At 67.3% G+C, this 56,735-nt stretch carries 51 protein-coding genes (2 of these 51 running past the window's edge); 30 read left to right on the forward strand and 21 right to left on the reverse strand.

All coding sequences use genetic code 11. The annotated features are described in order from the left end of the window. Together ACSUZC_RS22685 and ACSUZC_RS22690 are read left to right on the forward strand one after the other, a co-directional pair. Positions 1-317, forward strand: the 3' end of a protein-coding gene (locus ACSUZC_RS22685; protein ID WP_439030692.1) for a phosphotransferase family protein. It extends 817 nt beyond the left edge of the window; only the last 317 of its 1,134 coding nucleotides appear in the window; its start codon lies beyond the left edge, outside the window; it ends in the stop codon at positions 315-317. 1 nt (position 318) lies between these two features. Then, the gene (locus ACSUZC_RS22690) at positions 319-1,479 is read left to right on the forward strand and encodes a hypothetical protein (protein WP_439030693.1); all 1,161 of its coding nucleotides are present in this window, start codon (positions 319-321) and stop codon (positions 1,477-1,479) included. A gap of 26 nt (positions 1,480-1,505) precedes the next feature. Here the strand turns inward: ACSUZC_RS22690 and ACSUZC_RS22695 are convergent, their stop codons facing one another. From ACSUZC_RS22695 to ACSUZC_RS22710, 4 genes are all read right to left on the reverse strand, one after another. Further along, on the reverse strand, positions 1,506-2,174 hold the full coding sequence (locus ACSUZC_RS22695) for a response regulator transcription factor (protein ID WP_439030694.1): 669 nt from the start codon (positions 2,172-2,174) through the stop codon (positions 1,506-1,508). Continuing rightward, positions 2,174-3,760, reverse strand: coding sequence for an ATP-binding protein (locus tag ACSUZC_RS22700; protein ID WP_439030695.1), 1,587 nt, complete (start codon positions 3,758-3,760; stop codon positions 2,174-2,176). Before ACSUZC_RS22700 ends, ACSUZC_RS22695 begins: the two co-directional genes overlap by 1 nt. Beyond that, positions 3,738-4,160, reverse strand: coding sequence for a hypothetical protein (locus ACSUZC_RS22705; RefSeq protein WP_439030696.1), 423 nt, complete (start codon positions 4,158-4,160; stop codon positions 3,738-3,740). The genes ACSUZC_RS22700 and ACSUZC_RS22705 overlap by 23 nt, the downstream gene beginning before the upstream one ends. 93 nt (positions 4,161-4,253) lie before the next feature. After that, on the reverse strand, positions 4,254-4,667 hold the full coding sequence (locus ACSUZC_RS22710) for a winged helix-turn-helix transcriptional regulator (RefSeq protein WP_439030697.1): 414 nt from the start codon (positions 4,665-4,667) through the stop codon (positions 4,254-4,256). 100 nt (positions 4,668-4,767) lie between these two features. On the opposite strand from ACSUZC_RS22710, the gene ACSUZC_RS22715 reads away from it, so the two are divergent. Further along, positions 4,768-5,271: a hypothetical protein gene (locus tag ACSUZC_RS22715; protein ID WP_439030698.1), complete on the forward strand. Its 504-nt coding sequence runs from the start codon at positions 4,768-4,770 to the stop codon at positions 5,269-5,271. Here the strand turns inward: ACSUZC_RS22715 and ACSUZC_RS22720 are convergent. After that, the gene (locus ACSUZC_RS22720; protein ID WP_439030699.1) at positions 5,187-6,260 is read right to left on the reverse strand and encodes an alpha/beta hydrolase; all 1,074 of its coding nucleotides are present in this window, start codon (positions 6,258-6,260) and stop codon (positions 5,187-5,189) included. The two genes, ACSUZC_RS22715 and ACSUZC_RS22720, sit on opposite strands and share 85 nt — an antisense overlap. A gap of 239 nt (positions 6,261-6,499) precedes the next feature. Here ACSUZC_RS22720 and ACSUZC_RS22725 point away from each other — a divergent pair, with 239 nt between their 5' ends. Then, the gene (locus ACSUZC_RS22725) at positions 6,500-7,069 is read left to right on the forward strand and encodes a type 1 glutamine amidotransferase domain-containing protein (protein ID WP_439030700.1); all 570 of its coding nucleotides are present in this window, start codon (positions 6,500-6,502) and stop codon (positions 7,067-7,069) included. 11 nt (positions 7,070-7,080) lie between these two features. Here ACSUZC_RS22725 and ACSUZC_RS22730 read toward each other — a convergent pair whose 3' ends face one another. Then, complete coding sequence (locus ACSUZC_RS22730; RefSeq protein WP_439030701.1) at positions 7,081-7,692, reverse strand: maleylpyruvate isomerase family mycothiol-dependent enzyme; 612 nt, start codon at positions 7,690-7,692, stop codon at positions 7,081-7,083. 3 nt (positions 7,693-7,695) lie between these two features. After that, positions 7,696-9,693, reverse strand: a complete 1,998-nt coding sequence (locus tag ACSUZC_RS22735; RefSeq protein WP_439030702.1) for an OPT family oligopeptide transporter — start codon at positions 9,691-9,693, stop codon at positions 7,696-7,698. A gap of 252 nt (positions 9,694-9,945) precedes the next feature. On the opposite strand from ACSUZC_RS22735, the gene ACSUZC_RS22740 reads away from it, so the two are divergent. Next, positions 9,946-10,593 (forward strand): TetR/AcrR family transcriptional regulator, encoded by a 648-nt coding sequence (locus ACSUZC_RS22740; RefSeq protein WP_439030703.1) that lies wholly within the window; start codon positions 9,946-9,948, stop codon positions 10,591-10,593. Between the two features lie 12 nt (positions 10,594-10,605). Here ACSUZC_RS22740 and ACSUZC_RS22745 read toward each other — a convergent pair whose 3' ends face one another. Continuing rightward, positions 10,606-12,207 (reverse strand): GMC oxidoreductase, encoded by a 1,602-nt coding sequence (locus ACSUZC_RS22745; protein WP_439030704.1) that lies wholly within the window; start codon positions 12,205-12,207, stop codon positions 10,606-10,608. Between the two features lie 468 nt (positions 12,208-12,675). On the opposite strand from ACSUZC_RS22745, the gene ACSUZC_RS22750 reads away from it, so the two are divergent. After that, positions 12,676-13,512 carry an SDR family oxidoreductase gene (locus ACSUZC_RS22750; RefSeq protein WP_439030705.1) on the forward strand — a complete coding sequence of 279 codons (837 nt, stop codon included), beginning with the start codon at positions 12,676-12,678 and terminating at the stop codon, positions 13,510-13,512. Positions 13,513-13,528: 16 nt separating this feature from the next. Here ACSUZC_RS22750 and ACSUZC_RS22755 read toward each other — a convergent pair whose 3' ends face one another. After that, on the reverse strand, positions 13,529-13,963 hold the full coding sequence (locus ACSUZC_RS22755) for a DUF5313 domain-containing protein (RefSeq protein WP_439033206.1): 435 nt from the start codon (positions 13,961-13,963) through the stop codon (positions 13,529-13,531). A 101-nt stretch (positions 13,964-14,064) separates the two neighbouring features. Between ACSUZC_RS22755 and ACSUZC_RS22760 the strand changes: the two genes are divergently transcribed. From ACSUZC_RS22760 to ACSUZC_RS22775, 4 genes are all read left to right on the forward strand, one after another. Beyond that, positions 14,065-14,559, forward strand: a complete 495-nt coding sequence (locus ACSUZC_RS22760; protein WP_439030706.1) for a MarR family winged helix-turn-helix transcriptional regulator — start codon at positions 14,065-14,067, stop codon at positions 14,557-14,559. 32 nt (positions 14,560-14,591) lie between these two features. Continuing rightward, positions 14,592-15,770 carry a CaiB/BaiF CoA transferase family protein gene (locus ACSUZC_RS22765; RefSeq protein WP_439030707.1) on the forward strand — a complete coding sequence of 393 codons (1,179 nt, stop codon included), beginning with the start codon at positions 14,592-14,594 and terminating at the stop codon, positions 15,768-15,770. Positions 15,771-15,885: 115 nt separating this feature from the next. Next, the gene (locus tag ACSUZC_RS22770) at positions 15,886-17,418 is read left to right on the forward strand and encodes a catalase (protein WP_439030708.1); all 1,533 of its coding nucleotides are present in this window, start codon (positions 15,886-15,888) and stop codon (positions 17,416-17,418) included. 104 nt (positions 17,419-17,522) lie between these two features. Beyond that, positions 17,523-18,803 (forward strand): competence/damage-inducible protein A, encoded by a 1,281-nt coding sequence (locus ACSUZC_RS22775; RefSeq protein ID WP_439030709.1) that lies wholly within the window; start codon positions 17,523-17,525, stop codon positions 18,801-18,803. A 22-nt stretch (positions 18,804-18,825) separates the two neighbouring features. Here the strand turns inward: ACSUZC_RS22775 and ACSUZC_RS22780 are convergent, their stop codons facing one another. Continuing rightward, on the reverse strand, positions 18,826-20,472 hold the full coding sequence (locus tag ACSUZC_RS22780; RefSeq protein ID WP_439030710.1) for an acyl-CoA synthetase: 1,647 nt from the start codon (positions 20,470-20,472) through the stop codon (positions 18,826-18,828). Positions 20,473-20,768: 296 nt separating this feature from the next. Continuing rightward, positions 20,769-22,448 carry an AMP-binding protein gene (locus ACSUZC_RS22785; protein WP_439030711.1) on the reverse strand — a complete coding sequence of 560 codons (1,680 nt, stop codon included), beginning with the start codon at positions 22,446-22,448 and terminating at the stop codon, positions 20,769-20,771. A 120-nt stretch (positions 22,449-22,568) separates the two neighbouring features. On the opposite strand from ACSUZC_RS22785, the gene ACSUZC_RS22790 reads away from it, so the two are divergent. The 7 genes from ACSUZC_RS22790 to ACSUZC_RS22820 all read left to right on the forward strand — a co-directional run bounded on the left by ACSUZC_RS22790 (position 22,569) and on the right by ACSUZC_RS22820 (position 29,416). After that, on the forward strand, positions 22,569-23,882 hold the full coding sequence (locus ACSUZC_RS22790) for an MFS transporter (RefSeq protein WP_439030712.1): 1,314 nt from the start codon (positions 22,569-22,571) through the stop codon (positions 23,880-23,882). Between the two features lie 94 nt (positions 23,883-23,976). After that, positions 23,977-24,927, forward strand: coding sequence for a DUF808 domain-containing protein (locus tag ACSUZC_RS22795; RefSeq protein WP_439030713.1), 951 nt, complete (start codon positions 23,977-23,979; stop codon positions 24,925-24,927). A 12-nt stretch (positions 24,928-24,939) separates the two neighbouring features. Further along, a complete protein-coding gene (locus ACSUZC_RS22800; RefSeq protein WP_439030714.1) occupies positions 24,940-25,809 on the forward strand; it encodes a sulfite exporter TauE/SafE family protein in 870 nt (289 codons plus the stop codon). Positions 25,810-25,969: 160 nt separating this feature from the next. Then, positions 25,970-26,755, forward strand: a complete 786-nt coding sequence (locus tag ACSUZC_RS22805) for a class I SAM-dependent methyltransferase (RefSeq protein WP_439030715.1) — start codon at positions 25,970-25,972, stop codon at positions 26,753-26,755. Positions 26,756-26,884: 129 nt separating this feature from the next. After that, positions 26,885-28,003 carry an NAD(P)/FAD-dependent oxidoreductase gene (locus ACSUZC_RS22810; RefSeq protein ID WP_439033207.1) on the forward strand — a complete coding sequence of 373 codons (1,119 nt, stop codon included), beginning with the start codon at positions 26,885-26,887 and terminating at the stop codon, positions 28,001-28,003. Next, on the forward strand, positions 28,000-28,914 hold the full coding sequence (locus ACSUZC_RS22815; RefSeq protein ID WP_439030716.1) for an RNA polymerase sigma-70 factor: 915 nt from the start codon (positions 28,000-28,002) through the stop codon (positions 28,912-28,914). The genes ACSUZC_RS22810 and ACSUZC_RS22815 overlap by 4 nt, the downstream gene beginning before the upstream one ends. Positions 28,915-28,927: 13 nt before the next feature. Next, positions 28,928-29,416: a flavodoxin family protein gene (locus tag ACSUZC_RS22820; protein ID WP_439030717.1), complete on the forward strand. Its 489-nt coding sequence runs from the start codon at positions 28,928-28,930 to the stop codon at positions 29,414-29,416. Here ACSUZC_RS22820 and ACSUZC_RS22825 read toward each other — a convergent pair. Then, complete coding sequence (locus ACSUZC_RS22825; protein ID WP_439030718.1) at positions 29,401-30,234, reverse strand: aldo/keto reductase; 834 nt, start codon at positions 30,232-30,234, stop codon at positions 29,401-29,403. The two genes, ACSUZC_RS22820 and ACSUZC_RS22825, sit on opposite strands and share 16 nt — an antisense overlap. A gap of 280 nt (positions 30,235-30,514) precedes the next feature. Here ACSUZC_RS22825 and ACSUZC_RS22830 point away from each other — a divergent pair, with 280 nt between their 5' ends. The 4 genes from ACSUZC_RS22830 (at position 30,515) to ACSUZC_RS22845 (ending at position 36,248) form a co-directional block, all read left to right on the forward strand. After that, positions 30,515-30,718 (forward strand): cold-shock protein, encoded by a 204-nt coding sequence (locus ACSUZC_RS22830; RefSeq protein WP_004020476.1) that lies wholly within the window; start codon positions 30,515-30,517, stop codon positions 30,716-30,718. A gap of 249 nt (positions 30,719-30,967) precedes the next feature. Continuing rightward, complete coding sequence (locus ACSUZC_RS22835) at positions 30,968-33,310, forward strand: 1-acyl-sn-glycerol-3-phosphate acyltransferase (protein ID WP_439030719.1); 2,343 nt, start codon at positions 30,968-30,970, stop codon at positions 33,308-33,310. Continuing rightward, complete coding sequence (locus tag ACSUZC_RS22840) at positions 33,307-34,800, forward strand: HAD-IB family hydrolase (RefSeq protein WP_439030720.1); 1,494 nt, start codon at positions 33,307-33,309, stop codon at positions 34,798-34,800. The genes ACSUZC_RS22835 and ACSUZC_RS22840 overlap by 4 nt, the downstream gene beginning before the upstream one ends. 59 nt (positions 34,801-34,859) lie before the next feature. Next, positions 34,860-36,248 (forward strand): wax ester/triacylglycerol synthase domain-containing protein, encoded by a 1,389-nt coding sequence (locus ACSUZC_RS22845; RefSeq protein ID WP_439033208.1) that lies wholly within the window; start codon positions 34,860-34,862, stop codon positions 36,246-36,248. Between the two features lie 4 nt (positions 36,249-36,252). Here ACSUZC_RS22845 and ACSUZC_RS22850 read toward each other — a convergent pair whose 3' ends face one another. Further along, complete coding sequence (locus ACSUZC_RS22850; RefSeq protein WP_439030721.1) at positions 36,253-37,002, reverse strand: FadR/GntR family transcriptional regulator; 750 nt, start codon at positions 37,000-37,002, stop codon at positions 36,253-36,255. Between the two features lie 240 nt (positions 37,003-37,242). Between ACSUZC_RS22850 and ACSUZC_RS22855 the strand changes: the two genes are divergently transcribed. From ACSUZC_RS22855 to ACSUZC_RS22865, 3 genes are read left to right on the forward strand one after another with little or no spacing between them, the layout of a single operon-like run. Further along, positions 37,243-38,013: an enoyl-CoA hydratase-related protein gene (locus ACSUZC_RS22855; RefSeq protein WP_439030722.1), complete on the forward strand. Its 771-nt coding sequence runs from the start codon at positions 37,243-37,245 to the stop codon at positions 38,011-38,013. Between the two features lie 5 nt (positions 38,014-38,018). Next, the gene (locus ACSUZC_RS22860) at positions 38,019-39,233 is read left to right on the forward strand and encodes an acyl-CoA dehydrogenase family protein (RefSeq protein WP_439030723.1); all 1,215 of its coding nucleotides are present in this window, start codon (positions 38,019-38,021) and stop codon (positions 39,231-39,233) included. A 7-nt stretch (positions 39,234-39,240) separates the two neighbouring features. Next, the gene (locus ACSUZC_RS22865; protein ID WP_439030724.1) at positions 39,241-40,308 is read left to right on the forward strand and encodes an acyl-CoA dehydrogenase family protein; all 1,068 of its coding nucleotides are present in this window, start codon (positions 39,241-39,243) and stop codon (positions 40,306-40,308) included. 102 nt (positions 40,309-40,410) lie between these two features. Here the strand turns inward: ACSUZC_RS22865 and ACSUZC_RS22870 are convergent, their stop codons facing one another. Further along, complete coding sequence (locus tag ACSUZC_RS22870) at positions 40,411-43,800, reverse strand: pyruvate carboxylase (protein WP_439030725.1); 3,390 nt, start codon at positions 43,798-43,800, stop codon at positions 40,411-40,413. 253 nt (positions 43,801-44,053) lie between these two features. On the opposite strand from ACSUZC_RS22870, the gene ACSUZC_RS22875 reads away from it, so the two are divergent. From ACSUZC_RS22875 to ACSUZC_RS22890, 4 genes are read left to right on the forward strand one after another with little or no spacing between them, the layout of a single operon-like run. Continuing rightward, positions 44,054-45,805 (forward strand): PEP-utilizing enzyme, encoded by a 1,752-nt coding sequence (locus ACSUZC_RS22875; protein WP_439030726.1) that lies wholly within the window; start codon positions 44,054-44,056, stop codon positions 45,803-45,805. Beyond that, positions 45,805-46,761, forward strand: a complete 957-nt coding sequence (locus ACSUZC_RS22880; RefSeq protein ID WP_439030727.1) for a TIGR03619 family F420-dependent LLM class oxidoreductase — start codon at positions 45,805-45,807, stop codon at positions 46,759-46,761. The genes ACSUZC_RS22875 and ACSUZC_RS22880 overlap by 1 nt, the downstream gene beginning before the upstream one ends. After that, on the forward strand, positions 46,758-47,861 hold the full coding sequence (locus tag ACSUZC_RS22885; RefSeq protein WP_439030728.1) for a zinc-binding dehydrogenase: 1,104 nt from the start codon (positions 46,758-46,760) through the stop codon (positions 47,859-47,861). The genes ACSUZC_RS22880 and ACSUZC_RS22885 overlap by 4 nt, the downstream gene beginning before the upstream one ends. Beyond that, positions 47,858-48,634 (forward strand): SDR family NAD(P)-dependent oxidoreductase, encoded by a 777-nt coding sequence (locus ACSUZC_RS22890; RefSeq protein WP_439030729.1) that lies wholly within the window; start codon positions 47,858-47,860, stop codon positions 48,632-48,634. The genes ACSUZC_RS22885 and ACSUZC_RS22890 overlap by 4 nt, the downstream gene beginning before the upstream one ends. Before the next feature lie 87 nt (positions 48,635-48,721). On the opposite strand, the gene ACSUZC_RS22895 is transcribed toward ACSUZC_RS22890, so the two are convergent. Continuing rightward, positions 48,722-49,462 carry an SDR family NAD(P)-dependent oxidoreductase gene (locus ACSUZC_RS22895; RefSeq protein WP_439030730.1) on the reverse strand — a complete coding sequence of 247 codons (741 nt, stop codon included), beginning with the start codon at positions 49,460-49,462 and terminating at the stop codon, positions 48,722-48,724. Beyond that, on the reverse strand, positions 49,462-50,610 hold the full coding sequence (locus ACSUZC_RS22900) for a Rieske 2Fe-2S domain-containing protein (RefSeq protein WP_439030731.1): 1,149 nt from the start codon (positions 50,608-50,610) through the stop codon (positions 49,462-49,464). The genes ACSUZC_RS22895 and ACSUZC_RS22900 overlap by 1 nt, the downstream gene beginning before the upstream one ends. 77 nt (positions 50,611-50,687) lie before the next feature. Here ACSUZC_RS22900 and ACSUZC_RS22905 point away from each other — a divergent pair, with 77 nt between their 5' ends. Then, on the forward strand, positions 50,688-51,368 hold the full coding sequence (locus tag ACSUZC_RS22905) for a TetR family transcriptional regulator (RefSeq protein ID WP_439030732.1): 681 nt from the start codon (positions 50,688-50,690) through the stop codon (positions 51,366-51,368). Positions 51,369-51,402: 34 nt separating this feature from the next. Here ACSUZC_RS22905 and ACSUZC_RS22910 read toward each other — a convergent pair whose 3' ends face one another. The 5 genes from ACSUZC_RS22910 to ACSUZC_RS22930 are packed head-to-tail and all read right to left on the reverse strand — an operon-like array spanning position 51,403 to position 56,304. Further along, entirely contained in the window at positions 51,403-52,452 is a 1,050-nt protein-coding gene (locus ACSUZC_RS22910; RefSeq protein ID WP_439030733.1) for a zinc-dependent alcohol dehydrogenase, read from the reverse strand. Between the two features lie 8 nt (positions 52,453-52,460). Continuing rightward, positions 52,461-53,438, reverse strand: coding sequence for a TIGR03621 family F420-dependent LLM class oxidoreductase (locus tag ACSUZC_RS22915; RefSeq protein WP_439030734.1), 978 nt, complete (start codon positions 53,436-53,438; stop codon positions 52,461-52,463). Continuing rightward, a complete protein-coding gene (locus ACSUZC_RS22920) occupies positions 53,435-54,325 on the reverse strand; it encodes a sugar phosphate isomerase/epimerase family protein (RefSeq protein ID WP_439030735.1) in 891 nt (296 codons plus the stop codon). The genes ACSUZC_RS22915 and ACSUZC_RS22920 overlap by 4 nt, the downstream gene beginning before the upstream one ends. Positions 54,326-54,347: 22 nt before the next feature. Further along, positions 54,348-54,821, reverse strand: a complete 474-nt coding sequence (locus ACSUZC_RS22925) for a nuclear transport factor 2 family protein (RefSeq protein ID WP_439030736.1) — start codon at positions 54,819-54,821, stop codon at positions 54,348-54,350. A 31-nt stretch (positions 54,822-54,852) separates the two neighbouring features. Then, complete coding sequence (locus ACSUZC_RS22930) at positions 54,853-56,304, reverse strand: aldehyde dehydrogenase family protein (RefSeq protein WP_439033209.1); 1,452 nt, start codon at positions 56,302-56,304, stop codon at positions 54,853-54,855. Positions 56,305-56,569: 265 nt separating this feature from the next. Between ACSUZC_RS22930 and ACSUZC_RS22935 the strand changes: the two genes are divergently transcribed. Then, a protein-coding gene (locus ACSUZC_RS22935; protein ID WP_439030737.1) for a hypothetical protein crosses the window boundary here: on the forward strand, positions 56,570-56,735 show its 5' portion. It continues 461 nt past the right edge of the window; the window shows 166 of its 627 coding nt (coding positions 1-166); its start codon is at positions 56,570-56,572; its stop codon lies off the right edge, out of view.

A 56,735-nucleotide genomic window follows, 5' to 3' on the forward strand; every position in this document is an offset into this window, starting at 1 on the left:
GGCCTCGGGAACTCGACGTCGCATGGCTGATATTCGCGCACATGGTGTTTCAGGAACTGGCGACGATGGCCGGGCTCCCCGGACTTCCCGACCTGCTCCGTGAGTCCGACGTGCGCGCCGCCTACCGGGATCGGACCGGCGTCGAACTGGCGGATCTGCGTTGGTTCCACGTCTACGCCGCCGTCCAGTGGTGCTGTGTGTTCATGCGTACCGGCGCGCGACGCGTGCACTTCGGCGAGCTCGACCGTCCCGACGACGTCGACGGCGCGCTCTTCTACCACCGACCGTTGCTCGAACGACTCCTCGAGGAGAACTGAGATGGCCACATCCGGGGACACGACCCGATCCGGGGTGGGTCCGATGGACGAGTTCCCCATTCATCAACTGCCGCAGCCGATATCGTGGCCGGGAAGCTCGGACCGGAACTTCTATGACCGCGCCTACCTGAACGCCCACGACCGCAGCGGCGACATCTTCTTGATCACCGGCATCGGCTATTACCCCAACCTCGGGGTCAAGGACGCGTTCGTCCTCATCCGACGCCGCGGGCAGGACGGCCCCGACACGCAGACCGCACTCCACCTGAGTGATGTGATCGACGACAACAGGCTCGATCAGCATGTCGGCGCATACCGGATGAGCGTCGACGATCCGCTGCGCGAGCTCCATCTCACCCTTGCCGACACCGAGGGCATCGCCCTGGATCTGCACTGGGAGGGCCTCTTCGACGCCGTGCTCGAGCAACCACACGTCATGCGGCAAGGCGCGAAGGTGACGCTCGACGCGCAGCGCTTCGCCCAGGTCGGGGCCTGGCGGGGCACCATCACCATCGACGGCGAGGAGATCGCCGTCGACCCGTCGACCTGGATCGGGAGCCGCGACCGCTCGTGGGGAATCCGACCCGTCGGCGAGCCCGAACCCGCAGGCCGGCCGGCAGATCCGCCCTTCGAGGGTATGTGGTGGCTCTACATCCCGATGGCCTTCGACGACTTCCAGCTCGTCCTCATCGTCCAGGAGGACCCGTCCGGTTTCCGGACACTCAACGACTGCACCCGGGTGTGGAAGGACGGACGGATCGAGCAGCTGGGATGGCCCGCGATCACGGTGCACTACGCGTCGGGGACACGCGTACCCACCGGGGCGACGATCACCGCAACCGGTGCCGGCGGATCGGCGGTCACCCTCGAGGTGACATCGCATCTGCCCGTGCCCATCCACGTGGGCGGCGGGTACGGTGGCGATCCCGACTGGACGCACGGAGCCTGGCGCGGTGCGGGTTTCACCGAGCGTCTCACCTACGACATGACCAGCGCGGACATCGCCGGGCGAATGGCGTTCGGGGTCATCGATCATGTCGGGAGTGCCGTGTGTCGCGAAGCCGACGGGACGGCACGCACCGGCTGGGGCCTGTTCGAGCACGGTGCGCTCGGGCGGCACGACCCCTCCGGGTTCGACGACTGGTTCGGCGTCGCGCCCTGACGGTCCGGACCGGCCGTCGAGCCGGGTCAGTCACCTGCGCGCAGGCGGTACCCCATGCCGCGGACCGTCTCGAGGCGGTGCGATCCGATCTTGTTGCGCAGCGCCCGCACGTACACATCGACGACATTCGACGCCGGGTCGAAGTCGTACCCCCACACGTGGCCGAGGATCTGCTCGCGGGACAGCACCTGGTCGGGGTGTCGCAGGAACACCTCGAGCAGGGCGAACTCACGAGCGGTGAGATCGACGGTGTCCGCATCGACCCGCGCGCGACGTGACTTCAGATCGAGCCGAAGATCGCCCGCGGACAACGAGTTCTCCGACGACACAGCCGAATCGTCCACCAGTCGGAGTCGGATGCGCGCCAGCAGTTCGGCGAACTGGAACGGCTTGGTCATGTAGTCGTTTGCCCCGCCCTCGAGCCCGCTCACGGTGTCGCTCACGCTGTCCCGGGCGGTGAGGACCACGACCGGCGTCGTGATGCCCTCCCCGCGCATGGAGTACAGGACATCGAAACCGTCCATCGTCGGGAGACCGATGTCGAGGACGACCATGTCGAAGGCGCCGCTGCGCACCGCTTCGAGTGCCGACATTCCGTCGGACACGTGCTCGGTGCTGTAACCGGCTGCGCGCAGACCGTTTCCGATGAACGACGCGATCCTGGCGTCGTCCTCGGCGATGAGAACGCGGCTCATCAGGTGGTCCCCTCTCCTGTTTCGGGCGGTGCGTCGGACGACGTCGGGGCGAATGACGATGGATCGGGGGCGGGTATGTCGATGCCGAACGTCGCCCCGTGCCCGGGGACGCTGCGCACCCAGGCGACGCCTACGTGCGCGTCGGCGATGGCCCGCACGATCGCGAGTCCCAGCCCGGCACCGGATGAGTGTTCGGGGGCCGAACTCGTCCGTCCGCGCTGGAACCGTTCGAAGATCTTCGCCGCATCCTGCGCCTCGACGCCCGGACCGTCATCGGTGATCCAGATGGAGAGGTGGCGCTGCGACCCCGAACCGGTGAAGCGCGAACCCAACTGGATCACCGAGCCCGCACGGGTGTGACGGACCGCGTTCGACGCGAACTGCAGCATCGCCTGGGTGATCCGTTCGGGATCCAGCGAACATGGACCTTCGGCCACCTCCATGAGCAACCACTCCCGCTCGCCGAGCGGTTGCACCTTGGATTCGATGTCGAGCATCAGCTGGGCGGCGTCGACGGTCCTGGTGACGACGAAGTCCGGTTGTTCGGACTTGGCCAGCAGGAGCAGATCCCCCACGATGCGCCCCATCCGGACCAGCTCGCTGTCGACGAGGTCGAGGGTCTTGCGTCGCTCGTCGGGATCGTCGGGCAGGAGCTCGAGATGACCCCGGACCACGGTGATCGGTGTCCGCAGTTCGTGTCCGGCGTCGTCGACGAACTGTCGCTGCGTGATGTAGGCGCTCTCGATGCGATCGAGCATCGCGTTGAAGGTCTGTGCAAGAGCGGCGATGTCGTCACGACCGTGCACCGGGACGCGCGCGGTCAGGTCGTTCTCCCCGATCTCCTCGGCGACGGTGCGGACGCTGCGCACCGGGGCGAGGATGCGGCCGGCGACCAGGTACGCGACCCCGGTGGTGATGATCATGCCGGCCAGGCCGACGAGGGCGAGGACCCGCATCGTCCGGTCGACGAGCTCTCGGCCGGGATCGGTGTAGATCCCGACGATGAACGTCCCCGGTCTCGACGACGCCGGTGTGGTGCCCGGTGATCCGGCCCCGATGGGTTCCAGATCGACCTTCCCCCAGCGAATCTCGCCGTGCGTGGTCATCAGGACGCCGGCCGAGCCGGGCTGGGAGCGCAGCTCGTCCAGGACGCGACTGCCCTCGCCTGACGCGGGCCAGGCGTTGCCGGGCAACTCGAGGATCTCGTTGTCGCCGACCACGCCGGCCATCACCTCCCCCTGGCCGGCCGACTGCCGTGACAGGAACACCTCCAGAAGTCTCGACACCGAATCGAACGGCTGCGAGGTGGTGGGGTCGACGCCCTCCGCCGCGAACGTCCGGAACTCGCTGGCCTCCTGCGAGACGTCGTTGTTCGCGCGACTGTCGACATCGCGCAGCAACAGGTTGCGGGTCATCACGAACACCACGGCGAGGAGCAGGAACGTGGTGAGCATGATCCACGCCGTGATCCGCCATCGCGCCGGAAGCGCGGGCCGCTGTCGCGGACCCGCGCTCCCGGTGTCGGCTCCCGCGTGCGGGGTGTCCGCACGAGAGGCCCTGTTGTCAGTCGTCGAACCGGTCGTCATCGACGCCATCGTCCCAGTCGTCGTGCTGGTCGTCGGATTCGAAGCCGTCGTCCCGGTCATCCCGCTGGTCATCTATGTCATCCCGCTGATCGTCACAATCATCGTCCCGCACGCCGGGCCGGTTGTCGCACCGGTCGTCGTCGTCGACGTACAGGTTGGGGGCCACAGCGCGCGGGACCGGCGCTCCCGGCGGGGTCTGGGGCACCAGCGGCTGTGTGTGAGCCTGGGCCTGCGTCGTCGATGCTCCCGGTTGTTGTGACTTCTCCGCCGCGACGTCGACCGGCACCGCATCGGACGCCAGGCTGGGTTCAGGGGATCGGATGAGGAAGAAGGCGGCGGCGACCACGGCGACCGCGAGCGCACCGAGGGCGAGGGCGGCGAGTACTCGTGAGATCTTCATGTCGGTAACGATGTCCGACGCCGGTGAGGCGTCGATGAGGCGTAGATGAAGGTTTTTTCATCTACGCCCCGATCGCGTGGTGATCGCCGGGACTCAGCGGTGTGCGGTGTCGTTCTCCTGTGCGTACCTGGGTTCGATCACGCTGTGGGCGTAGCTCTTACCCCATTCGTTGAGAGCGGACACGAAAGGAGCCAACGCCTGCCCCTGCTCGGTCAGCGAATACTCCACCCGGGGAGGTACTTCCGCGAACGCCGATCGCGTGACGATGCCGTCGGATTCGAGTTCGCGCAGCTGTCGGGTGAGAACTCGGGGCGTCACCGGGCCGACTGCACGTCCCAGCGCGCCGTATCGCATCGGACCGTCGAGCAGGTTCTTGACGATCGTCATCTTCCAGGAGCCGCCGAGGACCGCGACGGCCACTTCGACGGGACACACCTCGTAAGCGCGTCGTACCGAGTCCCGCAGGTTGGGTTGGTTCAGCTGGGCCGGCTCGCTCAGTTGGGGCACAGTGATCCTCCATCCACTCCATCCATGGGGACAATCTCGTCCATATGGACGAAAATGTGCATACTACCCGTCATGACACAAGTGGGCTAGACAGAGAGTCATGACCAGTTCTGCACCTGACGTCGACGATGTGGCAGGCGAAAGAGGCTTCGCGCGCGTCACCTCGCCGACAGCCGGCGCGGCAGCCGGATTGACCGCCCTGCTCACGACCGTGGTCATGGCGTTCCTCCATGGCTCCGAGGGTCTGCCGAGCGCGATCGCGATGAGCGGCGCGGTAGCGGGGATGGTCTTCGCCGTCATCGGTCTGCAACTACAGGCCGCAGTCCTGATCCTGAGGGATGGACGGTGGGTGCCCGCCGCACTGGCGGTCACGATCTGCGTGACAACGCTCGTCACCGGCTGCCTGATGGCGTGTGCGGCGCCCAGCGCCGCATGGCTGCTGCTCGGGGTCGCCGCAGCGGTTGCCGTGTACGTCGCCGAGCTACCGGGAGCAGTGAATCGTCGGCAGGCTATCGACGATTACGCGCTCAGGCCGTCGAGAAACTCCTCGATCGCCGGCCAGGTCTCCTCGACCGCGGCCGACCCCGCGATGAGACCGAGGTGACTGGTCTCGACCGTCGTGAACTCGACCTGCGGCGACCCGCTGAGCAGCTCGACGCCGTGATGGGCAGCGGCCCAGCTCACGATCGCGTCGCGATGGCTGCCGAAGAGCGCAACCGGGACGGTGACACGTGAGAGATCGACCGTGCGGCCGTCGAAGTCCAGAACTCCCCGGCCGAGTTCGCCGCGCATGATGAAGTTCTCCCACATCTGCTCGGAGACCTTGCCGGGATACCCGGGCATGGTCTCCTGGAACCGGTCGATGGCCTTCATCCGCGTGAGCGCCTCGGTGTCGTCGGCGTTGCGCATGATGTACCCGGGCTTCTTCAGCTCGCGCTGCCACGCGGTTCCCCGATACGCCACCCGGACCAGCGGGGCCGGAATCCCCCCGAGGGCCTTCAGCGCGAGCGTCACCGGCGTGGACCCCACCGGCCGCATGAGCCTCTTCACCAGCGGATAAGGCGGCACCTTCGAATAGTCGAGGGGCGTCCCCACCGCGGTCACCGATCGCACCGGCAGTTCCGGATCCGCGGCCACGGTGAGCAGGCTGAGGGTGCCTCCGATGCTCCACGAGAGAAGGTCGACGCCCATGCCTTCGGCCTTGGCCGAGCCCGAGAAATCGGCGACGACACCGGCTATCGCACCCGGGATGATGTCGTCGAAGAAATCCGCGAACCCCAGGTGCCGGTCGGCCCGCGTCATCTCCCCGAAGTCCAGCACGTACGGAACGCGGCCGGTCGAGAGCAAGAACTGCACCACCGACAGATCCGGCGCCAGGTCGTAGCACATCGTGGACACCGCGAGCGGCGGGACGAGCAGCACCGGCGGGTGCCCTGATCCGAGAGCGACGGCGACCTCGTCGTCGGTGCCGTAGCGGCGCAGTACGCGGTGTGGTGCGTCACCGATCACGGTGAACGGGGTCTCGTGCGATTCACCGATTCGTCCACCGCGCGCCAGGTGCACCAACGTCGCCACCGCGTTCAGACCGCCCACGGCCCCCTCCTCTTCCGCATCACCGGAGGACATTCAACACCGGCGACCGACCACGGTGCAGTTTGGGGTTCGAGCCCCGGGGGTACGGAACGAGTACAGGCGTCGGTTGATCCGCGCCGACGATCAAGACGCGGTCGGACCCACGACTGGCGCACCACGACCTCCCGGCCGGAGTGATCACCGAAACTCTCGGTTCTCGTCCCGGCAGAGGTCGGTGCGCACGAGGAGGCACAGCAGACATGGCCGAAGAACTCAACGCCATCACCGTCGCATTCCTGGTCGCCCAGGAGGGCACCGAGCAGGTCGAACTCACCGAACCGTGGAAGTCGATCCAGGCGTGCGGCGGCAAGCCGGTGCTGGTGTCCATCGAGTCGGGCACGATCCAGGCGTTCGATCATCTCGACCGGGCCGACACTTTTCCCGTCGATGTCGTGCTGGAGGACGCCCGCGTCCTCGACTTCGACGCGCTCGTCCTGCCCGGCGGCGTAGCGAATCCCGACTTCCTGCGCGCTTCGGCACCCGCCGTCCGCTTCGTCCGCAGCTTCTTCGAGGCCGGCAAGCCGGTGGCCGCCATCTGTCACGCACCGTGGACGCTGATCGAGGCAGACGTGGTGCGTGGGCGCACGCTCACGTCGTTCCCGAGCATCAGCACGGATGTCATCAACGCGGGCGGCACCTGGGTCGACGAGGAAGTGGTCATCTGCCGGGACGGCGACAACGTCCTCATCACCAGCCGGAAGCCCGACGACCTGGCCGCTTTCAACGCCGGCATCGTCGCCGAGTTCGCCCACGCCGCGGTCCCTGGCTGAGGCCGGTTCTCTCAGACGACCGAGATCGGCTCCGACGAACGCCCGGTGAGGGTGAGCAGCGCCTGCTCGCCCTGACCGGTGCGAGCGGCCGTCGCCGCAGCCGTCGACAGCGCGGACGCCAGGACTGACGTTGGCAGCGCACCGTCGACACCGATCGCGCGGCTGATGTCGAGACCGTGCACGGCGAGTTCGAACGTCCGGGTCGGCAGGTAATGCGACAGCAAGATGCCGCCGAACGGCGTGGCGAGCGGCCGATCATCGATGTCGTCGAGCAGGTCGAGAGCTCGTGCGCGCAGAGTCTTGACGCTCGCCCGGGGGTCGTCGCCGAGAGCGAGGCCGGCGTCGACCCCACGCTGCAAGACCGACGCCGGGTCTCCGTACCCCTGGATCGACGCGTAGTACGCCGCGGTGGAGTCGAGGTCGATCGTCGAAGCGGACTCGGCGAGGTAGGTGACGACCGTGGTCAGTGACCTGGCGGTGTGACCGACCAGCGAGCGCAGCGACCAGTCACCGAGACCGGGACCGTCCCACCGGTTGTCGTCGATCCCGTCGACGAGGCTCACGAAATGGTCGGCGCCGGAGCGGAAGTCGGCGATGGCCTGCCGTAAGAACCGTTCGTCCACGAGTCACTCCTTCCGGGTCCCGGGTGTCGTCTCCGGCACGCTGCCGCTCGCCGTGGCGATCTTGCGGACCCGGTCGTAGAGGAAGACGATGGTCGCGGCGAAGACGATGACGCCGAGGATCTGGGCCCATCGCTCGAACCCGTCGCCCACGATCGCCAGCGCCGAGTCGTCGCCGGTTGCTGCCACGATCCCGGCGAAGACCACTCCGAACAGGGCTTCGCCGACGATGAGACCGGTGGCCAACAGGACGCCCATCCGCTTCTTGTGTTCCACTGCGCCGCCGCTGCGTTCGGCCCACCGGTTGTAGTAGTGACCGATGAAGGCCCCGATCGGGATGATCAGGACGACCGACATCGGCAGGTACATGCCCATGCCTACGGCCAGCGGCGGCAATCGGAATCGCCCTGCGCGGCCGAGGAGTTCGTCGATCACGATGACGGCGGCGCCGATCAGCGCGCCGATTCCGATGAGACCCCAGTCGAGATCGGCCCCCAGCACCCCTTGGGCGAGGGTCGTCAGCAGGCCGGCCTGCGGTGCCGCGAGGGCGTCTTCGGTCGCTCCCGGGGCGCCGACGAATCCGAAGGCGTCGTACATCAGCTGCAGGATCGGCGGGATGATCGCGGACCCGAAGAGCACGCCGATGATCAAGGCCACCTGCTGTTTCCACGGTGTCGCCCCGACGAGCTGGCCGGTCTTGAGGTCCTGCAGGTTGTCGTTGGAGATGGTGGCCACACCGAACACGACCGCGGCGGTGAACAGTGTGTAGGCGATCAGCGCGTCGGTCTGCGAGGCGTCCGCGGGTCCGAAGGTCAGCTTGACCAGCAGCGCGGCGATGAGGACCACCAGGATGCCGACGCCGGAGATCGGGCTGTTTGACGACCCGATGAGTCCAGCCATGTATCCGCACACCGCCGCGACGGCCAACCCGATGACGAACACGAAGGCGATGCTGACCGCGATGATCCCGGTGGCACTTCCCTCCAGGACCGTGTCGTGGACGAAGTCCCACAGCAGGAGACCGATCGGGATCAGCAGAACGAGGATGCTTCCGCCGACGATGTTGATCGGCATGTCCCGCTCGGTGATGTCGACGGTGACCCCGTCACGACGGGATCGCGTCGAGACCATGGCTGCTCTGATGCCCCGCACGATCGGACCGACGACCTTGATGAGGGTCCAGATGGCGGCGATGGCGATCGCGCCGGCACCGATGAGCCGTACGTCGTTGGCGAAGATCGAACTGACCGCATCAGCGAAGTCCTCTCCGCCCGTCCGGTTCTGGGTCTCGATGGGGAGCAGTACGACGTAGGAGATCACCACCCCGACGAGCATCGCGATGCCGACGGTCACCCCGACGAGATGCCCGATGCCGATCAGCGACATCGACAACCCGGCACTGAACAGCGTTCCGCCGGTACCGATCTTGATCGTCGTCGAGATCGAGTCGCTGAGCACCTTCAGTTTGGTGAGCAGCGCGAAGACGGCCGACCCGACCGAGCCGATGACGATGGTGCGGAGCCCGGCCTTGTTCTCGGCGGCACCGCCGGACGAATCGCCGACTTTCAGGACCTCCGCTGCCGCAACGCCTTCGGGGTAAGGGAGGTCGGATCCGGTGACCAACGCACGACGCAGCGGGATGGAGTACATGACGCCCAGGACTCCGCCGATCGCGCACACGGCCACCGTGATCCAGTACGGGAAGCCCGTCCACCACCCGACGATCACCAGGCCGGGGATGACGAAGATGATCGCCGACAGCGTCCCGGCCGCCGACGCGATCGTCTGGACGATGTTGTTCTCCACCACCGAGTGGTTGGCGAAATACCGGAGGATGCTCATCGAGATCACTGCCGCGGGGATCGCCGTGGCGAACGTCAGCCCGACCTTGAGGCCGAGATAGACGTTCGCGGCGGTGAACACCAGGGTGATGACACCACCGAGGAGAATCCCTCGCAGCGTCAGTTCCCGCAAGCTCGCGGTGGCCGTGGGCGCAGTCGCCATCGAGTCCCCTCACACAGTCGTGACCGCCGACCGCCCCCATCGGTCGATGCGATCACTCGGTCATCGTCGATTCACCTTAGGTCCGGGTACCCCGGTGCGCACCAACTTGCTGTGTAGCCGGTGGTCGGCTCGCGCGTCGTAGCGGCCGACACTTCGCACCTTGCCGGTAATGTCGGACTCTCCATGCTCGCCGACGGGTGACGGCCCCCGATCCCACACCGCGAGTCGCAGACGTTAGGGCATCATCGATCCATGAGCGAGGGGAAGACGGAGCAGTCTGCCCGGACGCGTCAACTGCTGATCAGCACGGCCGAACGGCTGATGGCCCTCCACGGCGTGTCGGCGGTGTCGAACCGACAGGTGAGCAAGGCCGCAGGCCAGGGCAACAACTACGCGGTCGGCCACCACTTCGGGTCCAAGGACGACCTCGTCCGCGCCACCCTCACCACCCACAACGTCCCCATCGAACGGTTGCGTGCGAAATGCATGCAGGCCGTGGGACCCGAACCCGGCGTGCGCGACTGGCTTCGGTGCCTCGTCGGCCCGGAGATCGAGTATCTCGCCCAGCTCGGCGCCCCCACCTACTTCGCGCGGTTCTTCGCCCAGGTGTCCAGCGATCCGGCGGCCACCGCTCTGCTGTACGAGCAATTGGCCGGCTCCACCGTTCTCACCCAGATCCTCGACCGCTTCTACGCCAGCCTGCCGGAGTTTCCCGACGATGTGCTCGAGGTCCGCAACAACATGACCCGCCACCTGATCGTCAACGCGCTCGCCGACATCGAGCGCGCCGCCGAATCAGGCGGCGGCCCGGCCACGTCGTGGCAACACCAGTGCGATCTCGTCGTCGACGCCCTCGCAGGCATGTGGCTCGCGCCGGTGACGTCGGAGCAGTCCGGCTGATCCCGAGCCCGCTCAGATCACCACGCCCACATCGTCGGCCACGATGCGGTCGAGTGCCCGCTCGGCGACCGCGGCGATGGTCATGGACGGATTGCACGCCGCGGTGTTGCCCGGCATGAGGGCGCCGTCGACGACATAGAGGCCACGCTGCCCCTTCACCCGCCCTTCGAGGTCGCACACCGTGCCCATGTTGGCGCCACCGAGCGCGTGCCAGGTCGACGGGAACACCGCGTTGGTGTCGGTGAGTATCGCGTCCGGACCGGCGATTCGACGGACGGTGCGGTCGATGTGTTTGGTCTGGATCTCCGAGTCACCTTCGTGCGGCCACCGGATCACCGCGTCACCGACAGCGGAGTCGTAGGTGATCACCCCGCGTCCCGAGCTGACACCGAAACCGACCATCATCGTCGTGCCGATGTAGGCGGGCAGCGGCGGCAGCGAGGCCTGGATGATCGTGAACGCGCTCTTCGGGTCGCTCCAGTTGGGGCTGCCGAACACCACCGGGCCGCCCTGTACCGCACCGAAGTCGATGCTCGGGCTGGTCCAGGTGTAGATCCGGTCGGCGTTGGTTCCCCAGCCATGCCCGAGCCCGTCGGGAAGATCCCCGATGCTTCCGGTTGCCTGCGCCTTCACCAACAGCTTGGTGGTGTTCACGCTGCCCGCGGCCAGAAAGACCGTCGGCGTGATCAATTCCTTGTGCTCCAGCACATTTCCGAACTCGTCGGTGCGTTCCACCTCGAGCGCCCACTTGCCGTCGGGACGACGGCCGACCCGACGCACGGTGTGCAGCGTACGTACTTGCACCCGCCCGGTCGCCTCGGCCTCGCGGATATAGGTGACGTCGACGCTGTGTTTGCCGCCGTTGTTGACGCCGATGGCACCGTCGCCGTTGGTGTACGCGGGTTTCATCTCGCCCCGCAGTTCGGCCTCGGCATATCGCCAGTCGATGGGCATCGGGATCTTCTGTAACGGAAGACCCTCGGCGCGAACCTGTTTCGCGAATTGCCGGGGTGCCAGATACTGCGGTGACCGCACCACGGAGTCCGGAGCCACCGACGCACCCAGCATGCGAGCCACCCGTGGATAGTGCACCCGGTTCATCATCTGCCAGTCGAGCGCGTTCGGGAAGTGCTCGGCGAACACCGCCTCGCTCGGCTGCAGGGTCATCCCCTGATAGACCAGCGACCCGCCACCGAGGCCCGCCGGGCACAGCGCGGTCATGTTCACTCCGGCGACCGATTCGAACAGTCCCACATAGGGTTCGACGCTCAACGGCTTCCCGAACAGGTTCGGGGTCGACTCGTGCCAGAGCATCCGCTTGTCAGGGCTCGAGGCGCGGGGGAAGGTCTCCGAGTTCGGCCCTGTCGGCCATCGTCGGCCACGCTCGAGCAGCAGCACTGGCACACCGGCCTGCGCGAGACGGAGTGCGGCGACGCCGCCGCCGAATCCCGAGCCGACGATCACCACCCGATGTTCCTCGCGGGTCCGGCGTACGCGTCGGCGAGGTGAAGCCGATGCGACGGAGGAGTTTCCGGCCACGGCGGCCGCACCTGCGGCGGTCACCGCCCCCGCCGTCTTGAGGAATGTACGTCTCGTCTGGAACGCCCCGGTCATGGATCTCCTTGTCGTCGACGCGAGAGTTGTTCTCGGCGTTCGGTCATGCCGGCAGTCGGGCAGGGTGGAGCCGGCCATGCCGGAGTTCAACACGCCGGTGGCGGACATGCCGGTGGTGGTGCGGCCGGGAACAGGTCGCGAGCAGGAGACGAGTGGCGAGGCGTTGGACGCTGTCGCCTCAGCAGCATTCGGCATCGGGACGGATGTGTCAAGGGCAACACCGTTGACCTGGAATGACCTGGGTCACCGATGCGCACCGCTTGACAGGCCCTCAGTCATGTGACTGAATCTGTGGCGGGAACAGGACTCGAGACCTTGCGGCACCGACGGCGCGAGGCGTGGGCACGGGCGTGGGCTCGGTGTGCAGAAAGCCGCACCGCGGTGTGCGACCGACGAATTCGCGCTGTCAGCCGGTCTGTCGCACGCGTTGCTACGATGACGCGACCAATTCGGCGGCCGGGGAGCTACATGTCTGATCATCTGCAGGGCAAGACCATCATCATCACCGGGGCCGGTGGTGGTTTCGGCAAGCTGATCGCCGAGATGTGCGCCGCCGCAGGCGCGCACGTGGTGGGTGTGGACATCGACGCCGAGGGGCTCGCTCGCGTCGTCGACGGCATCGCGGACTCCGGCGGCTCAGCTGTCGCCCACGTCGCCGATGTCACCGACATGGGTCAGATGAGAGCAGCGGCCACCCTGGCCGTGGAACGGTTCGGTGCGATCGACGTGATCGTGAACAATGCCGGGGTCATGCCCCTTGCCTTCTTCGCCGATCACGAACGGGCGTGGGAGAAGTGGCACAAGGCGATCGACATCAACATCAAGGGTGTCGTGAACGGGATCTCGGCGGTCTACGACCAGATGATCGCCCAGGGCCGCGGACAGGTCGTCAACATCGCGTCGATCTATGGCAACGGCGGCTTCGAGGGTTCGGGCGTATACAGCGCCACCAAGGCGGCGGTCACCATGCTGTCGGACTCACTGCGCATCGAGGCCAAGGGCAAGATCAAGGTGACCACCGTCAAACCCACCGGTGTCGCCGGAACCAATCTCGCCAGCTGGATCGTCAACGACCGGGCCATCCGCGGGATCGTCGGTCAGCGGGCGGCGTCGTACCGCGAGCACATCACCGAGTTGATGCAGGGCACTCTGCCGGCCGAGCTGACCGACGTCGATTCGGTGAAGTACTGGCTCATCACGCCCGAGGATCTCGCCCGGGCCGTCGTCCATGTCATCGATCAGCCCTGGGGGATAAGCCTTTCCGACGTGACGGTGCGCGCGAGCGGCGAGGACTACCTGTACTGACCGGTCGGTCCGCGCTCTAGCCGAAGTTGCCGGGCTGACGGCGCTCGCCTCGGTACTTACGGTGGTACTCGTCGTAGAGGTCGGCGTTCTTCTCCCGCTCCAGCTTGTTGACCAGTTCCGGATTCAGGCCGTGCTGGACCAGCCGGTGTCTCCGGTAGACGCGGTTCAGCGCGATCGAGAAGAAGAGATACGCCAGCAGGATCGGCATCGTCATCGTGATCCGCACACCCCAGTCGGCGGGGACGAAGAGCATCGGGATCAGCACGATGATGCAGGGCACCGCCCACCGGACCACCATGCGCACCGACGCGCCAGGCCCGGCGAGGTCGTTGGTCACCCAGTCCAGCATCGACTTGGGCAGGCGCGCCCAGTAGGCGTACTTGACGTACTCCCAGGCGTTCGGCGTGGTGCGCTGTGTGGTGGTCACTTCTCGATCGTGCACCACATGCATCGGGTTATCCAACGTCACCTACCCCACACGAACTGGGTAATCTGACCGGCAACCCGCCGAGGTGACTCGGTCTGCCATCACACGAGAGGACCCGCGATCGCATGGGTTCGGACATCAGCGCGACGCCGGATGACGCCTTCGAGGTCGACCCGATCAGCGGACTAGAGGCCGAGCTCACCGACTTCTGGCGGCGCGGGCGCGTCCGCACCCGACTGCGTGCGCGCGCCATCGACTCGCGTCTGGATCCGTCGTGCTATCCCCTCATCGCCGTGCTGGCCCGGTACGACTCCATGCCGATGTCCGATCTCGTCACCGCCGTCGGCATGGAGAAGTCCACGGTCACCCGACAGATCGACGCGATCGTCCGGCTGGGGTTGGCCGAGCGACACCCGGACCCGGAAGACGCACGAGCGCGGGTCGTGATCCTCACCGATCACGGTCGCGAGCGCATCGGGGCCGTGCTCGCGTCGGCGATCACCGAGTGGCGGGCACGGCTGGCGCAGTGGGACCCCGATGACATCCGGAAGCTCACCGAGCTCCTGCACCGGCTCGGCGAGGCGACCAGCGACGCGGAAGACACCCGCACACCGCGTTGACGAGAAGCGACACAACGGGTGATCCTGGGCCGGTGAATCCGGACCAGGGCCCGCTGCCGCTCGAAGGCATCACCGTCGTCGCTCTCGAGCAGGCCGTGGCCGCTCCCCTCGCCACACGTCACCTGGCCGATCTCGGTGCCCGGGTCATCAAGGTGGAGCGGGTCGGCGACGGCGACTTCGCACGCCATTACGATGCCGCGGTCCGAGGCGGGGTGGGAACCCATTTCGTGTGGCTCAACCGGGGCAAGGAGTCGGTGGCCCTCGACCTCAAGACCGATTCCGGCCGCAACGCGATCACGACACTGATCGCGGGAGCCGATGTGTTCCTGCAGAACCTCGCTCCCGGCGCCGCCGCCCGGCTCGGCCTGGCCGCCGAGGATCTGCGCGCCGACCACCCCGAACTCATCGTGGTCGACATGTCGGGGTACGGCGACGCCGGTCCCTTCCGCGACCGCAAGGCCTACGACATGCTCGTCCAGGCCGAGGCGGGACTGATCTCGGTCACGGGTACACCCGATGAGATGTCCAAGACCGGGATTCCGACGTCGGACATCGCCGCGGGGATGTACGCGCTCACCTCCGTGCTGTCGGCGCTGATCCGGCGTGCCACCATCGGGGTCGGCGCGCGGGTCTCGGTGTCGATGTTCGACGCCACGGTCGAATGGATGGGCCACCCCATGTACATGCGGCTCTACGGCGGGCGGCAGATCGCGCGCGCCGGGCTCGGCCACGCCGCGATCGTGCCCTACGACAAGTACCCCACCCAGGACGGAACGATCCTGATCGGCGTCCAGAACGATCGCGGCTGGGACGCTCTCGCCCGAGTTGTCCTGGAGCGTCCGGACCTCGCCGACGACCCTCGATACCGAACAAACATCGACCGCGTCTCCAGGCGGGCGGAGGTCGACGACCTCGTCGGTACCGAGACCAAGCGATTCACGACCGCGGAGCTCGACCTCCGGCTCGCTGCGGCAGGCGTCCCGGCCGCCGAGGTCCGTGATCTCGAAGGCGTTGTCGCGCATCCCCAGCTGAGCGAGCGGGACCGGTGGCGCGAGGTGGACACCGAGGTCGGCCCGGTCAAAGCCGTGCTGCCGCCATGGACTTTCGACGACGTCGAGCCGGCGATGGGTCCGGTCCCCTCGCTCGGACAGCACACCGATGCCGTCTTGCGGGAATTCGGGATCGACGTTCCGGAGGCCCCATCGTCATAGGACCGTCGTCGTAGGACCGTCGGCGTAGGACCGTCGGCGTAGGATCGTCGAAGTGGACCTGCAGCCCTCGGGTCTACTTCCTCATGCACGGATACGACGACCTCTCGGAGGCGATATGTCCGACGATTCTCTGTTCACCACTCGTGATTCGGGTGCACCGGCGGGGAGTGACGAGCACTCCTTGACCGTGGGCGCCGGAGGACCGATCGTCCTGCACGATCACTACCTGATCGAGCAGATGGCGCAGTTCAACCGTGAGCGCATTCCCGAGCGTCAGCCACATGCCAAGGGCAGTGGCGCGTTCGGCACTTTCGAGACTACCGAGGACATCTCGGCATACACCAGTGCCGCCCTGTTCCAGCCGGGCGTGAAAACCGAGATGGTGGCGCGCTTCTCGACCGTGGCAGGCGAGCGCGGCAGCCCCGACACCTGGCGCGACCCACGCGGTTTCGCACTCAAGTTCTATACGTCCGAAGGCATCTACGACATGGTCGGCAACAACACGCCGGTCTTCTTCGTCAAGGATCCGATGAAGTTCCAGCACTTCATCCGTTCGCAGAAGCGGCGTCAGGACAACAACCTTCGCGACCACGACATGCAGTGGGACTTCTGGACGCTCTCGCCGGAGTCGGCGCATCAGGTCACCTGGCTGATGGGTGACCGGGGTATCCCGAAGACCTGGCGGCACATGAACGGTTACAGCTCCCACACCTACCTGTGGGTCAACGCCGAGGGCGTGAAGCACTGGGTGAAGTACCACTTCAAGTCCGACCAGGGTGTCGAGAGCCTCACGCAGCACGAGGCCGACCAGATGGCTTCGGCGGACACCGATTTCCACACGCGCGACCTCTTCGAGAACATCGCGGCGGGCAACCATCCGAGCTGGACGCTCAAGGTGCAGCTCATGCCGTTCGACGACGCGGTGAGTTACCGGTTCAATCCGTTCGACCTGACCAAGGTGTGGCCGCATGGCGACTACCCGCTGATCGAGGTCGGCAAGATGACCCTGCACACCAACCCGGTCGATCACCACACACAGATCGAGCAGGCGGCCTTCGAGCCCAACAACGTCGTGCCGGGTATCGGTTTCAGTCCCGACCGGATGTTGCTGGCGCGCGTGTTCTCCTACGCCGACGCCCACCGCCACCGGATCGGCGGCAATTACAAGCAGATCCCGGTGAACGCTCCGCGCAACGAGGTCCACTCGTATTCCAAGGACGGCGCGATGCGCATCCACAACGTTCCCGACCCCGTATACGCCCCCAACTCGAAGGGTGGTCCGTCGGCTCTCTATCCCGGTCAGGGCGAACCCCAGTGGGCGGCGAACGGCGAGATCCTCCGCAGTGCCTACGTCGACCATCCCGAGGACGACGACTGGGGTCAGGCCGGGACGATGGTCCGCGAGGTGTTCGACGACGAGCAGCGCGAACGGTTCGTCGACAACGTGGTCGGCCATCTGCTCAACGGGGTCTCCGAGCCGGTCCTGCAGCGCGCTTTCGAGTACTGGCACCGCGTCGACCCCGACATCGGGGCCCGGATCAAGTCCGGCGTGACCGAGAAGCAGGACGAGTCGGATCCGAAGGCCGACGACCAGGCCAACCCCGCGCGGTCGTCCGCACAGGAGAAGGCCAAGGCCGAGAAGGCCTGAGCTCCTGACCCCGGTGTCACCGAACCGGTCGTCACCGAACCCGTCGAACGCGCCCTCCGCTCCGGTGGGCGCGTTCTGCGTCGGTGGCCACTAGTCTCGGTTCCGTGAGTGTGCGCGCAGGCATCGTGGTCACCGGAACCGAGGTACTGACCGGCAGGATCGCCGATCAGAACGGACCGTGGGTGTCCGAGGAGCTCCTCGCCCTCGGGGTGGACGTCGCCCACATCACGATCTGCGGGGACCGGCCCGCCGACCTCACGGCACAACTCCGCTTCCTCGCCGACCAGGACGTCGACCTGATCGTCACCAGCGGCGGTCTCGGTCCCACCGCCGATGACCTGACCGTCGCCACCGTCGCCGCATTCTGCGGCCGCGAGCTGCTCCTCGATCCCGGACTCGAGGAGCACATCGCCGCGATCATCCAGCGCTGGCGCGGGGTCGCATTCGACGTTGACTCGGGTCCGACGAGGGCGGGGATCCGCAAGCAGGCCCTCGTACCGGTCGGGGCCGCTGCGGTGCCACCCACCGGTACCGCGCCGGGTGTCGTGATCCCGGCGTCCGCGGGGGTGCCGACCATCGTCATCCTGCCCGGCCCGCCCAGCGAGCTCCAGGCGATGTGGCCCACCGCCATCGCCACCGCAGCGGTCGCCGACGTGCTGTCCCGCGCCGACGAACTGCGGCAGGAGACCATCCGCGCCTACGGTCTGCTGGAGGCGGAACTCGCCGAGACGTTGCGCACGGCGGAGACCTCCGTGCCGGCGTTCGACAGACTCGAGATCACCACCTGCCTGCGCCGGGGCGAACTAGACATGGTCACCAGGTTCGCGGTCGCCGACGCACCGGCCTACGACGCGCTGCGCGAGTTGTTGACCGAACACCATGGGCGACAGATCTTCTCGTTTGACGAGTCGACCATCGACGACCATCTCGTGGCCGCTCTCGGCGGTCGGTTCATCGCGACGGCCGAGAGTTGCACCGGCGGTCTCGTCGCCGCGCGCCTCACCGATCGTCCGGGATCGTCGGCCTACGTCGCCGGCGGTGTGGTCTCGTACTCCAACGACGCGAAGACGGACCTTCTCGGCGTGCCGGCAACGCTCATCGAGACGCACGGGGCGGTCAGCGTCGAGGTGGCCGCGGCGATGGCCGAGGGTGCGCTCGAACGATTCGGCACGGATGTCGCGGTGTCGACAACCGGGGTGGCCGGGCCGGGCGGTGGCACCGAGGCCAAGCCGGTCGGGACGGTGTGCTTCGGCATCGCGATATCCGGCCGCCCCACGGTGACGGTCACCCGGAAGTTCCCCGGCGATCGCGAACGGGTTCGGTCGCTGACCACCACGGCCGCACTGCATCTCGTCGTGCGCGAGCTCAACGCCGACGCCGGCTGAGTGCGCTTCGGGACTCGAAGGGTCAGAGCGGCCCGGTCGGCAGGTGCCTGCGCACCAGCTTGCCGGTGGGGTTCCGCGGGAGTTCGTCGACGAAGACGACGTCCCTCGGCACCTTGTACCGGGCCAGATGGGCCTTGACGTGCGCCTTGATGTCCTCCGGTGTCGGGTTCGCACCAGGTGCGGCGATGATGAAGGCGCGCAGACGTTTTCCGTACTCGTCGTCGTCGACCCCGATGACGGCGACATCGTCGATGTCGGGGTGGCGGCCGAGGAGGTTCTCGACCTCGAGCGGGTACACGTTCTCACCGCCGGAGACGATCATGTCGTCGTCGCGGCCGTCGATGTGGAGTAGGCCGTGCTCGTCGAACCGGGCCATGTCGCCGGTGGACATGTACCCGTCGATGATCTCTTTGTTGCGCCCGTCGGTGTACCCCTCGAACGGGGCGCCGTTGCGTACGAACAGCCTGCCGCGCACATTGGTTCCGGAGATCCGCTTGCCCTCGTCGTCGAAGAGCGCGAGTCGGCTGGTGACCGGCGCGCGGCCCACCGTTCCGGGCGCCAGCCGCAGTTCTTTCGGCTGGGCGACTGTGGCGATGGCCACCTCGGTCGAGCCGTAGAGGTTGTAGAGCACGTCACCGAAGGTGTCCTGCACCGCCTCTGACAGGGTCGGCGAGAGTGCAGAACCCGCGAGCACGATGATCTTCAGCGACGACACGTCGTACTTGCCGATGACATCGGGTCCGAGGGCGACCATGCGGTGCAGCATGGTCGGGACCGCCACCAGTACCTCCGCCTTGTGCTCGGCGATGGCAGCGAGCGTCTTCTCGGCATCGAACCGGCGCATCACCACGGTCTTGTTGCCCAGTGCGGTGCCCACACCCCACAGCGCGAACCCGGTCGAGTGGAAGATCGGCGACACGATCACCATGGAACTGCGCTGCGGCAACGGGATGCGGTCCAGGAGAAGGGCACTGGCAAACGGCGACATCTTCGATCGCTGGGCGCCCTTGGGGAGACCGGTCGTGCCGCTGGTCAGGATGACCAGTCCGCCCCATTCGGCAGGCTCGGGGGGAGTGGACGTGTCGCCGCTCTCGACGATGTCGTCGAGGGTTCGGACGCCGTCACCGATCGGTCGGTTGCCGTCGATCCAGGTGACGATGCGCAGGGTGTCGGCGGGCAGGGTGTCGGCGAGGTCGGTGAACTCCTCGTCGTAGAGCATCGCGACGATCTTCTCGCGCTCTGCCACCTCGGCGAACTGGGTCTTGCCGAAACCGGTGTTCATCATGGCAAGACGGAATCCTGCCTTGCCCGCGGCGCTCATGGTGGTCAGCAGGCCGCGATGGTCCCGTGCGATGACACCGATCACCGCTCCCGGCTTGATCCCCGACGACAGCAGGTGGTTCGCGAGCGCGTCGGCGTGTGCGTTCAGTTCACCGAAGGTGAGCTCGCCGTGTTCGTCGGCGACCGCTCCGGCCTCGGGATACTCGTCGGCACCGTGGGCCACCGCCGCCGCGCACGGGCCGATGATCTTGGCACGCTTGACCGTGGTCAGCAGTTCCTTGGGACGTGTCGGATCCACCAGACCAGACCGCCGCAGGACCTTGAACGCGCCGAACGCGTCCTGAGCCGATTCGACCACCGTGCCGACCGCGCCGGTCACCGAGACCATGTCCACCCCACCTTTCGCGGCTGGGCCGCGTCATCGTTCTCTCCAGGTTCGGCTGCGCGCTCGACGCACCTCTGGTCACCTTCGTCACCAGCCGCGATACAGGTGCAGGATATTGCCGAGCCGATCGACGGATGTCCGTTTCACCCAAATCGGTTTTCGCGCTGCGCTGTTCACTGCTGGTGCACTCGGTCCACCGCTCGCGACCCCACTGCGGGGCAGGACGAGGCGAACTCGTGGCGACAGGCTATCAAGTCTGACAACCCGCGTCCTCAGATCGGCGGCTGCGGCCGTGTCGCCTATCGCTCGTGTGACGCGGAGATGGTCACCGACCGCATCTGCGGCGGGGTGGTGCCGCGGTCGCGCGTCCAATCCCGCAGTGCGAACTTCTGGATCTTCCCGCTCGCCGTCTTCGGCAGCGAATCCACGACGAACACGCTCTCGGGAACCTTCTGCATCGCCACTCCGCGCGCGGACAGGAACTCTCGCACCTCATCGAGGGTCAGATCGGCACCGTCGCGGGTCACCACGAAGGCGCACCCCCGTTCGCCGGTGCGGGGGTCGGGTCCGGCGACGACGGCGACCTCGGTGACCGCCGGGTGTTCACTCATCTCGTTCTCGACGTCGTGGGCGCTGATCTTCTCGCCCGACCGGTTGATGATGTCCTTGATCCGCCCGACGATGTGGATGCCGCCGTCGGCGTCGAAGTGGGCGAGGTCGCCGCTGCGGAAGAAGCCGTCGTCGGTGAACGCCTCCGCGTTGAGCGACGCGTCGAGATATCCGAGGAAGGTGTCGGGTCCGCGCCAGAGCACCTCGCCCACCGCGCCGACACCGGCCGCGCCCCCGGCGCCGTCGGACACGATCACCTCGGTCGGCGTCAGCACCCGCCCGTCCGTTCCGGTTCGCAGTCGCGGACGGTCCCAACGATTCGACGACGTGACCGAGGGGCCCTCCGTCGCGCCGTACATCCTGGTGACGGTACCGAGCACTTCCGACGCTCCCGTCGTCAGGGAATCGGGGATGTCGGCGCCGCCGCAGATGATGTAGCGCACCGACGGAGTCCGCACGTCGCGTGCCGTGGCCGCGTCGAGCAGTCCCCGCAGGAACGGCGTCGCGAAGATCATGAAGCTCGCGTTCTCGGAGAGCACATTGTCCAGCGCCACTTCGGGATCCCACAGGTCCTGCAGCACCACCCGGGCGCCGAGGAGGAACGGCAATGTCAGCGCACAGTTCACCCCGGTCACGTGCGTCACCGGCGACGGGTTAAAGATGACGTCGCGTTCGTTGAGTCCAAAGGTCTCGATCATCGAGGTGTTCTCGAAGACCAGCGTGTTGTGGCTGTGCAGAGCACCTTTCGGATCGGCGGTGGTTCCCGAGGTGTACAGCAGCAGACAGATGTCGTCGGCGTCCGCGCGAGGTAGCGAGCGAACCTTCTCGATCATGTCCGGCGTCACCGAGGCGAGGAGCTCGTCGAGACCGATCGTGCCGTCCCCGGGTGCAGCGCTACCGCCCGTCGTCACCACGAGGTCGAGTTCGGTAAGCCGTTGTCGCAGAGCGGCATACATGGCCGCATGGTCGAAACCCCGGTGCGTTCCGGGCACGAACGCGACCTTGGTGCCGGCCTGATCGAGGATGAAACCGACCTCCCGCTCGCGATAGATGGGCACGATCGGGTTCGCGACCGCACGGAGCCGGTGGATCGCGTGGAAGACGAGCACGGCATCGGCGGAGTTGGGGAGCTGGAACGACACGACGTCACCCGGTCCGACACCACGGGCCGAGAGTGCCGCTGCCAGCCGGAGCGAGCCGCGCTCGACGTCGGCGAACGTGAGACGCCGGGTCCCGTCGACGACTGCGACGGCGTCGGGACACAGCGCCGCCGCACGTTCGACGAAGAAGTCGAGAGTTCGACCCTGCCAGTGTCCGGCCGCGCGGTACCGGGCGGCGAGGTCGGGGTGTGGAGAGTGCGTGGGACGCATGGTGATTCCTCTGGGGACTCTTGCCGAATTCTCGTGACGCGTTCTAGAGTAACGCACGTCTCACTAAATATGTACATATTAGGTCGGCCGCACTGGCGTCCCCTCCCAGAAAGAGACCTCATGGCAACGCAGGATCAACGGAGCCGGCGAGCGGTCGTCGCCGCCGGAATCGGAACGGTCGTCGAGTACTACGACCTGACGGTGTACGCCTACCTGGCGGTCGTGGTCAGCCCGCTGTTCTTCCCGAGTGACGACCCCACCGCATCACTGCTCTCGAGCCTCGCGGTCTTCGCGTCGGCCTACCTCATGCGCCCGATCGGCGGCATCTTCTTCGGACGCCTCGGCGACCGCTTCGGCCGCAAACGCGCCCTGCTCGTCTCGGTGATCCTGATGGGCGTCGGCACCACGCTGATGGCGCTGCTCCCCACATACGCCGCCGTCGGCGTCCTGGCGCCCGCCTTGCTGGTGATAGCCCGACTCCTGCAAGGATTCTCGGCGGGTGGAGAGCTCGGCGGTGCACTGACCTACGTCTACGAGATCGTCGGACCCAAGCGCCGGGGACTCGGCGGGTCGATCGTCGCGCTCGGTTCCAACAGCGGCTTCGCGCTGGCCGCGATCGTCGTGGCCACGACCTCGGCGCTGACCTCGGACACCCAGATGGAGAGCTGGGGATGGCGCATCCCGTTCGTCGCCGGCCTGCCGTTGCTGGTGCTGTGCCTCTGGCTCCGGACCCGGATCGAGGACTCCCCGGAGTTCACCGAGACCGCCGCCCGGAGTGAAGTTCCCAAGACACCGCTCCGAGATCTGCTGCGCCACCATCCCTTCCAGGTACTGCAGGTCTTCGGACTGGGGATCGCGCAGAACGCGACCGGGTATATGGTGCTCACCTACATGGGCATCCACCTCGTGCGTGAGGGTGGATACGGCCAGACCGCCGTCACCTGGACCGCGGCCGGGGTCATCGTGTTCATCGCCGCGACGATGCCGTTGGCGGGAATCCTGGTGGACCGCTTCGGCAGTCGGCCCGTCGTCATCGCCGGCCTGTTGACCGCGGCGGTGCTGGCCTACCCGGCGATGGCGTTGATGACAGGCCACGGACTCGCGGTGGCCGCGATCGCGTTCGCCCTCTTCGCCCTCTGCACTCCACTGATCCAGGTGGGTACCGCACCGCTGTTCCCCTCGCTGTTCGACACCAGGGTCCGACTGACCGGCGTCGCGCTCGGTTTCAACCTGTCGACGGTGCTCGCAGGCGGGACCGCCGCCTACATCGCCACCTGGCTCATCGACCGGACCGGCAACTCGCTCGCACCCGCCTACTTCCTCATCGGGTCCAGTGCGATCGGCCTGATCACGCTGGCCACGATCAGGCGACGGATGCGGCCTGAGGACGACCGGGCCGCCGGGGACGTCCTGACGACCCCGGCCCGATCCTGAGGGGTCGATCCCCCTCGGGGGAGAGGCCCCCTACCTCGCCCGCGCCGGTTCGGCATACTGTTCGGGAACTCTTTCTTCGAACCCGGAGGTTCCCGTGGCCAGTGGTCTCGTCGCCTTGCTCGATGACATCGCCACCCTCACCCGGGCGGCCGCCGCGTCACTCGACGACATCGGGGCAGCAGCCGGCAAGGCGAGTGTCAAGGCAGCGGGCGTCGTCGTCGACGACACCGCGGTGACCCCGCGTTACGTCGACGGATTCACCCCCGACCGCGAGTTGCCGATCGTGCGCAAGATCGCCATCGGCTCCATCCGCAACAAGCTGCTGATCATCCTGCCCGTGGCGATGATCCTGAGCCAGTTCCTGCCCCAGGCGCTCCCCTACCTGCTGATCGCCGGCGGCCTCTTCCTCTGCTACGAGGGCGCGGAGAAGGTGTGGGAGGCGGTCGGCGGAGGTCATCACGCCGAGACGACCACCGCCGGCCAGGGCGGACCCGAGTTCGAGAAGACGATGGTCAACGGCGCCATCCGGACCGATCTGATCCTGTCGGCCGAGATCATGGTCATCTCGCTGTCCTCGGTGGAGTCCGAGCCGTTCTGGACCCGCCTCGCGGTACTGATCGTCGTCGCCTTCCTGATCACCGCCCTCGTCTACGGTGTGGTCGCCATCATCGTGAAGATGGACGACGTCGGGCTGTCGCTCGCCCAGCGGGAGTCGACGACGCTCCAGAAGATCGGGCGCGGTCTGGTCGTCGCGATGCCCAAGATCATGTCGACCCTCACCGTCGTCGGCATCGCCGCGATGCTGTGGGTCGGCGGACACATCCTGCTCGTCAACGTCGGTGAAGCCGGGTTCCATTGGCCCGCCGACCGGCTCCATGACGTCGAGCACTGGTTCGGCCATCTCGTCCACGGTGGATTCGGCTCCGTGCTGTCCTGGACCGCCGGAACGGTGCTCTCCGCCATCGTCGGACTCGTCGTCGGCGCCATCATCGTGGCCGTCCTCCACGTGATCCCGCGTCGCAAGAAGGACGCCGCGGCCCACTAGGCGCGACACATCGTGACCACGTGGGAACTGCTGGCCGTCCTCCTCGCCGGAGTCGGAGCGGGAGCGATCAACGCGGTGGTCGGCAGCGGCACACTCATCACGTTCCCGACACTGGTCGCATTCGGCGTACCTCCGGTGACGGCGACGATGTCCAACGCCATCGGCCTCGTCGCGGGTGGCGTGTCCGGGACCTGGGGCTACCGGCGGGAGCTCGAGGGTCAGTGGCCGCGCCTGCGATGGCAGATACCGGCGAGCTTCGGCGGCGCACTCGTCGGCTGCTGGTTGTTGCTGCACCTGCCCGAGCGGGTGTTCGAGACGATCGTGCCGATCCTGCTGGTCGGGGCGCTGGTGCTGGTGGTCGCTCAGCCCCGCATCCAGAAGTGGGCAGGTGCGCGATCGGACCGAGCCGACCCCCTGTCGGAGGGCCCGCTGTCAGGCGGCCCAGTGTCCGGCGGCCCGGTGTCAGGCGGCCCAGTGTCCGGCGGCCCGGTGTCAGACCTGCCCGGTTCAGTCCGACTCACTCCTGTCCGTCTCGTCCTGATGGTCGCGGGCACGTTCGCCGTCGGCGTCTACGGCGGCTATTTCACCGCCGCGCAGGGCATCCTCCTGATGGCCATCCTCGGCGTCGTGGTGCCCGACCATCTCCAGCGGATGAACGCCGCAAAGAATCTGCTGTCGCTGGTCGTCAACGTGGTCGCGGCGGTGACCTACACGCTCGTGGCATTCGACCGCATCGACTGGTCGGCCGCGGCGGTCATCGCGATCGGATCGCTGGCGGGCGGTGTCATCGGCGCCCGTTACGGACGACGACTCTCGCCGCGAGCGTTGCGCGCGGTGATCGTCGTCGTAGGCTTGATCGGCTTGTGGCGCCTACTCGCGTGAGCCGGATCGAGGTCGCATGCGATCTCGTTTCGTCGATGCGACTTCGATCGAGGTCGCGCGGCCGAACTGAAGTCGCATGCGACGTCGATCCCGAACCCGCCGCCCACCACGCGTCGGCGATGGACAATGTGCGCACATCCGGTGTAACCGAGGAGTGACGATGGTCGATTGGGACGGCGCGCGATACGCCGACGTGAGCGCCCTGCAGCGCATGGTCGCGGAAGAGTCGATCGGCGACCTCGAACTCGAGGGCGACGAGCGCCTTCTCGACATCGGCTGCGGCGACGGATTCATCACGATGCTCCTCGCCGAGCGTCTGCCGTCGGGGACGGTCGTGGGGGTCGACGCCTCGCGACGGATGATCGAGCGTGCGCTGGCACGTGTGCCCGCGGACAACCTGCGGGTGCAGTTCCACGTGGACGACGTCCTGTCGTTGCCCTTCGACCGGGATTTCGACATCGCGGTGTCGTTCAACGCCTTGCACTGGGTCCACGACCAGCGTGCCGCGCTCGCCGGGATCGCGCGGAGTCTCGTCGAGGGTGGTCGTGCCGTACTCCAGATGGTCTGCGCGACAGAACGATCGAGTATCGAAGACGTGGCCATGGAGGTCGCCACCGGGGCACGCTGGCGCGGCTTCTTCTCGGATTTCGAGACACCCTACGTGCATGTCAGGCCGGACAGGTTTCGCGAACTCGCCGGCGACGCCGGTTTCTCCGTCGACGCCGTGACGGTGAAAGACCTGGACTGGCAATTCGATTCGGTGGCCGACTTCCGCGACTGGTTCGCCGTCGGCGCGTCGGACTGGACGAGCCGCCTGCCGGCGGGCGATGGGGAGGCGTTCGTGGGCGACGTCATCGACCGGTACGAGGCGGTGGTCGGGAAGCCCGCACTGTTCCGATTCAGCCAGTTGCGGGCGTCGCTCACGAAGCCGACGCGCGACCGCTGACACGCCCGCGCGTGCACAACCAGCCGGCACTGTGACTTAACTCACTCCGCTGCCCGTCACGTCTCGACCCTCGGTAGGTGTCTTGGATGACGAGGATCTCCAGACGAGGAGGGTGCGGTGGTCCAGATTGTGGTCATCGGGGCAGGTTACGCGGGGGTCATGGCCGCCAACCGCATCGCCGGTTCGGGCTCTCCTGACACAGGGGTGACAGTGATATGCCCGCATGCGCGGTTCGTACAGCGAATCCGCCTGCACGAACATGCGGCGGGTACATCATCGGCTGTGGTCCCGCTCCACACGGTCCTGAACGACTCGGTCACCGTCGTGCGAGACCGCGCCGTGGAGATCACGGATCAGAAGGTCATGCTGTCGACCGGGGACATACGTCACTTCGACGTCCTGATCTATGCAGTGGGCAGCGGTGATCCGCCCGGGTCGACCGGCGCGGGCTTCGCGATCGGGGTGCCGGAGGACGCGTTTGCGCTGACCGGCCGTCTGCGCTCATTGACCGGCAACGCGCCGGTGACAGTGATCGGCGGTGGACTGACCGCAGTGGAAACCGCCGCGGAAATCGCCTTTGCCAGGTCCGATCTCAGTGTTCGATTGATCGCGGGCACGATCTGCGACGGCCTCCCCGAAAGCAGCAGGCAACGAGTGATCCGCGAACTCGACAAGCTCGGTGTCGCCGTCACGACGGGGAGCCATGTCACCGCGGTCACCGATGACGCTGTGCGAGTGAACGCCGGAAGGGAGTTCGCGAGCGATTGCACCGTCTGGGCGAGCGGATTCCGCATCCCGGATCTGGCTCGGCACAGCGGCTTGCCCACCGACCCCCTCGGACGTCTCCGTGTCGACCAGAAGCTGATCAGCGCCGGAAACTCGAGGGTGATCGGGGCCGGAGACGCGGTCGTGCTCGCCGGAACACCGTTTCGGATGAGTTGCCAGGCGGCCCTGCCGATGGGAGCGCACGCGGCCGACACGGCGATCCGCCTTGTGAAAGGTATTGAGCCACAGCCGTTCACGATGGGCTTCATCGCTCAGGCAGTGAGCCTGGGACGGCACTCGGCGATCGTGCAGGGCACTCACCGTGACGACTCATCGGCGCGATGGCGGTTGTCGGGGAGCACCGCTGCAACGATGAAGGAACTGGTCTGTCGCTCGACTGTGTGGGCGATGCGCCACCCTCGGGCCTACCGTTGGGTGCCGGGCCCTGCGTCCCGCTCGAGCGGGGAGGTGGTCAACGGATGAGCGACGAGACGATGTCGCCCGCCGAGTCCGCCGCGAGGGACCACGCAGAGGTGTTCATGGAGTTCCGGCCGCTCCTGTTCACTCTCGCCTACGAGATCCTGGGCTCGGTCAGCGATGCCGACGACATCCTCCAGGAGAGCTACCTCCGTTGGCGCGGAGTCGACCTCGGAGGCGTGGAACATCTCCGACGGTATCTGGTTCAGACCGTCACCCGTCAGTCCCTCAATCATTTGCGTACCCTCCGTCGACGCCGCGAGACCTACATCGGGAACTGGCTTCCCGAACCCTTGGTGACCGCATCCGAAGTCGACGCGGACGCCGTTCTCGCCGAGGGGCTTTCGATGGCGATGCTGGTGGTGCTGGAATCACTGACACCCGAGCAGCGTGTCGTTTTCGTGCTTCGAGAGGTGTTCGGCTTCTCCGCGGCCGAGATCGCGGAGATGACCCGTAAGAGCGAGGCGGCCGTCCGGCAACTCACTCACCGCGCGAGACAGAGCGTGCAGGCACGCCGCCCACGCTTCGAGCCCGAACCGGAAAAGGCGGAGGAGTTGGTCGCCCGCTTCTTGCTGGCGGCCCAAGGCGGCAACCTCCAGGAACTGATGGACGTGCTGGCACCCGACGTCGTGCAGATCTCCGATGGCGGCGGAAAGGTCGCTGCTGCACGCCGTCCCCTCACCGGGAGCGAAGACGTGGCTCGCTTCTCGATCGGGGTCGCACGCACCAGTCCACCGACGCTTCGAGTCGAGCTCATCCGATGCAACGCGATGCCGACGGCACTGTTCTGGAACGGGGACCGACGCGACTACGCGCTGCTGTTCCAGGTGGTCGAGGGCCGAATCCGAGGGCTGTACGCGATTCGCAACCCGGACAAGTTGAACTCCCTCCATCGCTCCCCACGAGTCGCCCGATGAAAGGAACGACACGATGAAAGCTCTGATTGTGTGCACCTCGGTGAGTCATGGCAACACCAGACTGGTCGCCGACGCCATGGGGTCGGTTCTGCACGCCCGGGTCGTCACACCGGGGAACGTCGACCTCGTCGATCTCGCGGCCTACGACCTCATCGGATTCGGTTCCGGCATCTACAACCTGAACTTTCACCGCGATGTGCGCAAGTTTGTCGAGTCAGTGCCGCACGGACAGCGCGCACGCGCATTCGTGTTCTCCACGAGCGGACTACCCGAGCCGAGGTTCCGCCAGTACTCGAAGCTGCTGGCCGACGATCTCGAGGACCGCGGTTACGAGGTGGTGGGCACCTTCTCGTGTCGAGGAATCGACACCTGGTGGCCGTTTCGACCCCTGGGAGGGATTCGGAAGGGCCGGCCCGACGCCGGCGACATCGAGGCCGCCGGCGCCTTCGCACGCGCGCTGTTGGACGGAGCCGGCGCGCCGCTGAATCACTCCGGGACGTAGTTGAACGTGTCCGGGTCCGGCCCGATGCGCTCGTCGGCGTTGAGTGCGTCGATCTTGGCGACCTCGTCGTCGGACAGGTCGAAATCGAACAGCGCGAAGTTCTCCTCGACGCGTGCGCGGGTGACGGACTTCGGGAAGACGATGTCGCCGCGCTGGATGTGCCAGCGCAGGGTCACCTGCGCGGCCGAGCGGTCCTTCGCCTTGGCGATCTCGGTGATCACCGGATCGTCGACCACCTTGCCCTGTGCGATCGGCGACCACGCCTCGGTGGCGATACCGTGCTCGGCGTTGAAAGCGCGCAGAGAGGTCTGCGTGAGGTACGGATGCACCTCGATCTGGTTGACGGCGGGCACGACGTCGGTGTCGTCGAACAGCCGCTGCAGGTGGGCCTGCTGGAAGTTGGATACGCCGATGGCCCGCGCCTTGCCGTCCGCGTAGGCCTTCTCGAGGGCCTTCCACGTCTGCACGTAATCGCCGACCTCGGGCAGCGGCCAGTGGATCAGGAAGAGGTCGATCTGCTCGAGGCCCAGGTCCGAGAGAGTGCCGTCCAGCGCCTTGAGCGCGTCGTCGTAGTCGTGGAAACCGTTGTTCAGCTTGCTGGTGACGAAGATCTCGTCGCGGGCGAGTCCGGAGTCGCGGACCGCTTCACCGACGCCCTTCTCGTTGCCGTACATCTCGGCGGTGTCGATGTGCCGATACCCCACCTCGAAAGCGGTGAGAGTGGCCTCGCGGGTGTCCTCCGGCGGGACCTGAAAGACTCCGAATCCCAACTGCGGGATGGTGATTCCATTGTTGAGCGTGATGGTGGGGACTGCCATAGGGTGTGTCCTTTCTCCGTACCCGGCGACTGCGCCGTCGTGATGCGACGGTGGCCGGGTCTCGTCATCGGCGGCCGCCTGTCACGCGGCCCTGTCGAGGTTCAAGGCGCTCGGCGCGCCCGGTATTCCGAGCGACGTCGATGTGGGAGGGCCTCGAGGCCCGGGGACTCGGGCGAACAAAATTCGCCCTGGGGTTTCGCAACGGCCGGTATGTGTGAAAGAGTTGAGAGGCGGCTGTCGGTCTCGATGGTCGCTGAACTGAAGAAAGAAGTACAGCAGTATGGCACAGGGAACCGTCAAGTGGTTCAACGGCGAAAAGGGCTTCGGCTTCATCGCTCCCGACGATCAGGGCGCAGATGTCTTCGTCCACTACTCCTCGATCACCGGTAGCGGATTCCGCAACCTCGAAGAGAACCAGCGCGTCGAATTCGACGTCGAGCAGGGTGCCAAGGGCCCCCAGGCTACCAACGTCAGCGCGCTCTGAGCTCCTGACTTTCGCGAAGCGCCCCCTCTGACCTCGGTCAGGCGGGGCGCTTCGTCGTATGTGGACATTCTTCTCCCCGCCCGAGCTGGCGTCGATCGCGCAGAAGCCGTCACCCCAGCTCGACATCGGTCCTGACCGAAACAGTCCCCACCTGAAGTCGGCGGCGTCACAATGAGGCGTGGTGCCTCTCCCGCGACCGCGGCGACGTCGCTCGCGGAGGTCGGCACGGACCGATGGAACGTGAGGGTGATGCGAGTGACCGATCCGGTGGTGGTCCTGACCAAGGCCCGAACGGCGTGTGAGATCCGGGCGGTGACCGACTGGACGTCGGCCAACTACCCGCAAGCCCGCATCGTCGGCCCGGCGGTCGACATCGACTTCGACGAACTGTCGCCGAACACCCTTCTCGTGCCCGTCCGCGCAGTATGGCTGCCTGCGGTCCGGCAGGGAGAGCGACGGGTCACTCTCGGCGACGTACTGGTCCTGTCGAATCCGCGACGCCCGCTCGGCATCGTGCAGCCGATCATCCGCAAGCGCCGGCCCGACAGTCTCCGCGTCGTCGCCGGTGCACCCGCGACGATCGCGGAACTGCGCGAACGTTATTCGCAGCACCAGGCGGAGGGTGAGCCCTTCGCCGAGTTCGTCGTGTTCCAGGCATCGATGTCGGCCGAACGCGCCGAACGTCAGATCGTCGGCGACCGCTACAAGGTGCCCCGGCTGGTGGCTGAACAGATCAGCAGCTCATCGCGGTTCCAGACTTCGGCAGCCAAGCTCGCCGCAGAACTGGGCAGACCGACCGATGCGGTGGTCGCCGAGGCCACCGACAAATTGTCGACGTTCGTCGCGACGCAGAGCCGACTGATGGACGACATCTTCTCGGCGACGTTCAGCCGACTGCACGAACGCGCCTGGAACGTCACCGTCGACGTCGACAACCTGAACACCTTGCGCACCCTGAACAAGTCGACCGGTCTGGTGTTCCTGCCGTCACACCGGTCCTATGTCGATCCCCTGGTCCTCGCCACGGTGTTGCGCGACAACGATTTTCCGCCGAACCTCGTGCTGGGCGGCAACAACCTGTCGTTCTGGCCGGTCGGGCCGGTGGCGCGGCGGGCCGGGATGATCTTCATCCGACGCAAGTTCGGCGCCGACCCCGTCTACAAGTTCGCGATGCGTTCCTATCTCGCCTACATCGTCGAGAAGCGCTTCAACCTGGAGTGGTACATCGAGGGCGGTCGCAGCCGGACGGGCAAACTCCGCAAGCCGAAGCTGGGACTGCTCACCTACGTCGTCGACGCGGTCGGTCAACTCGAGGAGGCCGATGTGACGATCGTGCCGACGTCGATCGTCTACGACCAGCTGCAGGAGATCGGCGCGATGGCCGCCGAGGACGCCGGCGGCACCAAGAAGCCGGAGGGCGTCGGGTGGTTGCTGCGCTATGCCAAGGCCCAGCGAAACTACCTGGGAGAGGCGCGGGTACGGTTCGGCACCCCCATCTCCTTGCGTGCCGCGCTCGACGACGCGGGTGAAGGGCGCGCGCGACTCGAGAAGGTGGCGTTCCGCGTGATGGACGAGATCAACTCGGCCACACCGATCTCGGCGACGTCGCTCGCCGGTTTCGCACTCCTGGGCGCACAGGACCGTGCCTACACGCTCGCCGAGATCGAGGCGATCCTCGCGCCGTTGCTCGACTACATCGACCGCCGGGACCTTCCCGGTCCCGACCCGGCGCTGTGCCGGGGCACCGGACTGGCCCAGACCCTCCGGGTCCTGGCGGGCAACGGGGTCGTGAGCTGTTACGACGGTGGCTCCGAACCGGTCTGGTCGATCGTGGCGGACAATCATGCGGTCGCCGCGTACTACCGGAACGGCGCATTGCACCACTTCGTCGACCGCGCGATCGTCGAGGTCGCGATGCTCGCGGTCGCCGAAGGCGACGTCCGGGCGGGCCACCATCCGGCACCGGACCACACCGGTGGCACCGAGGACCACGCGCAGCAGGCGACTGCGACCGGGAGCGGGCCATCGGTGGACGAAGGACTGCTCGCCGCGTCCCAACGAGAAGCCCTACGCATCCGCGATCTGCTGAAGTTCGAGTTCTTCTTCCCGCCGAAAACCGAGTTCCTGCACCGCCTCGGCCTCGAACTCGATTTCCTCGCCCCCGGCTGGCGCGCGGTCACCCCGACCCAGGAGTGGACGTATGAGGTACTGCACGGACACACCGGCGGACTCCTCGCACGTCGCACCCTGCAGCCGTTCTTCGATGCCCAGCTGGTGTTCGCGACCAGGCTCGTCGAGCTCGGGGACAGCGCCCGCGAGAAGGACGACCTGATCGCCGACTGCCTCGGACTCGGCCGCCAGCTCGCACTGCAAGGCGTTGTGCGGAGCAAGGATTCGGTGTCGAAGGATTTGTACGACGGCTGCTACCAGCTCGCCGACAACCGCGGCCTGATCGATGGCGAGGACCACGAGGACGTCGCTGCCGCACGGCACAGCTGGCTCGACGAGGTGGAATCGATGCGTAAACGCCTCGCGCGCATCGCGTCGATCGAGGAGATCCAGCCCGCGGTGTGGTCCGAGGTCGCACCGTGAGCGCTTTCACCGATCGCATGCGGGCCATCCGTGCCGCACCCACCGGAAAGAAGGTGGCCGCCCTCTTCGATTACGACGGCACGCTCATCGAGGGGTTCTCGGCAGCGGCCATCATGCGTGCGCGGTTGCGCAGCATGGAGTTCGGCTTCGGCGAGCTCGCAGACTTTCTCCTCATCGGGTTGCGCGGCGTCGTCTCCGAACAGGACTACGCGGAGGTGCTCGACGCCACGCGTCCGACCTTCGCGGGTAAGACATACGCGGAGCTCATCGAGTTCGGCGAGCATCTCTTCAAATACGAGACCGCGGCCAAGCTGCGGCCCCAGATGTGGCAGATCCTGCGCGCGCACCGGGAGATGGGCCACACCATCGTCATCGCGTCGTCGGCCACGAGGTTCCAGATCGAACCGATCGCGCGCGAGATCGACGCCGACTTCGCCCTTGCCACCGACGTCGAGGTGATCGACGGGGTGGTGACCGGCAACATCCGGGGCCGTCCCCTCTGGGGGCCGGGGAAGGCTGCCGCGGTCCGGAGCCTCGCGCGGGCCAACGACATCGACCTCGCGGCGTCTTTCGCCTACAGCGACGGCAACGAGGACATCCCGTACCTGGAGTCGGTGGGCAACCCGGCGGCGGTCTCGCCGCGCCGAATCCTTCGGGCGGAGGCCGAATCCCGTGGGTGGCCGATCATCGACCTCAAGAATCCGACGTACAACCGGGCGGGGATGCTGGCCCGCACCGGCGCCTTCTACGGGTCGTTCCTCGCCTCGGCGGCCGTGGGTGTCACGAGCGGCTTGCTGCGCCGCGATCCCGCCGCGCTCGTCGAAGCACTGCCCGCGGGAACCGACGTGGGACTCGCCCTCGCCGGTGTCCGCGTGCAGGTTCTCGACGGCGGTGAGTACCTCACCTCGGCCCGCCCGTGCGTGTTCCTGTTCAATCACCAGTCGAAACTCGATCTCCCGGTGATGATCAACCTCGTCCGATCGGAGGCGACGGGCGTCGCCAAGAAGGAGGTACAGCGGGTCCCGGTGATCGGGCAGATCCTCCAGCAGGCGGGCCTGGTGTTCATCGACCGGGCCGACCCAGGCCGTGCGATCGAACAGCTGGCACCTGCGGTGAAGGCCCTGCGCGAACAGGGGATGTCGCTGGTCGTCGCGCCCGAGGGCACCCGCTCGCCGACACCCCGTATCGGCCGGTTCAAGAAGGGCCCGTTCCACATCGCGATGCAGGCCGGTGTCCCCGTCGTCCCCGTCGTGTTGCGCAACACCGGTGAACTGATGTGGCGGGGTTCGCAACTCATCCGACCGGGGACGGTCGAGGTGATGGTTCTGCCACCGGTGCCGACCGACGACTGGAGCGCCGACGAGATCGGGGCGCGAGCAGAAGAGGTGCGGCAGTTGTACGTCACCGCGCTTGCCGACTGGCCACTCGGGCGGTTCGCGGACGACTCGGCGGAACCACCGGTGGAAGTACCCGAGGAGAGGGAAGTGTGAGCGACACCGAACCGACGCAGGACGACGACCGCCCGCTCGACTGGGCCAGCGAACCCCATATGAGCTCGGTGGACACCATCATGTGGCGCGGTGACACCGACCGGCGCATGCGAGGCACCATCTGCATGCTGGAGATCTGGGACTGCGACCCGGACTGGGATCGGCTGGTCGCCGCGCACGAGTGGGCCAGTCGTATGGCGCCCCGGTTCCGGCAGCGCGTCGTCGACTCACCGTTCGGTACCGGAACACCGAGCTGGGCAGTCGATCCCGACTTCGACCTGCACTACCATCTGCGTCGGATCCGCCTCGGCGGAGACGGCAGCATGCGCGAGTTGCTCACCACCTGTGAGCAACTCGCGATGACCGCACTCGACGCCGCCCGACCGCCGTGGGAGGGCATCCTGATCGAGGGGCTCCCCGACGGCAGGGCCGCGTACTTCCTGAAAGCGCACCACGCGCTCACCGATGGTCTCGGGGCGATCATCGGACTCGCACAGCTGCATTCGCCCACACGCGAACACAATCCACGCAAACCGCAGCCGCCGAGCCCCGAGCCGGTCAACATCGGCACGCTGGATCTCCTCCGCCGCCAGTTCGGCGAAGAGGTTCGACGCATCCCTCATCGGCTGGACACCACCGTCAAAGGTGTCCGGGCGCTTGCTCATCCTCGCCGCGCCCTGAGCACCGCGCTGCGGTACGGGCGTTCGGTGCCGAGGGTCGCCGGGCTCGTCAGCCCACCCGGGTCGCCACTACTCGCACACCGCTCCCTGTCATGGAGATTCAGTGCCTTCGAGGTTCCGTTCGCCGACCTCAAGGCGGCGGCAGCGGCGACGAACGCCTCGATCAACGACGTGTACCTCGCCGGGCTCGTGGGCGGTTTCCGTCTCTACCACGAGAAGATGGGCTCTCCGGTGGAGACGATGCCGGTCGCGATCCCCATCTCGGTACGTCGCCCGGAGGATCCCGCGGGCGGCAATCGCATCGCCGTGGGACGCCTGGCCGGCCCGGTCGGCATCGCCGATCCCTTCGAGCGGGTGCTCACGATCCGCGAGCAGGTGCGCGTGGCCCGCCACGAACCCGCGGTCGACATCTTCAACACGCTGGGTTCGGTGATGGCGTGGTTGCCCGGGTCGGTGCTGATGCAGTTCAGCGGGACCACCAGCCAGAACGACCTGCAGGCCAGCAACGTCCCCGGAATCCCCTGGGACACCTATGTGGCCGGCGCGAAGGTGGAACGCATGTTCCCCTTCGGGCCGCTGCCGGGTTGCGCGATGATGGCGACGATGATCACCCACAACGGGATCGCTTGTCTCGGAATCAATTCCGACGGTGCGGCGATCGCCGACCTCGAGTTGTTCGCGGACTGCCTGGTCGCCGGATTCGGTGAGGTCCTCGCTCTCGCCGCCGACGACGACGTGGTGCCGGGAGTTCTGCGGCGGGTGGTGTGACCGCTCAGATCTGCCAGCGCACGGGCCGGGAGATGATCTCGCGCAACCGGCGACGGTAGTACCGGGCCGACTCCTGGTTGAACACGTCCATCGCCGCCGCGGTGGCCTCGACGTCGCGGGCCCGCATCGCATCGAGGATGTCCTGCTGTAGTTCGAAGGCCGCCAGGCGCGTCGCGATCGGGTGCTCGTCGGGCTCGGCGTCGCGCACGAGCAGCCACAGCGTCTCCATCACGACCCGCAGGGCGGGATTGCCCGCAGCCTCGTAGACACCGCGCTGAAAGGCCGCGTTGTTCTCCTGGAAGTTGTCGTGGTCCTCGGGATGCTCACGCATCCGGTCCAGCGCGGCCTGCATCGCATCGAGCTGATCGTCGGTGACGTTCTGCGCCGCGGCGCGCGCGACCATCGGTTCGAGCATCAGCCGCACGTCGATGACATCGCTGATGTTGGCGCCGTTGATCTGCAGGAAGAGCTTCATGATGTTGCCGAGGGAATCGAGCTCGGGCCGCTTGGCGATGGGGCCGCCACCGATCCCGGCCTTGATCGTCACGAGATCGCGGCTCTCGAGCAACCGTAGCGCCTCGCGCACCGTAGTCCGGGCCACTCCGTACTCAGTGACCATCTCCTTCTCGGTGGGCAACCGTTGGCCCTCGACGATGCCGCCGCCGAGAATCTCGTCGGCCACCATGTTGGCCACCCGCGCGGACATCTTCTGTCCACGAGGCTGACGGGTGTCGGGCTCGTCGGCGACGGTCATGGGTCTCCCGTGTGTGCGCAGGTCGGTCGGTGTCGATACCTTACCGACCTCGGCGTCCGGTGGTTCGCGAACAAGCCGGTTATCCGGGCCCTGCAGTTTCTACATCGAGAACTCTGTACATATTTACTGTGCTCCGATACCGTGAGCCCATCACGATCTGTTCGCACCCGCCGTCCGTGCGCACCGCGCCGTCAGCGGAGCGGTGAGATCGGCGCGGCTCACGAGAGATAGGCATACGAGATGACGACAATTACTGCATCAGAGCATCTCTCGGTCACGATGCGTGAGTCCGGTGTCGCGTGTGTCGAGCTGGCCAGAGGCAAGGTCAACGCCGTGGACGGGCAGATGTACGACGAGATCGCCGCCACCTTCGACGCTCTGTCCGACGACCAGGAGGTGCGCGCGATAGTCCTGACCGGGCGTGGTCGCATCTTCTGCGCGGGCAACGACATCAATGAGTTCCGGACCATGTCCACCATCAGCGGCGACATCGCCATGCGACGCGCAAGGCGCGCGCTGTTCAGCATCCGCGATTGTCACCTGCCCGTCGTCGCGGCGGTCAACGGCCCCGCCCTCGGAAGCGGATTCGGCTTCGTCGCCCTGTCGGATCTCGTCATCGCCTCGGAACGAGCCACATTCGGACTTCCGGAGATGAACGTCGGCGTCCTCGGTGGCGGCCGGTTCACCGCGCGGATGCTGCCCGAGCAGGCGATGCGCCGGATGTTCCTCACGGCCGAACCCGCCGACGCGGCCACACTGGCGCACTGGGGTGCGCCGATCGAGGTCGTCGCTCATGACGAGCTGATGGAGATCGCCGTAGCGCGGGCCCGGTCGATCGCGGCGAAGAGCCGGCACGCCATCGTGCTCGCCAAGCAGTCGCTGAACGGATGCGAGGACCTCGACATCCGGCGCGGCTATGAGCTCGAACAGTCGTTCACCGTACGGCTCTCCGAACACCCCGATTCGAAGACGGCCGTCGAAGCACAGGTCGCCGACCTGGCCAGGGGCTGATCACGATGACATCGACCGCCACCTCGCCGACCTCGACCGCGACACCCGACGAGTACGCCCAGGAGTGCCGAGCCTGGCTCGATGCCAACCTGCCGCCGCGTACCGCCGCCACCGACGAGCCGAACTACGCGATCTTCCACGACCGGACCCACGACGAGGAGCGCGCCCTCATCGATGCCGCGCGCGCATGGCAGGCCCGACGCGTCGACGCCGGCTTCGGCGCGATCACCTGGGGTCCCGAATGGGGTGGCCCCGGGCTGAGCGCCAGTCATGAGCGGGTGTACGTGAACATGGAGCGCGAGTACCAGGCGCCCGATCGCCACGAGAACGTGCTCGTGACCGTCGATCTGGTCGCGCCGACACTGCACGTACTCGGGACGCCGGATCAGCAGCAGCGCTTCGTCCGATCCTTCCTGCGCACCGACGAGCTGTGCTGCCAGCTCTTCTCCGAACCCGGCGCCGGTTCCGATCTCGCCGGTCTGCGCACCAAGGCGGTGCGGACCGGAGATACCTGGCGGGTCAACGGGCAGAAGGTGTGGAGTTCGGGCGCGCAGTTCTCCGAATGGGGACTGCTGATCGCCCGGTCGGACACCTCCGTCCCCAAACACAAGGGCATGACGGCGTTCATGGTGCCGATGGACGCCCCCGGGGTCGACGTGCGGCCCATCCGCCAGATGTCCGGCGGCTCCACCTTCAACGAGGTCTTCCTCAACGACGTCGAGATCCCGGACGAGATGCGGATCGGCGCGGAGGGTGACGGCTGGAAGGTCGCGCTCACCGTCCTCGGATTCGAACGCAGTTCCAGCGCCGGGATCGTCAGCGCCGGAGGCAACAGTGCCGACCTCGTCCGCCTGGCCCGGACACTGGGCATCGCCGACGATCCGCTGGTGCGGCAGCGTCTCGGCGACGCGGCCATCTACGAGCGCGCGTCGGCACTGATGGTGGCGCGCAACGCCGAACGCGAACAGGCCGGCGCCGTCCCCGGAGTCGAGGGTTCGATCGGCAAGCTCGTGTGGACCCAGAATCTCAAACGCGTGGGCGACGCGGCCGCGACGTTCCTGGGCACCCGAATCCTGGCCGACACCGGCGAACCCGGCACGTTCGCCTGGACCGAGCACCTTCTCGGCGCACCGGGTTACCGAATCGCCGGCGGTTCGGACGAGATCCAGCGCAACATCATCGGCGAACGCGGCCTCGGCTTGCCGCGAGAACCCCGCTAGGAGCACCATGCCTCTCGAATTGACGGTTGAACAGCGCGATCTGCGCGATGCCCTCGCGGACGCGTGGGACGACACCGCCCCGGGCACCGATGTGTGGCAGTCACTCCGGACGATGGGTCTCACCGGGATCCCGTTCCCCGAAGACGTCGGCGGCGCAGGTTCCGGCCTCAAGGACGTGGCGGTCGTGATGTCCGAGCTCGGCCGGACGATGGGCACGGCGCCGTATCTGTCGTCGGTGGTGCTCGCCGGTCACGCCCTGTTGCTCGCCGGCTCCGACGCCGCACGGGACGTACTGGGTGACATCGCTTCCGGGGGCAGGGTCGCCGCGCTGGTGACCGGCCCCGGGATCACCACCTCCGAGGTGCGCGCCGTCGTACGTGACGAGGACACACTCGTTCTCGACGGTTCTCAGCACGCGGTCGTCGACGGAGCGCGTGCCGACGTGCTCGTGGTCGTGACGGCGACCGAGTCGGGCACCGAACTGGGTGTGCTGGCCGCCGACGCCACCGGCCTGCACCGGTCCGAACTCGAAACCCTGGACTTGACACGAGAACTCGCACGCATCGAGTTCGACGGAGCCGTGGCACGGCGTATCACCGGCCCGGACGCCGAGACCCGGCTGGCGCGAGTCCGGTCGATCGCGATGATCGCGGTGGCGGCCGAACAGGTCGGCGCCGCCCGTGCGTGCCTGGACATGTCGGTGGACTACTGCAAGCACCGCACCCAGTTCGACCGCATCATCGGGTCGTTCCAGTCGATCAAACACCGTCTCGTCGACATGCTCGTGGCGATCGAGCTCGCGGAGGCCGCCATGCTGGACGCGTCCTCGGCCGACGTCCGGGGCGACGGGGAACTCGCGGTCGCGGCGGCCACCGCGCGCGTCCTGGCCTCCCGTGCGGCGATGTTCGCTGCGGAGGAGTCGATCCAGGTGCACGGTGGTATCGGCTTCACCTGGGAGCACCCCCTGCATCACTACTTCCGGCGAGCGAAGACCAACCAGTTGCTGTGGGGCGACGTCGATCAGCACGTCGAGACCGTTGCGGCCGCACTCGTGGACGGCGTCGTCGCCGGCTGATCTCCGTCTTCTCCGGTGCGTACAGCAGTGCCGGAGACGGGTTGACGAGAAGAATCCGGGCCCGCCCCAGAACCCCTGGCGCGGGCCCGGATTCGCTCGCGATCAGTGCGGGGCGAGTGTCAGCAGCAGGTCACCACCGTCGACCTCGGCCGACCCCGACACCGCGACCCGTTGCACCACACCGGAACACGGCGAGCTGATCGTCGCCTCCATCTTCATCGCCTCGATGGTGCCGACCGGCTCACCGCGTCGCAGCTCGTCGCCTTCTTTGACGGCGAGCGTCACCACGCCCGCAAAGGGTGCGGCGAGGTGTCCCGGGTCGCTGCGGTCGGCTTTCTCCGCGGCCCGCTTCGTCGACTCGACCGACCGGTCCCGCACCCGTACCGGTCGCAGCTGTCCGTTGAGGATGCACAGCACGTTACGCATCCCCGACTCGTCCGCCTCGGAGATCGCCTCCAGCCCGATGAGCAGTTCGACCCCCTTCTCCAGTTCGACGCGGTGCTCCTCCTCCTGGCGGAGTCCGTAGAAGAACTGGTTCGTCGACAGCCGCGAGGTGTCGCCGAAAGTCCGCCGGTGCTCGAGGTACTCGCGATCCGGCGCCGGGAAGAGCAGGCGGTTCAGGGCGCCGCGGCGTTCCGTCGACGTCCCCTCGAGCGCCAGGACGTCGTCGTCGGTGAGTTCCTGCGCCGGACGCGGTTCCGCCCGGCCCTCCAAGGCGCGCGTGCGCAGCGGCTCGGGCCAGCCGCCCGCCGGTTCGCCCAGGTCTCCGCGCAGGAAGTCGAGCACCGAGTCCGGGATGTCGTAGGCCGTGGGGTCGGCGGCGAACTCCTCGGCGCTCGCGCCGGCACCGACGAGCGCGAGCGCGAGGTCGCCCACGACCTTCGACGAGGGCGTCACCTTGATGAGCCGGCCCAGGGCGGCGTCGGCACCGGCATAGGCGGCCTCGACGTCCTCGAATCTGTCCGCCAGTCCCAGGGACAGTGCCTGTTGCCGCAGATTGCTCAGCTGGCCGCCGGGGATCTCATGTGCGTAGACCCGGCCGGTCGGCGCGGGCAACCCGGTGTCGAACGGTGCGTACGCGGCCCGCACCGCGGCCCAGTACGGTTCCAGCGCGCACGTCGCACCGAGGGCGATTCCCGTGTCGCGGTCGGTGTGCCGGGTCGCGGCGACGATCGCCGACAGGGGAGGCTGACTGGTCGTCCCGGCCAGGGGAGCGCTGGCCCCGTCCACGGCGTCGACGCCGGCCTCCCAGGCCGCGAGGTACGTGGCGAGCTGACCGCCCGCGGTGTCGTGCGTGTGCAGATGCACCGGTAGATCGAACCGGGATCGCAATGCGCGCACCAGCGTTGCTGCGGCCCCGGGCCGGAGCAGACCGGCCATGTCCTTGATGGCCAGCACATGGGCACCCGCCTCGACGATGTGCTCGGCCAGGGCGAGGTAGTAGTCCAGTGTGTACAGGGTCTCGCCCGGATCGCCGAGATCGCCCGTGTAGGACATCGCGACCTCGGCCACGCCGGTCCCCGTCTCGCGCACCGCGTCGATGGCCGGGCGCATCGCGTCGACGTTGTTGAGCGCGTCGAAGATCCGGAAGACGTCGACGCCGGTCGCCGCCGCCTCGCGGACGAACGCGTCGCTGACCTGCCGCGGGTACGGCGTGTACCCCACCGTGTTCTTGCCGCGCAGCAGCATCTGCAGACAGATGTTGGGCATCTCCTCCCGCAAGGCCGCCAGCCGCTCCCAGGGGTCCTCTTTGAGGAACCGCAGCGCGACGTCGAAGGTGGCCCCGCCCCAGGCCTCGACCGACCACAGCTGCGGGGTCATCCGCGCGACGTACGGTGCAACCGTCAGCAGGTCTCGGGTGCGAACACGGGTGGCCAGCAGCGACTGATGAGCGTCCCGAAAGGTGGTGTCGGTCAACGCCAGTGCGTCTGACGCGCGAAGTTCCGCGGCGAAGGCCGCGGGGCCCAGGCGGCGCAAGCGGTCGCGCGACCCTTCCGGCGGGGTGCTCGACAGATCGACGACCGGCAGCTTGTCGGAAGGATACACCGCCGACGGGCGCTCGCCGTTGGGCCGGTTCACCGTGATGTCGGCCAGGTAGCGGAGGATTCGGGTGCCGCGGTCGGCCGACGCGTGCTGGTCGAGGAGGTCGGGCCGGGACTCGATGAACGAGGTCGTCACCCGCCACTCGCCGAAGTCCTCGTCGGCCAGAACCGCCTGCAGGAACGGGATGTTGGTGGCGACCCCACGCACCCGGAACTCGGCGATCGCCCGCTGGGCGCGTGCCCTGGCGGTGGCGAGATCCCGTCCACGACAGGTCAGTTTCACCAGCATCGAGTCGAAGTGCGAACCGACCTCGGAGCCGAGCCCGACGCTGCCGTCGAGTCGCACTCCGGAGCCGCCCGGGGTGCGGTAGGCGGTGATCCGGCCGGTGTCGGGCCGGAATCCGTCGGTGACGTCTTCGGTGGTGATCCGGCACTGCACGGCGGCTCCGCGGATCTCGATCGACTCCTGGGCGAGACCGAGGTCGGCCAGAGTCGCCCCGGATGCGATCTGCATCTGCGCCGCGACGAGGTCGACGTCGGTGATCTCCTCGGTGATCGTGTGCTCGACCTGGATTCTGGGGTTCATCTCGATGAACACGTGGCGGCCGTCGGCACCGAGCAGGAATTCCACCGTGCCCGCGCAGGTGTAACCGATGTGTCGGGCGAACGCGACTGCGTCGGAACAGATCCGGTCCCGGATCTCGGGTTCGAGCCGGGGCGCGGGTGCCACTTCGACGACCTTCTGATGACGCCGCTGCAGCGAACAGTCCCGTTCGTACAGGTGGATGACCTCGCCTGTGGCGTCGGCCAGGATCTGCACCTCGATGTGCCGGGCGTCGACCACCGCTCGCTCCAGGAACACCGTCCCGTCGCCGAAGGCCGTCGTCGCCTCCCGCGATGCGGCCTCGATCGCCGCGCGCAAACCCTCGGGCCGGTCGACCCGGCGCATGCCTCGACCACCCCCGCCGGCGACCGCCTTCACGAACAGGGGGAATCCGATCTCCTCGCCTGCCGCCGCCAGTTGGTCCACATCGTTGGACGGGGCCGAGGAGGACAGCACCGGCAGGCCCGCCTCCGCCGCCGCGGCCACAGCCAGCGACTTGTCGCCGGCCAGCTCCAGCACGTCGGCGGACGGTCCGACGAACGTGATCCCCTGAGCCGCACACGCGCGTGCCAGCGCGGGATTCTCCGACAGGAAGCCGTACCCCGGGTAGACGGCGTCGGCTCCGGCGGCGACCGCGGTGCGGACCACCTCGTCGACCGAGAGATAGGCGCGAACGGGATGCCCGCGTTCACCGATCTCGTAGGACTCGAACGCCTTCGCCCGGTGCACCGAGTTGCGATCCTCGTGGGGGTAGACAGCGACCGTCGTCGCACCGAGTTCGACCGCCGCGCGGAACGCCCGCACCGCGATCTCGCCCCGATTGGCCACCAGCACCTTCTCGAACATGGGTTTTCCTTTCTGTCAGCAGATGCGCCGGGAGAACCACGTGAAAGGACGGGCGGCGCCGGGAAGTTTGTGACCCAGGTCTCCGGGGTCTGCACGCACAATACTAGATACATCGTAAAGTTACTGATCGAGTGTGAACCGGCGACTCATACGTCCAAACAGCTGCGGAATATCTCTGTACATGTTTCCATCGACGTCAGCTTTCTATAGTGTGACTTGACATACATCTCGTCACCTCGATCGAGGAGGAACCATGAGTGATCAGTCCGCGGGACCGGTCGGGATCGACCGCTGGATCACCGACTGGGAGTTCAGCAGCCGATACCCCGTCTACACCCGGGCCAATGCGGGCGAGGTCCTTCCGGACCCGTCGAGTCCCCTGAACGTCACGATGGTCTGGAACAAGGGCCTCAACATCGGGTGGCGCGAGGGTTACACCGAGCACCTCGGCACGCATCTGCCTGAGGAGATCGACGAGGTCATGCCGGAGATCATCGGCAACTTCGGCGGCTACCACTACACGAACTTCTCGATGACCGAACTGAACGGCGCCCGACTCCCGGGACTCACCGTGCCCGTGTGGAACAGCCTGTGGGTCGGCGACCACCCCGACATCCCCGAGTACCAGCCCAAGCCCGGCGACGAGAACGCCGAACTGACCGCGGGCCTCGCCGAGAAGACCGCCTGGGCACTCACCACCGACACCTTTCCGGAGGCCGAGGAGGCCAAGCGCCGGGCCGACACCGCACGTGAGCAGCGGCCCGACTTCGCAGCCCTGTCCGACGCCGAACTCGTCGAACACGCGAGGTCGCTGCTGCCGGACCTCATCTACTGCTACGCCTACCATCCCGTCACCACGACGCTGTCGACGATGGGCCCGGCCGTCGCCGGGGAACTGCTCGCGAGCATCGGCCAGGCCGACAAGCTGGGTGACCTGCTCAGCGGGCTGGGCGGTGTCGACTCGGCCGCACCGTCGTACGCGATGTGGAAGCTCGGACGCCTGGTCGCGGGCTCTGCCGAACTGACCGCGATCTTCGATTCCGGGTTGGCTTCGGCGCTCGACACCATTGCGTCCAGCGAGACCGCCGACGCCAAGGGATTCCAGGACCAGTTCGACGACTTCCTCCACCGGTACGGATCCCGCGCACCCAACGAGTGGGACATTCGCTCCGACAGCTGGGAGACGAAACCCGTTCTCGCCCTGATGGCCATCAACGGCATGCGCAACAGCCCGGCCGAGGCCGACCCCGAGCTCATCCTGCGCCGCAACCAGGAGAAGCGCGTCGCGCTCACCGCCGAGCTCGCCGAGAAGATGCCCGACGCCCAGACGACGACGGCGTTCCTGAACGCGGCGAAGTCCATCACCAAGTTCATGCCCTGGCGCGAACGGACCAAGACCGCCTGCGTCAAGATCATGGGCGAGATGCGCGGCGCGCTCTACGAACTCGGCTCACGGATGGTCGAGCGCGGCGTGATGGACGATCACCACGACATCACCATGCTCGTCGACGACGAGCTCGAGCAGTTCGTCGCCGATCCGGAGTCCTTCTCCGCCACCATCGCAGAGCGACGGGACCAGTACCTCGCGCTGTTCGACCTGCAACCACCGTTCTTCCTGTTCGAACCGCTGCCGCTGTCGCAGTGGCCCCGTCGCACCGGTCAACGGGTGGACCCGGCGGTTCCCGGAGATGTCCTCACCGGCGTCGGCGGCGCTCCCGGGGTGGCACGTGGGCGCGCCCGCATCCTGCACGACCCCTACCAAGCCGAGCAGCTCGAGGAAGGCGACATCCTGGTCGCACCGCAGACCGACCCGGCGTGGACACCGCTGTTCGTGTTCGCGGGCGGCGTCGTGGTCAATGTCGGCGCCACCATCACGCACTCGTCCATCGTGTGCCGCGAGCTCGGAATCCCCTGTGCGGTATCGGTTCAGGACGCCACCGCCCGTATCCCGGACGGCGCGATGATCGAGGTCGACGGCACCACCGGCCAGGTCACGATCCTCTGATGCCGACCGTCGGCCTCGCGCTCCCCCAGCTCGGTGAACATGTCGACGTCGCGGCGGTGCGCGACTTCGCGGTGGCCGCCGAGGAACTCGGTGTCACCGGCCTGTGGGCGCAGGAACACCTCTTCTATTCCGAGCAGAACAGTTCCGTGTACGGCGGCCGCCACACCACGTCGGTCCACCCGGCCTACCGGTCGGTGCTCGGGGCCACCGAACTGATGGCCTTCGTCGCCGCCTGCACCGAGCGCGCGCTGATCGGCAGCAGCATCCTCGTGGCCGGCTACCACCGGCCCGTCGAACTCGCCCAGCGGTTGGCCACCCTCGACGTGCTCTCCGGCGGGCGTCTCGTCGCCGGGCTCGGCGTCGGCTGGTCCGACGAGGAACATCGCCTCATGGACGTCGATCCCCGTACCCGGGGTCGCCGGATGGACGAGCTGGTGCGCGCCGTCCAGGCGTGCTGGGGTCCCGACCCGGTGGAGTTCACGGGTGACTTCTTCCAGATCCCGAGGTCGACGGTGCGCCCGAAACCGGTCCAGACTCCCCACCCACCGCTGCTCTCCGGGTTACGCTCGGCACGTGGTCTCGCCCGCACTGCAGCGCTTTTCGACATCTGGAATCCCAGCAGCGGGACCGTCGATGCTCTACGCGAGCAGCTCGACGCCATGGCCGCACAGCGACCGGCCGACCGGGCGCCGGTGCGTCTGTACCTGCGTTCCTACCTCCAGCGCCCCACCGACCCGGTGGGTTCGGGGGGCCAGGGACTCGACGGCGTCGCCGCCGACATCGAGACCGCGGTCGCGGTGGGTGCCGATCATTTCATCATCGAATGCAATTTCTCCGACGACATCCGGTCGTCGGACGACTGGGCCAGGATGCCCGAGCGACTCGCGCCGCTGATCCGGCTCGCGAACGACGCGACCGGCCCGGCCGCCCGGGAGCAGAAGGAGAACGCATCATGAAAGCCGCCGTCTTCGAGGGCGATTCGCCGACACTGACCGTCGAGGAGATCCCGCGCCCGACGCCGCGTCGCGGGGAGATCCTGCTCAAGGTCACCGCATGCGGGGTCTGCCACACCGACCTGCACGTGCTGAAGTCCGAGGTGAAGTTCCCGGCCCCGGCCGTTCTCGGGCACGAGGTCTCCGGTGTGGTGGAAGCGCTCGGTGACGGCGTCGACTCGCTGGCGGTCGGCGACCGCGTCGTCTGCAGCTTCATCATGCCGTGTGGCGAATGCCGGCACTGTGCGCGCGGAATGGACGACCTGTGCGAGAAGTTCTTCGCGCACAACCGACTCAACGGGACGCTGTACGACGGCGAGACCCGCCTTCAGCGCGCCGACGGCAGCCCGCTGGCGATGTACTCGATGGGCGGGCTCGCGGAGTACTGCGTGGTTCCCGCCTCGGACGCCTTCGTCGTCCCCGACGGTGTCGGACTCGGTGAGGTGTCGATCCTCGGGTGCAGTTCGTTCACCGCGCTCGGCGCGGTCAACAACGCGGAACTACATCTGGCCGACCGCATCGCCGTCGTGGCAGCCGGCGGTGTGGGTTCGTCGATCGTGCAGTTCGCCGCGGCCGCGGGCGTCGCCCAGATCATCGCGATCGACGTCAACGACGACAAGCTGAAAGCCGTGGCGGCGCTCGGCGCCACCCACACGGTCAACTCCCGGGACACCGATGTCGTCGCAGAGGTCCGCGCGCTGACCGACGGCCACGGAGTCGACGTCGCGTTCGAGGCACTCGGGCACCCGAGCACGTTCGCGACCGCGCTCGACATCCTCGACGACGGCGGCCGCGCCGTCGTCGTGGGTATCGCACCCGCCGGCTCGCCCGGCGAGATCGACCTGGCCCGGCTCGTCCGGCGCAGTCTCCAGATCCGCGGCTCCTACGGGGCCAAGGCTCGCCGGGACATGCCCGCCCTGCTGCGCATGGTGGCCGGCGGGATCGTCGAACCCGAGCGGGTGATCACACGTCGTTACCGCCTCGACAACGTCGACGAGGCCTATCAGGCGCTGGCACGCGGAGAGATCGTCGGCCGCGCGATCATCGAGATGGGGTCCGAGTGACCGGAGCCGGTGTGGTCGCGGTCGTCACCGGCGCCGGCTCGGGTATCGGACGGTCCGTGACCGAACTGCTCGTCGCGCGCGGCGGTTCCGTCGTCGCGGTGGACACCTCCGCGGAAGCACTCGACCGGTTCGACAACCACTCGCAGATCGCCCCGGTCGTCGGGGACGTCACGTCCGTCGACGACAACCGGGCCGCCGTCGAGACCGCCGAGCAGAGGTTCGGCCGTCTCGACGCGCTGATCCTCAACGCCGGGGTGCCGGCCTCCGGGTCGATCGAGACCCTCGACCTCGACGTCTTCGACCGATCCATCGAGGTGAACCTGCGATCGGTGGTTCTCGGTGTGCGGGAGGCGATTCCCGCCTTCCGTCGGAGCGGGGGAGGCTCGGTCGTGGTGACGGCGTCGGCAACCGCGCTCGGCGGGGAACCGAACCGGTGGCCCTACGCGGCCGCCAAGGCCGGGGTGGTGAACCTCGCTCGTTCCCTGGCGATCGACCTCGCCGGAGACCTCATCCGGGTCAACTCGGTGTGTCCCGGCCCGATCGAGACCGGGATGACGCGGCGGATCGCGGTGAACACACCGGAACGCTATGAGTCGCTGCGCCGGATGGTCCCGCTGCAGCGGTGGGGGACCGCCGACGAGGTCGCCGAGGTCATCGCATTTCTCGCCTCTCCCCTGGCCTCCTTCGTCACCGGTACGACGATCCCGGTCGACGGTGGCGCCACATGCGGAAGCGGGCAGACGGTTCCCCCGCGCGTGGACGCACCCGCCTGAACTCCCCGATTCACAAGAGCTGCACAGCGGCGCACCGCTCGACCGTTGCCATCGACGACACCAGTCGCGCGTTCGGGACCGACCCGGTCATCCGGCACCCTTGCCGTTGTCGACGCGATACACCGCACCGTGGACGGCGGCGGCATCATCACCGACCAGGTAAGCGATCAGCGTCGCCACCTGTCGCGGGTCCATCAATCCTCGCGGCGATGCCGCCCGGAGAATCAGGTCGAAGTCCGCCCCCTCGGGGGCGCTGAACTCCCGGACCTGCGGGGTGTCCATACCGCCGGGGCACACAGCGTTGACGCGCAAACGGTCCGCGGTGAACTCCACCGCCAACGCTCGCGTGAGTCCGATCAGCCCGTGCTTCGCGGCGCAGTACCCAGCGGAGTACGCCTGCCCTTCGACACCGGCGATCGATGCGACGTTCACGATGCTGCCGGCGCGCGCGAGGAGATGCGGGAGCGCGGCACGACAGAGAAAGAACGGGCCGTCGAGATTCACGGCGAGATCGTGGGACCATTCCGCGTCGCTGAGCCCCTCGGTGCGGCGCATGGTGTGCGAACCGGCCACGTTGACGAGTGCGTCGACACCGCCACACGTTTCGAGGGCGTAGTCGATCGCGGCACGACACGCCTCAGGGTCCGCGACATCTGCGATCGTGTAGACCCCGGACTGAATCTCGGCGAACACCTCGGCGAGCCGGTCACGGTCGCGGGCCACCCCGACGACCGTCGCGCCGCGCTCCGCGAGCAGTCGGGCCGTGGCGGCGCCGAGTCCCGACGATGCACCCGTGACGACCGCGACCTTGCCGTCGAGTGCACCCATCAGCGCGCGCCAAGCGATGCCAGGCGCCGGCGCTCCGCCATGTTGCGGCGGATCTCCTCGTCCCATTCGCCACGCGCGTGGGTGACATCGACCTCGCACTCATAGCGATCGGTCATGTCGGAGGTGACATCGGCCCTGTCGACATAGAACTGCTCGTACCATCGGCGCTGTTGATAGACGGGCCCGTCCTCCTCTGTCAGCAACGGGTTGTCGATCCGGGTCTTGTGTCGCCAGACCTCGACGTCCTCCAGGAATCCCTCGGAGAACTTGGTGGAGAACGCCTCTGCCATCCGAGCCGTCTGATCTTCGGTCAGGCCGGGCACTTTCTGGACCGCCACCCCCCACTGCAGCACGAACGAGTCCTGGGTCACCGGATAGTGGGCATTGGTCAGCACGACCTCGATCGTCCCGCCGTCACCGATGTCGTTGTGCAACCAGTTGATCATGTAGGCGGGACCGAAATATGTTGCTTCCGAACGCAACAGTGAATCCGGGTGATAATACTTCGAGTCGCCGAAGATGTCCTCGCGAGACTTCGAGTGCATCAGTTGGCTGGCTGTGTGTCCGTCGATCACGTTGGCGAAGTATGTGGGATAGGCGTGATGGATGTAGAAGAAGTGAGCCATGTCGACGTTGTTGTCGACGATCTCCCGGCAATGCGATCCCTCGATGAGCTCACTCCGCCAAGCCCATTCGCTCCACTCCCCTTCGTCGAAACCCGCGATCGTGGGTGGGAGCCACGCCGGATCGGGCGGCTGGTTCTCGACGTCGTGCCAGACGAGCAGTTGTCCGTTGACCTCCGCTGTCAGCCAGCGCCGGGTGCGTGCCAGCTTGGGTCGCCTCTTGGCATAGGGGACATCGGCACATCGCCCGGTGGCGCCGTCCCATCGCCAACCGTGGAACGGGCACGCCAGGAGGCCGTCGCGCACAGATCCCATCCCGAGATCGGCGCCCATGTGACGGCAGTAGGCATCGAGCACCCTTATGACGCCCGAACCATCCTCGAACACGACGAGGCGAGTGCCGAATGCGTCGACGGAATGCGGACACCCGTCGCGGAACGAGTCGGCCAGGCCGAGGCAGTGCCACCCCCGCGCGTACCGCTCGAAGTCTGGGCCGGTGTCGATCTGCCGCACGTCGTCGGTCACCTGTATCTCCTCATGTCCGGAGTTAAGCACACGTGATTAATTGTGTAAACAACCTTGATGATCGGTAGGCTCGCGGCGTGACAGGTGACACCGGCGGCCGGGAACGACTCCTGCTGGCCGGAGAACGCCTCGTGGCCGAGCGTGGCCCCGACGCCCCGTTGCGCGACATCGCGGTGGCAGCCGGGCAGCGCAACAACTCGGCGGTGCACTACCACTTCGGTTCCCGCGAAGGTCTCATCGTCGCCATCGTCGAACGCCGGCAGGACGGCATGGATCGCGCCCGCATGGCGATGCTCGCCGACCTCCCCGACGCCCGCCGAACCGACCGGCGACTGGCGGACCTTGTCGAGGTACTGGTGGCACCGATGTTCACGGTTCCCTACGAGCAGGGTTCAACCCACTACGCCCGTTTCCTGGACCGGGTCCGTACCCATCCCGACGTATCGACAGCACGGAATCTCGACCACTGGCCGGCGACTCGGATGCTGGTGTCGATGCTGTCCGACACCCTCACCCATCTCTCCGAAGACGAGCGCGCCGAGAGGCTGTCCGCAACCAGCAGCGCGTTGTTCGCGCTGATCGCAGATCACGAGTCCCGTGCCGCGGCGCGACCACGACAGGCATCGCCACGGCCGTCACAGGCCACGATCACGGCGATGACGGTCGGGATGCTGAGCCAACCGGCTGTGGCGCCGAATGTCGATGCGGTCTCCGACACGGTCAGGGGTCGCCGACGTCTCGACATCTCGGTCTTCTGACGACGACACCCTGTCTGCGACACCGCGACGAAGGTCAACGGCGGGGATCGACGAGTACCTTCGTGTGTGCGCTACGGCCCGAATCGAGTTCGGCGAACATCGATTCGAGGTCGCCGAGCCCGATGGTCCCGGTGTGCAGCGACTCCAGGTCGATCCGTCCCTCGGCCACCAGCGTCATGGCCCCGACGAAGTCCGAGTGCGTGTAGGCGAGCGATCCGATCACCGTGAGTTCGCGGCTCTGCCAGTCCCCGTAACTGACCGAGGAGTCGGTCCCCGGGTAACCGAGCAGTGCCAGCGTCCCGCCGCGGCGGACGAGTTCGGCGCTCGGCTGCAGCAGCGACGCCACGCCCGAGCACTCGAAGACGACGTCGGCGCCGAGACCGGTTGTCAGCTCGGCCAACCGGTCACCGAGGCTCTCCGGGGCCAGGACATCGGTGAACCCGAGCGCAGTCGCCGCTTCTCGGCGTGCGGAAGACGGTTCGGACACGACGATCCGGCCTGCACCGGCGGCCCGTGCATGCTGCGCGGTGAGCAGCCCGATGGGTCCTGCCCCCTGCACCACGACGGTCGCACCCAGTGGCACCCGCGCGCGGCGCACCGCGTGGTAGGTGACCGTGGCCGGTTCCATCAGGGCGGCCTCGACGTCCGAAAGAGCTTCGGGTACCGGGATCGCGCGCCGCGCCGAGACCCGAAGACGATCCGCGAACCCTCCGTGGACCGCCGCGCCCGGCGAGATGCCGTTCGCCTCCGCGAAGGCGAGGTCGCAGTTGTCGGCGTGGCCGGCTCGGCACTGGGCACAGATGCCGCATGCGGGGCCTACCCCGGCGATGACCCGCTGCCCCGGCCGCAGATGCGTGACGCCCGAGCCCACCGCGGCGACCGTTCCCATCCACTCGTGTCCGAACACCGCGGGCGGCAGGCCCGCCGACTGGTACCCATGGGTGTCGGTGGCGCAGATTCCGCAGAACCCGATGTCCACGATCACCTCGCCTGCGCCGGGCTCCACATCGGTCTCCGGGGTCGTCTCGAGCACTCCGGGGTCGGACACGCGGACGTAGCGAGCCGGTTCTCTCGTGATGGTCATTCGTTGTCTCACTTCCCGGTCATGCGCGCGACGATCGGTGCGAACTCCTCGAACGCGCGATCGCCGATGGTGAAATAGGAGAAGCCGAACTCGTCGCGCCGTTGCTCCAGCTGCTCGCAGATGTCGTCGACCGAACCGACGAGCGCGTGCGGGAACGACCGGAGTTCGGTGGACGTGAATCCGGTGCGTTCGATCAGTGCCGCCTCGCTGACGTCCGTGGCACCCTCGATGGCCACGAAGTACGCCCCGGTCTCCAGCTCGATCTGCGACATCCGGTCGCCCGCCCCGGCCCGGACCCACTCGAGCTTCTTGTGGGTCTCATCCACCGTGGATGTCGCCACACTGTCGGAACCGAGCTTCCCGGAACGGTTGTTGAAATTGATGCTGACGATGTCGGCTGTCGCCCCCGCCAGGGTCAGGACCCGCCGAGCACCACCGCCGATCATGATGGGCGGCACCGTCTCCGGCACCGGCAGCGGCTCGAATCCACAGGCGCGCACACCTCCCCGGTCGACGTCGATGGTCTCGCCGGCGAATTGCTGCCGACACAGTTCGACTGTCGCGGCGAGCCGGTCGATGCGCTCGCCGGCGGACGGGAACGGCACACCCATCGCCTCGTACTCGGCGCCGAGCCATCCCGCACCCAAGCCCACCTCGATCCGCCCCGGCGCGAACATCGCCAGTGTGGCAGCCTCTTTCGCGAGGACCACCGGCTCGTGATAGCTGGTGCAGAACATCCGGCATCCGATCACCAGGTCGTCGGTCACCTCCGCGGCGATCGCCATGCTCGCGATCGGAGCGAGGGTGACCGGCCGGTGCGCGGTGGGATCGAGCGCGGGACCCGGGCCGATGTAATGGTCCGAGACGTGGAGGGCCGAGTATCCGAGCGCCTCCGCCTTTCGCGCGGTCTCTCGCCATTGCGCACCGGTCCCCGACCGGTACACCTGAGCGGCGAAACGGAAGGGTCTCTTCACATGTGTTGTCATGAGGGAACTTTCGTGATGTCGGATTGTGCGGCTGCGGATCGTGCTGTGGTCGTCAGGGGCGTGTCCGCCGGCACCCGTGACAGCAGCCGACGAGTCGCCGAACCGAGCTCCATCGCCCATCGACGAGGATCGGCGTCGCCGCGCGCCGAGGGCACCTCGACGCTGATCGGCGTCTGCGATCCGAGGGTGCTCGCGAGCCACATCAGAGGCAACGCGCCCGCTCCAGGTGCCAACCGATTCCCGCGCGCCTCGGCGATCGCGGCGTTGTCGTTGCGCGCCGGTCCGGTGACGCGGGCATCGCACAACTGCCAGTAGGGAATCCGGCCATCGCGCACGCCGGCCTCGAGCTCCGTCACGTCGCCGCCCGCACGCGACCAGTGCAGCGCATCGACGAGGAGTCCGGCCGGAGCCGACGCTGCTGCGGCCTGCTCGACCATCTTCCGGCCGGCACGGAGGTCGCGTACCGCACTGAACACCATGGGCTCGAGGCAGCAGCGCAGGCCATGGTCTGCAGCCGCTGCGGACAGCGACGCCAGATTGTCCACAGCCCTGTTGCGATCGTCGTCGAGGACGGTGGCGATCACGAACCGCGCACCGAGTTCCGCGCCTGCGAACAGGACCGGCTCCCAATCACTCCGGGAAGATCCGGGATGGAGTTTCACCACCTCGACGTCGAGGACCTCCATCCCGTGGTCGTCGAGCGCGAGGACGGTGTCGGCCAGCATGCGTGATCCCTCGACGAGCTGGTGCCCCCGTTGACCCGCCGCGTCGGAGACCCGCACACCCACGGCATCGAATCCGCCTGCGGCCGCGTACTCGACAAACCTCGGCGGCGGTACCGCGAGGGCGGACAACGACGCGAGAGAGACGACCCGGTCCGGCACCATCCCGCCACCTCCTCTAATTACTTCACTCTGACTCGTGTTTGGCGGCGCGTTCGCGGGCCATGGTCAACACCTGCGGGTTGCCCGAATTCCACAGCACGGTCAGGCGTTTGACGCAGATACGCCACTCGCCGTCCACCCGCACCACGTCGTCGGTGTAGTAGCCACCGATCGTGAACATGGCATCACCCGCGCTGTTCGGCAGCACGTGTTCGGCACGGACATAGGTCACCACCCTGCCGGTGCCGGCGGAGGAATCGACATCGATGTCGAAGTTGGACAGGAAGTGCTGGGATGCGGCGAGGCCGGGAAACAGCATCCGACCCCGCTGGACCCAGTCGTCGGCACGGAAGCGGCCGGCGTTGCCCGCGCGGTAACTGGAATAGTCGACCTCGATCTCGTCGGTGAACACCGAGCGGTAGAGCGCCCAGTCGCGCAGGTCGATGCCGCGCGCGAAACGCGCCAGCAGAGACGTCAGCGCCTCGTGATCAGAGGTCATGGGTGATCGTCCTTCACGGATGGGATGCGCGCTAGGCGGGCATCTGCAGCGAGATCTTCTCGAAGTACTCTTCGAGACCGTCGGGCCCGAGCTCACGGCCGATCCCCGACTTCTTCATGCCCCCGAACGGGGCCATCGGGTTGAACCGACCTCCGTTGATCGCCACCTGCCCGGTCCGGAGCCGGCGCGCGATCGCCACGGCCGCATCGTCGTCGGCCGCGAACACCGCACCCGACAGCCCGTAGTCGGAGTCGTTCGCGATCGACACCGCCTCGTTCACGTCCGAGTACTCGAGGACGGTCAGGACCGGACCGAAGACCTCTTCGCGTGCGATGTCGGCGGAGTTGTCGACGCCGCTCACCACCGTCGGACGCACGAAGTAGCCGCCGGACAACGTGTCGTCGAGGCCCGGGACCTCACCCGGTCCGCCGACCAGGACCCGCGCACCCTTCGGCAGCGAGTCGAGGAATCCGAGGACGACCCGTTGCTGAGCGGCCGAGGCCATCGGGCCGACGTCGATCGAGGGGTCGAGGGGATCGCCGACGGTCATCGCGCCCACGAGCTCGGCGAGGCGTGCCTCGACCGTCGCGACGTCCTCGCGGGCGACGATCACACGCGTCGTCGCGGCGCACGTCTGTCCGTTGTTGACGAAGCAACCCCGGACCGCGGCCGCTGCAGCCGTGTCGAGATCGGCGCCCGGCGCCACGATGAACGCCGACTTACCACCCAGCTCCAACGTGACTTTCTTGATCCCGGATGCAGCCAGCTCGGCCACCTTGGCTCCCGCGCCGGTGGAGCCGGTCAAGCTCACGAGGTCCACTCCGGGATTGGTGGCCAGCCGCTGACCGACCGTCCGCCCCGGACCGGACACCACGTTCAGCACACCGGCCGGCAGACCGATGGCGTCGGCGATGTCGGCGACGACGAAGGCCGCGAGCGGGGCGACGCTGCTCGGCTTGACGACCGTCGTGCAACCGGCCGCGAGCGCCGGCGCGACCTTGGCCGCGAGCTGGTAGAGGGGATAGTTCCACGGGGTTATCGCACCGACGACCCCCGCCGGAACGCGGAGAATCCGGGAGTTGCCCCGGCGTTCCTCGAGGGGTAGCGCCTCCAGGGCGTCGGCCATGGTTCGGAAGACCGTGACCCCGAGGCCCACCTGCACGCTCCGCGAACGGTTGATGGGTGTGCCCACCTCGCGCGTCATCATCTCCGCGAGCTGGTCCTCACGTGCCGCGAGCTCGTCGGCGAACATGCGCAGAACCGCGGCTCGCTCGGGGACCGGAACCGTCGACCACGAGTCGAACGCGAGGGTCGCCGCCTCCACCGCGTCGTCACAATCGGCGGCGTCGCCGTCGGGCACCCGCGCCAGCGTCGCACCGGTCGCGGCCTCGCGCACATCGATCCTCGCCTCCGAGGCCGACGGCACCCACTTGCCGCCGATGTACAGCTCGTCCCGGTCCTCGACCCTCGTGGCCTCACCCATTCCGCCGAACCCCTTCCTGCCACCCGTACTCTCGACAGTGGTGGCGATCACACCACCGACAGTAGCCCGCTAAGCGTACGCAGTGTCAAGTAACTAGGTCATCTCGATAACTCTGTTCACAGTTTGGCCAACTTTCTTGACATGAACTACTATTTGGGTAACTTATGAGCAGCGTCACAACATCGGCCTCCGCGCCGTCCTGTCACAGCGCACCGGCACCAGCCCCGTCCCGGACCGGGACCCGATCTTCGTCTGCAGGAGCATCATGAACGACCTTGCGATCAACCTCTCGGCACCGGCGACCGCAACGGACGAGCTGGTGGGGCTCGTGATCAGGGGCATGTACCGAGGGCCGGTGACTCCTCTGATGCACGAGGTCATCGACGCCGGTCACGCCGTCGCGAAGGGACCCATGGTGATGCCGACTCCGT

The sequence above is a fragment of the Gordonia terrae genome (genome assembly GCF_051789125.1).
GTDB classification, from domain to species: domain Bacteria; phylum Actinomycetota; class Actinomycetes; order Mycobacteriales; family Mycobacteriaceae; genus Gordonia; species Gordonia terrae_A.

What these genes read in the sequence shown, in the direction of transcription:
- ACSUZC_RS22815 (WP_439030716.1), top strand. Translation starts at nt 28,000, where the DNA reads ATGAGCGACGAGACGATGTCGCCCGCCGAGTCCGCCGCGAGGGACCAC.
- ACSUZC_RS22750 (WP_439030705.1), top strand. Translation starts at nt 12,676, where the DNA reads ATGTCTGATCATCTGCAGGGCAAGACCATCATCATCACCGGGGCCGGT.
- ACSUZC_RS22915 (WP_439030734.1), bottom strand. Translation starts at nt 53,438, where the DNA reads ATGACAACACATGTGAAGAGACCCTTCCGTTTCGCCGCTCAGGTGTAC.
- ACSUZC_RS22785 (WP_439030711.1), bottom strand. Translation starts at nt 22,448, where the DNA reads ATGCGTCCCACGCACTCTCCACACCCCGACCTCGCCGCCCGGTACCGC.
- ACSUZC_RS22695 (WP_439030694.1), bottom strand. Translation starts at nt 2,174, where the DNA reads ATGAGCCGCGTTCTCATCGCCGAGGACGACGCCAGGATCGCGTCGTTC.
- ACSUZC_RS22705 (WP_439030696.1), bottom strand. Translation starts at nt 4,160, where the DNA reads ATGAAGATCTCACGAGTACTCGCCGCCCTCGCCCTCGGTGCGCTCGCG.
- ACSUZC_RS22830 (WP_004020476.1), top strand. Translation starts at nt 30,515, where the DNA reads ATGGCACAGGGAACCGTCAAGTGGTTCAACGGCGAAAAGGGCTTCGGC.
- ACSUZC_RS22845 (WP_439033208.1), top strand. Translation starts at nt 34,860, where the DNA reads ATGAGCTCGGTGGACACCATCATGTGGCGCGGTGACACCGACCGGCGC.
- ACSUZC_RS22805 (WP_439030715.1), top strand. Translation starts at nt 25,970, where the DNA reads ATGGTCGATTGGGACGGCGCGCGATACGCCGACGTGAGCGCCCTGCAG.
- ACSUZC_RS22820 (WP_439030717.1), top strand. Translation starts at nt 28,928, where the DNA reads ATGAAAGCTCTGATTGTGTGCACCTCGGTGAGTCATGGCAACACCAGA.
- ACSUZC_RS22885 (WP_439030728.1), top strand. Translation starts at nt 46,758, where the DNA reads ATGAAAGCCGCCGTCTTCGAGGGCGATTCGCCGACACTGACCGTCGAG.
- ACSUZC_RS22745 (WP_439030704.1), bottom strand. Translation starts at nt 12,207, where the DNA reads ATGACCGGGGCGTTCCAGACGAGACGTACATTCCTCAAGACGGCGGGG.
- ACSUZC_RS22855 (WP_439030722.1), top strand. Translation starts at nt 37,243, where the DNA reads ATGACGACAATTACTGCATCAGAGCATCTCTCGGTCACGATGCGTGAG.
- ACSUZC_RS22770 (WP_439030708.1), top strand. Translation starts at nt 15,886, where the DNA reads ATGTCCGACGATTCTCTGTTCACCACTCGTGATTCGGGTGCACCGGCG.
- ACSUZC_RS22825 (WP_439030718.1), bottom strand. Translation starts at nt 30,234, where the DNA reads ATGGCAGTCCCCACCATCACGCTCAACAATGGAATCACCATCCCGCAG.
- ACSUZC_RS22700 (WP_439030695.1), bottom strand. Translation starts at nt 3,760, where the DNA reads ATGACGACCGGTTCGACGACTGACAACAGGGCCTCTCGTGCGGACACC.
- ACSUZC_RS22920 (WP_439030735.1), bottom strand. Translation starts at nt 54,325, where the DNA reads ATGGTGCCGGACCGGGTCGTCTCTCTCGCGTCGTTGTCCGCCCTCGCG.
- ACSUZC_RS22880 (WP_439030727.1), top strand. Translation starts at nt 45,805, where the DNA reads ATGCCGACCGTCGGCCTCGCGCTCCCCCAGCTCGGTGAACATGTCGAC.
- ACSUZC_RS22715 (WP_439030698.1), top strand. Translation starts at nt 4,768, where the DNA reads ATGACCAGTTCTGCACCTGACGTCGACGATGTGGCAGGCGAAAGAGGC.
- ACSUZC_RS22910 (WP_439030733.1), bottom strand. Translation starts at nt 52,452, where the DNA reads ATGACCATCACGAGAGAACCGGCTCGCTACGTCCGCGTGTCCGACCCC.
- ACSUZC_RS22755 (WP_439033206.1), bottom strand. Translation starts at nt 13,963, where the DNA reads ATGCATGTGGTGCACGATCGAGAAGTGACCACCACACAGCGCACCACG.
- ACSUZC_RS22690 (WP_439030693.1), top strand. Translation starts at nt 319, where the DNA reads ATGGCCACATCCGGGGACACGACCCGATCCGGGGTGGGTCCGATGGAC.
- ACSUZC_RS22735 (WP_439030702.1), bottom strand. Translation starts at nt 9,693, where the DNA reads ATGGCGACTGCGCCCACGGCCACCGCGAGCTTGCGGGAACTGACGCTG.
- ACSUZC_RS22725 (WP_439030700.1), top strand. Translation starts at nt 6,500, where the DNA reads ATGGCCGAAGAACTCAACGCCATCACCGTCGCATTCCTGGTCGCCCAG.
- ACSUZC_RS22760 (WP_439030706.1), top strand. Translation starts at nt 14,065, where the DNA reads ATGGGTTCGGACATCAGCGCGACGCCGGATGACGCCTTCGAGGTCGAC.
- ACSUZC_RS22865 (WP_439030724.1), top strand. Translation starts at nt 39,241, where the DNA reads ATGCCTCTCGAATTGACGGTTGAACAGCGCGATCTGCGCGATGCCCTC.
- ACSUZC_RS22895 (WP_439030730.1), bottom strand. Translation starts at nt 49,462, where the DNA reads ATGGGTGCACTCGACGGCAAGGTCGCGGTCGTCACGGGTGCATCGTCG.
- ACSUZC_RS22870 (WP_439030725.1), bottom strand. Translation starts at nt 43,800, where the DNA reads ATGTTCGAGAAGGTGCTGGTGGCCAATCGGGGCGAGATCGCGGTGCGG.
- ACSUZC_RS22925 (WP_439030736.1), bottom strand. Translation starts at nt 54,821, where the DNA reads ATGACCTCTGATCACGAGGCGCTGACGTCTCTGCTGGCGCGTTTCGCG.
- ACSUZC_RS22850 (WP_439030721.1), bottom strand. Translation starts at nt 37,002, where the DNA reads ATGACCGTCGCCGACGAGCCCGACACCCGTCAGCCTCGTGGACAGAAG.
- ACSUZC_RS22875 (WP_439030726.1), top strand. Translation starts at nt 44,054, where the DNA reads ATGAGTGATCAGTCCGCGGGACCGGTCGGGATCGACCGCTGGATCACC.
- ACSUZC_RS22835 (WP_439030719.1), top strand. Translation starts at nt 30,968, where the DNA reads ATGCGAGTGACCGATCCGGTGGTGGTCCTGACCAAGGCCCGAACGGCG.
- ACSUZC_RS22790 (WP_439030712.1), top strand. Translation starts at nt 22,569, where the DNA reads ATGGCAACGCAGGATCAACGGAGCCGGCGAGCGGTCGTCGCCGCCGGA.
- ACSUZC_RS22740 (WP_439030703.1), top strand. Translation starts at nt 9,946, where the DNA reads ATGAGCGAGGGGAAGACGGAGCAGTCTGCCCGGACGCGTCAACTGCTG.
- ACSUZC_RS22860 (WP_439030723.1), top strand. Translation starts at nt 38,019, where the DNA reads ATGACATCGACCGCCACCTCGCCGACCTCGACCGCGACACCCGACGAG.
- ACSUZC_RS22930 (WP_439033209.1), bottom strand. Translation starts at nt 56,304, where the DNA reads ATGGGTGAGGCCACGAGGGTCGAGGACCGGGACGAGCTGTACATCGGC.
- ACSUZC_RS22780 (WP_439030710.1), bottom strand. Translation starts at nt 20,472, where the DNA reads ATGGTCTCGGTGACCGGCGCGGTCGGCACGGTGGTCGAATCGGCTCAG.